This window comes from Phocaeicola plebeius, from assembly GCF_003437535.1.
Taxonomy (GTDB): domain Bacteria; phylum Bacteroidota; class Bacteroidia; order Bacteroidales; family Bacteroidaceae; genus Phocaeicola; species Phocaeicola plebeius_A.
In genome coordinates this window covers 1-57671 of the sequence record NZ_QSQT01000020.1, presented here as the reverse complement: position 1 = coordinate 57671, position 57671 = coordinate 1, and the positions used below count along the sequence as shown (strand labels likewise).

The following is a 57671-nucleotide window of genomic DNA, read 5'->3' as shown; positions in this document are numbered from 1 at the left end:
ACATTTTCAGGTTCTTAGGGGTTTTATTATTTAGATTCCAGTTTGCAAAGAAACAAAATAAAATTGATTTGTAAAGTGGATTTGGCAATTTTGTTACACAAGTATAAATCTTTAAATGATTACGGATTTTTTTCTGTAATAACTTCTTTGAATTAAAAATATCTACTACTTTTGTAGCGCCTAAAACAAGGAGATGTTGAAGAGCAGAAAAGCGGATTAGGCTTACAGATTTAGACAATAAACATTTGATATAATAACCAAATTAATCATTTGAACAATGGCAAATTTAGATCTTACTAAGTACGGTATCACTGGAACCGTAGAAATCGTACACAATCCTTCTTACGATGTATTGTTTGCAGAAGAAACAAAAGCTGGTTTGGAAGGCTTCGAAAAAGGTCAGGTAACTGAACTGGGTGCAGTAAACGTAATGACTGGTATCTATACTGGTCGTTCTCCTAAAGATAAATTCTTGGTAAAAGACGCTACAAGTGAAAACACTGTATGGTGGACTTCAGAAGAATATAAAAACGACAACAAGCCTGTAACTACAGAAACTTGGAATGTATTGAAAGAATTGGCTGCTAAAGAATTGTCAAACAAGAAATTGTATGTTGTTGATGGTTTCTGCGGCGCTAACGAAGCTACTTGCTTGAAAGTTCGTTTCATCATGGAAGTTGCATGGCAGGCTCACTTCGTAACTAACATGTTCATCCGTCCGTCTAAAGAACAGTTGGAAAACTTCGAACCTGATTTCGTTGTTTACAACGCTTCTAAGGCTAAAGTTGAAAACTACAAAGAACTGGGTCTGAACTCAGAAACTGCAGTTGTGTTCAACTTGACTACTAAAGAACAGGTTATCCTGAACACTTGGTACGGTGGTGAAATGAAGAAAGGTATGTTCTCTATGATGAACTACTTCAACCCGTTGCGTGGTATCGCTTCTATGCACTGTTCTGCTAACACTAACATGGAAGAAACTGAATCAGCTATCTTCTTCGGTTTGTCTGGTACTGGTAAGACTACTTTGTCTACAGACCCGAAACGTAAGTTGATTGGTGATGACGAACACGGATGGGATAACGAAGGTGTATTCAACTACGAAGGTGGTTGCTACGCTAAGGTTATCAACCTGGATAAAGAATCTGAACCAGATATCTACAACGCAATCAAACGTGACGCTCTGTTGGAAAACGTAACAGTAGATGCTAACGGTAAGATTGACTTCGCTGATAAGAGCGTAACTGAAAACACTCGTGTTTCTTATCCTATCCACCATATCGAAAACATCGTGAAACCTATCTCTAAGGGTCCTCACGCTAAACAAGTTATCTTCTTGTCAGCTGATGCATTCGGTGTATTGCCTCCAGTATCTATCTTGAATCCTGCACAGGCTCAGTACTACTTCTTGTCTGGATTTACTGCTAAGTTGGCTGGTACAGAACGTGGTATCACTGAACCGACTCCGACATTCTCTGCTTGCTTCGGTGCTGCTTTCTTGAGCTTGCATCCTACTAAATATGCAGAAGAACTGGTTAAGAAGATGGAAATGACTGGTGCAAAAGCATACTTGGTTAACACTGGTTGGAACGGAACTGGCAAACGTATTTCTATCCGTGATACTCGTGGTATCATCGACGCTATCTTGGATGGTTCTATCGAAAAAGCTCCTACTAAGACTATTCCTTACTTCGATTTCGTTGTTCCGACAGAATTGCCGGGTGTTGATCCGAAAATCTTGGATCCGCGTGACACTTACGCTGATGCTGCTGAATGGACTAAGAAAGCTGAAGACTTGGCTGGACGTTTCATCAAGAACTTCGCTAAGTTTACAGGTAACGAAGCTGGTAAGGCTTTGGTTGCTGCTGGTCCGAAATTGTAATTCAGACTTACAAAATCTTAAATATGAAAGCGGTTTCCTTCGGGAAGCCGCTTTTTTTGTATCTTTGGTCGTAGTTTTAATTCGTAAATCTAATTAATTATGAAAAAGTCTATTCATCTTCTATCTATTCCAGTTGTAGCTTGTTGCTTGTCGTGTACATCCGGCAAGGTGCTTCCGCCTGAACCGATTCTTCCTGTACCTGAACCCAAGCAGGTGGAATGGCAGCAGATGGAAACGTATGCTTTTATCCATTTCGGTTTGAACACGTTTAATGACCGGGAATGGGGATATGGAGATACGGATCCGAAAACGTTTAATCCGACGAATCTGGATTGTGAGCAATGGGCACAGACGCTGGTGAAAGCTGGTATGAAAGGAGTGATTCTTACTGCCAAACATCATGACGGATTCTGTTTGTGGCCGTTTGAAGGTACAGACTATAGTGTGAAAAACTCTCCGTGGAAAAACGGACAGGGAAATGTGGTGAAAGAATTGTCGGAGGCTTGTAAGAAATATGGTCTTAAGTTTGCCGTTTATCTTTCGCCATGGGATCGCCATCAGGCTAATTATGGTACACCTGAGTATTTGCCTTACTTTTATGCACAGTTACATGACCTGCTGACAAACTATGGACCGGTATTTGAAGTATGGTTTGACGGAGCGAATGGTGGTGACGGATGGTATGGCGGTGCCAAGGACATACGTACCATCGATCGCAAGAACTATTATAATTATCCTCGTATTTATGAAATGCTGGATAGTATTCAGCCTCAGGCCATCATTTTCTCGGATGGAGGACCTGGTTGCCGTTGGGTAGGTAATGAGAAAGGTTTTGCCGGGGCTACCAACTGGTCATTCCTGCGAAAGGGAGAGGTGCATCCGGGATATGATAAGAGCTATGAATTGCAGTATGGACATCCGGATGGAAATCAGTGGGTGCCTGCAGAGTGTGATGTGTCTATCCGTCCGGGATGGTTCTATCATCCGGAGGAAGATGACAGAGTAAAAAGTCCGGATCAGCTGGTGGATTTGTATTACCGCAGTGTGGGGCATAATGCCACTTTGTTGTTGAACTTCCCGGTTGACCGGAGAGGATTGATTCATCCGGTAGATTCTGCTAATGCGGTTCGTTTCCATGAAATGATTCAGCAGCAGCTGAAGACGAATTTGGTGGCAGGAATGACGCCTAAGGTTTCAAATGAACGTGGAGGAGATTTTGTGGCATCAGCTTTGACCGATGATAATTTTGATACTTACTGGGCTACAGAAGACGGGGTAACTACAGCTGATATTGAGTTCTCGTTTGATACGCCTACTCGAATGAACCGTATGATGCTTCAGGAATATATTCCATTGGGGCAGCGTGTAAAAGCATTTGTGGTGGAATACCTCGACAAGGATACATGGCTTCCGGTGAAACTGAATGAAGAAACTACTACCATTGGATACAAACGTCTGCTACGTTTTGAAACGGTGGAAACAAAGGGTATACGTATTCGGATTACGGATGCACGTGGTCCGCTTTGTTTGAGTAACGTAGGAGTGTATGATGCAGGAAATGTTTCTGATTCCTTTGTAGAGAAGGTGGAAGACATTGAATCTGTACCTTACCTTTTGCCGGATGTAAAAGCAGAAGAGACTGCAAAGGCTTCTGACAAGCAGGCGCAGACCACTTGTTTTGTAGAAGGTGACCGTTTGTTGATTGATTTACAGGAAGAGCGACTAGTTTCTTCTCTTCATTTCTTGCCTGATCAGGGTGAACCCAACAAAGGCTTGATTGCCAATTACGAGATACGGGTTGGCACAAGCAAGGATGCAGTGAATCAACTGGTCAAATCGGGTGAGTTCTCAAATATACAGAATAATCCGGTGATGCAGTCGGTATTCTTTACTCCGGTAAAAGCCCGTTATATAGAGTTGAAGGCTACGCGTATGATTCGTGCGGGCGAACCGATGGGATTTGCCGAATTAAGGGTGAAATAACTAGGTGAAAATAAGAGTTTATGAAAAAAGTAATTTATTCAATGTTAGGAGCAGGGTTATTGTGCCTCTCCAGCTGTGGTGGACAGACGCAGACGGAACAGACCCCTGCGGTTGATAAGTCTTCGGCTAAGAATCAGGTGATTGAAACTATCATGACGCGACGGAGTGTGCGAAAATATCTGCCGCAGCCGGTAAACCGTGATACAATGCAGATGATTCTGGACTGTGGTATTCATGCACCCAATGGACAGAATAAGCAGTCGTGGGCAGTACGCGTGGTAGACAATCCGGAGTTTATTAATGGTATTACGGAAGTGTATAAGAAGTTGAATCCCAAAATGGCAGAAGATCCGGGATTCAAGAATATGTTCCGCAATGCGCCTACGGTAGTATTTATTGCCAATGATACCTCGTATGATATGTCGCAGATAGACTGTGGACTGCTGGGAGAAAATATGATTCTTTCGGCCTGGTCAATGGGTATCGGTTCCTGCTGTTTGGGAAGCCCTATACGCTTTATGAAGACAGAGCCTCAGGTAGCAGACTATCTGAAACGCCTGAATATACCCGAAGGCTATGAATTGTTGTATTGCATAGCCTTCGGATATCCGGATGAATCACCGGCTGCTAAACCGCGTGATGCATCGAAAGTGATGTTTGTGGAGTAAAAATTTATCGCGCCCCCAAATCGTCATAAGAAGATTGTAGAATCGCTTTCCCCAGTTCTGTGCGTCGTTCGTTCGGAGCTGGGGATTCTATTAATGCCTTGCCGGAATTGTTATCAATCAGTGTAGTACCGGTGCTGTCGCGGAAAGCAAATCCGTTGTTATAGGTGTAGTAAGCAAACGGATAGTTGTAGTCCTTTCCTAACACGTTACGACTAAAGTTAAATTCCTTGTGGCTGATTCCCAATTGTGCCAGTAGGGTAGCGGCCATATCACTTTGGTTCATCAGTTTGTCAATGACCATAGGCTGCTTGATGGCGCCTCCTAACCACAGCATCGGAATATGATGGATACGCGGGTCGTGCACCAGTCCTTCTTCTGGATAATAGAAGCCATGGTCTGGCAGGCAGATGACAAGCAGGTTTTTCCATTGAGGAAGAGCCTTGAGCTTATCGATAAATTTCCCCAAGCAATCATCAGTAAAGGCAAAGGTATTGGGAATCTTTTCTTTCAGACGATGATAAGGTACTTCAAACGGCTCATGGCTACTCAGGGTAAGGAAAGCTGTATGCCAGGGCTGGTTGGTATTCCGTTCTTTTATTTGACGGTAGAGGTACTCAAAAGTAATATCATCGTTTACTCCCCATGGATTTTTTCGTTCTTCCATGCTGAAATCCACGTCTGCTGTCAGATGCTGGTATCCACTGCCCAGTAAGTAACTTTTCATGTTGGTGAAGTTGATGTCACCTCCATACAGGAAATCCGTGGCGTAACCTTGTTCCCGCAGTTTTTCGGCAATCGAAGGCAAGGTACGGCTTTTAGCCGGAGATTTCATGACGGAAACAGTGGGGAAGCTCTGGTAACCGCTGAAGGTACAGACTGTGCCTCGGTCGGTGCGGAAACTGTTGGCGTAGCAGTTGGTAAAGAAAACTCCTTCCTTGCTCAGACGCTCCAGATTCGGACTGACATCAGGTACTCCTCCTAATGATTCTACGAATACTCCTCCAAAACCTTCCATGAGAATTATCAGTACATTGGGACGGTTGGTAGTGAGTAATGAAACTTCATTTTCTCCCGTGTCTGCATACAATCCTTCAAATAAGTCGGCCCGTTTTTCTTCATCGAAGAAATTAAATTGCTGGGCAAAATCGGTTGTCTTACTGATGGAGGATAGTAGGCTGAAATCCGGGTTAATGGCAGAATGATTCAGAAATTCATCATTGCAGAAATAGGCCTGTCCTACGTTGCTGGTGGATTCGGTTACACCTCCTCGTATGATGATGAAGATGACACCTCCTAAAAGAATGGTTATCAGACTACCAGCAATGCGCTTCTGGACTTGTGGCAGATTGGCTGGGGTAATTTTGTACAGCCCCCATGTTACTAAGGCTGATAAGATGAGGATGCACAGCAGTCGTATCAGAATAAATCCCAAGGATACGCTGGCCATGGCATTCTTTGGTGAGTCCAGATAGAGGAAGATGGAAGCGTCCAGTTTAAATCCCCAGAACGGATAGAGGGCCATATCGCCAATGAAGATAAGTGTGGTAGCCAGACTGATTAAGACGTAGTAGCCGATAAGTATCTTCTTCAGAGGAAAACGGCGGAACCATATACTACAGAGAATAACCAGCCAGGGAATAGCCGTCAGGTAGCCGGTGGTAGCAGCATCAAGCGTAAAGCCATGGAACAATACCCGGAGGTAGTCTGTGAAAGCGGTTCCTTTCTCACATGCACCGTTATAAAGCATGAACACAGGTTTCTGAAGCAGGAAATACCCCAGTATGCTGGCGAAAAAGCATCCCAGATATGTAAGTCTCTTTTTCATCTGTTTGAGTTTTTGATTATTTACGTCCGAAGTCAGCGGGGACTTCTCCCCATACGTCAGTCTCCCACTTGAGCAGGGGAGTGGTATAAGTATTTTCTTTCAGCCATTTTTCAGCCCGTTCAATTAACTGGAAGAGCGCTTCTGTTTTTTCAGTACGTTCCAGTTTGGTCTTGCATTTTTTTTGCTTCACCCAGGAGAGGGCATTACGGCTGTCGGAATAGATGGGCATGTTCAGGTTCTTTTGTTTAAGAAGTGCCAGTCCGTGAACGATGGCCAGGAATTCTCCGATATTGTTGGTTCCGTAAACCGGTCCGAAATGGAAGATTTCCTGTCCTGTCAGCAGGTACACTCCGCGATATTCCATGGGCCCGGGGTTACCGCTACAGGCAGCATCTACTGCCAGGCAGTTCAAGTTGAAGTTCTCGGGGAGTTGTACCTCGGTTTTTTCTGAGGACGATGCACGGTGGCGGTTCATGTACTGATAAGCAGGAGTCGCAAAGGCATGTTCTGCCTCTTCCTGTGAGTCAAAAGACTTATATATAGCCCCTTTATAGCCTTGTATTTGCAGTTGGCAGTCGGTCCATGAAGAATAGATACCCGGATTCACTCCTTTCCAGACCACGTAGAATTTTTGTTTAGCCATAAGATGGTCTTTAAAAAGAAAGTGGCTGTGCAAAAGGAGTGTGGTCCACTCCTTTGCCAGCCACCTGATATACAAGATTGTAATTACATACGTTCAGGTACTTCGATACCCAGCAAGCCCATAGCCAGTTTGACTACTTTGCCTACATTCTGGCTCAAAGCGAGACGGAATATTTTCAGGGCTTCATTTTCTTCACGCAGGATGCTGAAGTCATGATAGAACTGGTTGTATTCTTTTACCAGGTCGTAAGCATAGTTTGCCAGGATAGATGGGTTGTAATCTGTTCCAGCCTGTTTCACTACGTTGGTAAAGTCGGCCAGCATTTGAATCAGACCTTCTTCTTTCGTACTCAGTTCAATACCGCTTGGGATGACAGCCGGGATGCTGAGTCCGGCTTCTGTTGCCTTGCGCAGAATAGACTGGATACGTGCGTATGTATATTGGATGAACGGACCGGTGTTTCCGTTGAAGTCGATAGACTCTTTCGGGTTGAAGGTCATGTTCTTGCGGGCATCTACTTTCAGGATGAAATATTTCAAGGCACCCAGACCTACGATGCGTGCGATGTCGTCTGCCTCTTTCTGAGTCAGTCCGTCCAGTTTACCCAGTTCGTTGCTGGTTTCCTTGGCAGTTTCAATCATGGCCTCCATCAGGTCGTCGGCATCTACTACTGTACCTTCGCGGCTCTTCATCTTACCTTCTGGCAGTTCCACCATACCGTAAGAGAAGTGTACAAGGTCTTTACCCCATTCGAAGCCCAGCTTGTCGAGTAGGATAGACAATACCTGGAAGTGGTAGTTCTGTTCGTTACCTACCACATAAATCATCTTGTTGATAGGATAATCCTGGAAGCGCAGCTTGGCAGTACCGATGTCCTGTGTCATGTATACAGAAGTACCGTCACCACGGAGCAGCAATTTGTGATCCAAACCTTCCGGAGTCAGGTCGGCCCATACAGAACCGTCTTCCTTGCGATAGAACAGTCCTTTTTCCAGACCTTCCATTACTTTTTCCTTTCCTTCAAGGTAAGTCTGTGATTCGTAGTATATCTTGTCGAAGCTTACTCCCATCATCTTGTAAGTTTCATCGAAACCTGCATATACCCAGTCATTCATCTTCTTCCAGAGGGCACGTACTTCCGGGTCATTAGCTTCCCATTTGCGAAGCATTTCGCGTGCTTCCAGCATCAACGGAGAGTTTGCTTCAGCTTTTGCCTTTGCTTCTTCTTCGTTCATACCTTCAGCCTGATATTGAGCCATGAGCTCTTTTACTTCAGCTTTGTAGTGCTTGTCGAAAGCTACGTAGTAGTCACCAATCAGGTGGTCACCTTTCTTGCCCGATGATTCAGGAGTTTCACCGTTACCATATTTCAACCAGGCCAGCATAGACTTACAGATGTGAATACCACGGTCATTTACGATGTTGGTTTTCACCACCTTGTTGCCGTTGGCTGCCATGATGTTAGCCAGTGCACTTCCCAGCAGGTTGTTACGCACGTGACCCAGGTGAAGCGGTTTATTGGTATTAGGAGAAGAATATTCAATCATGACAAGTGGCGCATTGTCGTCAGCTTTTTGTATGCCCCACTGGTTATCGGCATGGATGCGGTTCAGCAGTTCAATCCATACGTCAGATGCAATGGTCAGGTTCAGGAAACCTTTGATTACATTATAATTTGCGATGGCCGGTTCATTCTGTTTCAAGTATTCCCCGATTTCTTGTGCAGTCTGTTCCGGACCTTTCTTAGACATTTTCAGAAAAGGAAAGACAACCAGTGTCAGGTGGCCTTCAAATTCTTTTTTCGTTTTCTGAAGTTGAACCATTTTGGCAGGAACTTCCTGATTGTATAAGGTCTTTATACCGTTCAGGATAGATTCGGTCAGTTTATCTTCTATTTTCATGTGTATATAGTTTATGTAATTATCCTATCTTAAGCGTACAAAGATAGTGATTTTTACGCTTTTCCTGCCGTTCTGTTGCGTATTATTACATATTCTTTCTCCATTCAGACGGAGAGACTCCTTCCTGGAGTTTGAATTGTTTGCTGAAGTGAGCCAGATCTGTGAATCCTATTCGTTCGGCTATTTCCGATAAACTTCGTTTAGGGGTTTGGCCCATCAATTGCTTGGCTTCTTCGATGCGCAGGTGATTGATCCATAAGTTGAAGTTTAAGCCGTATGTGTTGTTAATATAGTTCGAAAGATAAGTCCGGTTTATTCCTATAATTTTACATAATTCTATGATGGTAAACCTGGAGTTTAAGAATCCTTTACTTTCTACCCATTCTTCCAACCTGTCTTTAATGATTTCATTCTTTTTCATAGTTCCCCTATTTTTTCTCGAAAATTAGGAAGTTTTGAAAATGTATGAAAAGACAAAAACTGAGCTTTAAGAGTATATGTCTGTATCCTGCTACTAAGTGGCGGAAAAAGTGTACTATCCGGTATAAATTTACTGATAAATCAGGGTAGAAAGATAGTCTTCGGCAAACATTTCATTGGCTATGTCAAGGAGTTGGCTAGAGGTGAGGCTTTCTATCCGCTTGAAGACTTCTTCTTTTTCTTCGTAAGTATGATAGTGCAGAAAGCATTTTCCCATGTTGAGCGCATTGTTCTCAAAATTGTCTCCGACCACCCCTATTTGTCCGATGATTTGTTTCTTTGCCGCAGCTAGTTGCAATTCAGTCAGGGCATTCTCACGGATTTTCTTTAGTTCTTTATGCACCAGTGAGATACAGTGGTCGGCATCGTGCAGGTCACAGCCGAAATAGATACAGAATGTACCCGTATCCGTATAGGATGTCAGATTGGATTCTACGTTGTAAACCAAACCTCTTTTTTCACGTAAAGAGATGTTGAGCCGGCTGTTCATACCAGGGCCTCCCAGAATATTGTTGAGCAGATAGAGTCCGGTACGCTTCTCGTCGTAAGCGTGGTATCCTCTTCCGCCAATCATGACATGTGCCTGATGGGTATCCTTGTGGAGAATCAGTTTGCTGGGTTTGTATTCAGACGGTAGCTTGCGCGTTTTGCTTCCCTCTTCAAATTGGGGAATATCCGAGGTTACTTTCTCAAGCGTACGGATGACTTTCTGAAAGGGAATATCTCCTTGAACGAAAAATATCATGTTTTCCGGTCGGTAATGTGAATGTACGAATTTCCGTGCATCCTCACTTGTAAACTGACGCAGCAGTTCCGGATTGCCAAGTATGTTTCGGCCTAATGGGTGGTTGGGGAAAATCAGTTCTTCAAAGTCGTCAAAAATAAGTTCCGACGGACTGTCTTCATAGCTTTGGATTTCGTCGATGATGACTTCCACTTCTTTCTCGATTTCATTCTGTGGAAATACACTATGGAAGACAATGTCAGCCAGTAGTTCTGCTGCCCGGTTGAAATGCTCTTTCAGAAAAGCGCTGTAAATGACGGTTTCTTCCTTGTTGGTATAGGCATTCAAATCGCCTCCTACATTTTCCATACGATTGAGAATGTGCCAGGCTTTTCGCTTTTCTGTGCCCTTAAAAATTAGGTGCTCTACAAAATGGGCCATACCCTGTTCTTGTGGAAGCTCATCGCGCGTTCCGGCATCGATGGCAAAGCCACAATAAGCCACGTTTGTAGGACTGGTGGTATGAATAAGTCGTAAGCCGTTAGGGAGGGTAAAAGTTGAATACGCCATATATTGAGAAGTATAATTTCTTTTTCGCTGCAAATTTACAATAAATACCTATTGCCTTTCTTCAAAAAATGCAGATATTTGCAGTGTGTGATATTTAAAACTAATATATGAATAAAATTGCAGTCTTTTGTTCGGCCTCAGATGCGATAGAACCTGTATTTATGGAGAAAGCCCGGGAACTGGGCGCATGGCTGGGGCAGCATCGTAAGTGGCTGGTTTACGGTGGTTCCAATACCGGACTGATGGAAGCCCTGGCAAGAAGTGCGACAGAGAACGGGGCAATGATTATGGGAGTTGTTCCCACAAAGCTGGAGGAACACGGAAGAGTCAGCGATTTGCTTGACGTGACATTCCATTCTGTGAATTTGAGCGACCGGAAAGATATTATGTTGCAGGAATCGGACGTGATGGTAGCCTTGCCGGGTGGAATAGGTACACTGGACGAGGTATTTCATGTGATGGCTGCATGTAGTATAGGCTATCATCAGAAAAAAGTCATCTTTTATAATGTGGAAGGTTTCTGGAATGACCTGCTGGCTTTTTTGAACCGGCTGGAGGAAACGCATTTTGTACACCGTCCGTTGAAAAATTATTTTGAAGTGGCGAATACATTGGAAGAACTGACCCGCTTATTGGAATAAAATTATAATTTAATCATAATCTTATGAATTCATCAATAAAAGATTTATTACAGCGTGAAGCACAGGCCGTGTTGAACATTCCGGTAACAGACGGATATGAGAAAGCGGTAAACCTGATTGTGGAACAGGTGCATGAGAAAGGCGGAAAGCTGGTAACCAGCGGTATGGGTAAGGCTGGACAGATAGCCATGAACATTGCCACTACATTCTGTTCTACAGGAATCCCTTCTGTGTTTTTGCATCCCAGTGAGGCGCAGCATGGTGATTTAGGTATTCTGCAAAAAAATGACTTGTTACTCTTGATTTCCAATTCAGGTAAGACAAGAGAGATTGTGGAACTGACTGAGCTGGCTGCACGTCTAAATCCGGAATTGAAAAAGATTGTCATTACGGGAAATCCGGATAGTCCGCTGGCGGAAGCAGCTGATATTTGTCTGGCTACAGGACACCCCGATGAAGTTTGTTTGCTGGGAATGACTCCTACGACTTCTACCACTGTGATGACGGTTATTGGAGATATTCTGGTGGTGGAGACCATGCGTAAGACTGGTTTTACGATTGAAGAATACAGCAAGCGCCATCATGGCGGTTATTTGGGAGAACGCTCCCGGGCATTAAGCAAATAAAATATGGGTGTGCGAAAGGCACACCCATTTCTTTTTACGGAAAGAAGCAAAACGTTTCTACCTATTGTGCTTATTCTTATCATTGTAGTTTGTAGACTTCCGTACCAGCCAGTAGGAAGCATCCCACTCCATAGTCTTCAAAGTCCGGAACACTTTCGTATGTGACTGGCTGACCATCTTTAGGCTCTTTCCCGGTACCTTGTACGTAACCCAGGAAACCGTTGGGGTGGACTGCCTCCTTTACCATGGCATTCCATCCTTTTAATAAAACAGGTAAATATTCTTCTTTATCCAGTAATTCGTTTCGTACTCCCCATGCCATTCCGTAGACAAACAGGGCAGTACCTGTAGTTTCTTTTCCTCCGTAATTTCCGGCATCATGAAGACTTACATTCCAGAATCCGTCTGTACGCTGGCATTTTTTTAATGCTTTGCTCATAATCAGGAAATCGTTAATGTAGTCTTGGCGATGTTTTTCATTGGCTGGAATTTCGTCAAGTACGCGTACCAGTGCAGCGTAGGCCCATCCGTTTCCCCGGCTCCAGTAGCAGTCTTCTCCATTGGGCTCTTTGTATGGAGGCAAGAAATCAGCGTCTCTCCACCAGAGACCGTCAGCCAGATTGAACATTCCTTTTCCTGCGAGTTGATTGCGTGAGAACTCGTACATATCCCACATCTTGTCGAAATATTTTTGTTCTCCCGTGAGGTGTCCCATTTTGGCCAGTACGGGCATTCCCATCTGAATAGCATCTACCCATGTCCAGTCGCCTACCTGCGGTGTATTGACCAGCATATTCATGTTCGACTTGATGTTCTTCAGCATTTCAGGTTTGGGGCAAATGTTATATAGGTCGATATAGGTTTGTCCGCAGCAATAGTCGTCGGCATTGCGTGTGGTGTTGCCATTTCGCATTCCCCATTCGTGGTATTCAGCCCAGTTGTATGCATAATCGTAGAATTCTGCACGAGGATAGATGGAATATAGAGCCATTAATCCTTCATAGTACACTCCTCGAGTCCAGATATTGCTGGGGCGGGTAACATTACGAACGAAACTGGGAGTCCGATAATCGGCATATTTCTCCATGAAATATTTGTTTACTTTCATTACCACATCGAGCGTTTCTTTTTGTGGTGGTAGTTTTTGTGCAGAAGAAGTAGTAAATCCTGCACTTATTGTAAGCAATAATACAACAAGAATTTTTCGCATATCAAATAAGGTATTGGTTTAAAATTTATAATTGCAAATGTAGCGGATATACTAACATCTGCACATGGAAAATCATGCAAATACATTGAAAATCATTCAAATTTCTTCACTTGATGTAGTAACTGTTCCTCTAAAACATGCTAATGCTCTTTGTTAAGTGCTGAAGTAAGGTTTATATTTTCAGAAATCTCCCGGACATTTCTCTGTTTCATACTGCGGGATATGTATTTCACAGTGTGAAATATGTATCCCACACTGTGGTTTTTGTATCCCACAGTGTGAAACAGAGAATTTGTCAAGTCATTCTTTCTTTTGTATAAAGGTGTACATAAGAATTGCCGCTGTTATATGATTTCAGGAGTTATCTCCAAGTATTAAAGAATACAAGTGAAGTTTTGTACAAAAAGACATGTTATTGCATGATTTTCTATTTCCTTTTGTCGAAAAAGTTTCCTATTTTGCTTTCCGTATGGTTTTGATTTAAAAGTATTTGAAAAATGAGGGAATATTCTATCAAGTATTTGTTTCTATGTTGTTTTTTGTGGCTGGCTGGAAGTGTATTTGCTCAGGAAAAGTTTCCTGACGGTACTCCAATACCGGATTGGTTTGCAGACAGCCGGGTGACCCCGGTAAAGGAGTTGGGCGGAATTTACCGTATTACGGATTATGGAGTGCAGAATGACAGCACACTGTTACAGACGGAACAGATTCAGGCAGTCATTGACAAGGCAGCTCAAGAAGGAGGCGGAGTAATTTGTATACCACAAGGTACGTTTTTATCAGGATCACTTTTTTTCAAACCTCGCACCCACCTTTATCTGGAAAAAGGAGCTGTGTTGAAAGGTAGTGATGACATCAGTCATTTTGATGTGATTGATACACGCCTGGAGGGGCAGAACTTGAAATATTTCGCGGCCCTGGTCAATGCCATAGGGGTGGACGGATTTACACTTTCGGGAGAAGGAAAGATAAACGGGAACGGACTTCGTTTCTGGAAATCTTTCTGGTTGCGTCGGCAGGTCAATCCTCAATGTACGAATCTGGAGGAATTACGTCCGCGACTGGTATATATTGCAGATTCAAAAGACGTACAGTTGTCTGGAGTCAGATTGGAGAATTCTCCCTTCTGGACAACCCATTTATACCGGTGTGAGAATGTAAAGTTGCTGAATCTTTCCATTTTTGCTCCCCGTTCACCGGTAAAAGCACCGAGCAGTGATGCTATTGATATTGATGTCTGTAAGAATGTACTGGTGAAAGGGTGTTATATGTCGGTGAATGACGATGCAATAGCTTTGAAAGGCGGAAAAGGACCTTGGGCAGATCAGGATAAGGTAAATAACGGGAGCAACTTGAACATAATCATAGAAGATTGTGTATGGGGGGTCTGCCACAGTGCATTGACTTGCGGAAGTGAATCCATTCATAACCGTAATGTTCTGGTGCGGCGTTGTACGGTGGAACATGCCCAGCGTTTGCTTTGGTTGAAAATGCGTCCGGATACACCGCAAAATTATGAGTATATCCGACTGGAGAATATTACAGGCTCTGTGGTCAATTTCTTGTTTGCCCAGCCTTGGACACAATTTTTTGATTTGAAAGATAGAAAAGATATTCCTTTTTCTTATTCAAGCCATGTTACCATGCGTGATATTCGGTTGGACTGTGATGTACTTTTTGCAGTCAAGAAGGACGAGACACAGTATAAACTGTCGGATTTTCTGTTTGAGAATCTCGAAATTACGGCACGCAAATCGGGGACTATCCAAAAGGGATACATTCATGGACTGCAACTTCGGAATGTGGTAGTAAATGGTGTACGTTTAAAATAGAAAAAAGCTGGCAGAGCAATTTTCTGCCAGCTTTTTAAAATTATGTTAGTTTATATTCATCCGGATAGTAAACAAAGTCGATAACAGCTCTTTCGTATTCAAACAGTTCTTCAGGCTTGAAGAATCGTTCTATTTCTTCGATAGCCGTTTTGGGTGAATCGGAGGTGTGGATGATGTTTTCCTGTGAACTTACACAATAGTCACCTCGAATAGTCCCCGGAACTGCTACACGACCATTGGTAGCTCCTGTCATGGAACGTACCACCTGAATGGCATCGACTCCTTCATAACAGCATACGATAACCGGGCAGGCCATCATGGATGCTTTTACACGAGAAAAGAACGGTTTCCCGGCCAGGTGTGCATAATGTTCATTGAGCAGGTCTTCGGTAAGCTGCATCATTTTCATGCCCGCCAAGCGCAAGCCTTTACGTTCAAATCTATGGGTTATTTCTCCAATAAGTCCGCGTTGTACGGTACTTGGTTTTAGAATCACTAATGTTTTTTCGAGACTCATAGTTCGTTTATATTAAGGTGATACAAAGATTCATTGCGCTCAAATATACGAAAAAAAGAATATGAGCCCTAAAAACGGGTGGATTTTTATTTCGAATCCAGTGGGATTATTCCAAGGTTAATGGCTTTTAGAACAAGATCTACCGCATTTCTTGCTTCCAGTTTACTCATGAGACTTTTCCGGTGTGTTTCAATCGTATTGTTGGAAACATGAAGTAAATCTGCAATCTCTCTTGTGTTGAATCCTTTGGCAATGGCTTGCAATACTTCCATCTCTCTTAGCGTGAGCTGTTCCTTGATTTGTTCCTCTGTTTGCATCCGGTTTAAAATCGTTTTGAACCGTTTACAAAGATATTGTCCTCCTTTCAAAATAGTCTGGATGGCCAGTGTCAGTTCGTTAATATCTGCCGACTTTAGTATAGCTCCGCTGATGGATGCTTTGGTAAGCCTTTTGAGTATCCATATTTCTTCGTGCATGGTATTAACCAAGATGCGTGCTTCCGGATGTTTTTGCAGAATCTTGTCTATCAGTTCAAATCCGTTGGTATCCGGAAGTTCCACATCAAGCAGATAAATGTCAAATGGCTGCATGTCTATCAGGAGCATCGCTTCAGCGCCCGATGAGGCGGTATATACCTTTTCTATTTCAGGCATTTGGGAAACCACATGCTTGATGCCTTGCAGTATGAGGGTATGGTCATCGACTAATAGTATTTTGGCTTTTTGACTTGTCATTTTGTCGCATTTTTATACTGCAAAGAAAAAAAGATTCATCGAGAAGATTTTCACTGAAAACCGTGATTTTTTCAATGAAGAAATGTATGAATATGGATATTTACTCCTGTATCGTCTTTTTCTATCTTGTAATTCCCTCCAATGGTTTTTAATCGGTCGTTGATGGTACGTAGGCCGATTCCTTTGGATGAATCGGCATGCGGATTCCAGTCTCCGTCATAATGCAGGTGAATGACAAGTTGGGTGTCTTCTTTTTTTAGTTGAATGTGAATCTGCTTTGCCTGAGTATGTTTTAAGATGTTTCCGATGGTTTCCTGCATGATGCGGTAGATTTCATATCCTATGTGTTCCGGAATAGTGGTCCAGTCTGTGTGGGCGTGGGGAGCATAGGATATGTTCACTCCTGATACTTCCTGCATTTTCGCAAAATAGTCGGCCAGCATTTCGTTCAAATCAGTAAACTGGAAATTAGGTGGCATCAATTCGTGCGAGATGGCTCTTACGCCATTGCGTATTTCTTCCAGCGTCTGAATGGTAGTTGTCTTTTGTTCTTCGGAAGAAATATGCTGCTGTATTTGGAGTATGGCTCCTAACAGGTCGTTGCAAACTCCATCGTGTAAATCCTTGGCAAGCCGTTTACGTTCATTTTCCAGGCCTTCAATGTACTGACGTGCAGCTATCAGTTCGGTCTCTTTCTTCTGTACTTTCCGTTTATGCAGCAGGATGGAGATGGCAATTAAAAGCAGTCCGATAACCGTAAGGTAGTAGACGGTATGGCGCAGGCGGGTTTCTTTCTCTTGTGCCTGATTTCTTTCCAGAAGAGCAATCTTCAATTCCTTGTCGCTATTTCTTAATTTTTCATTCAGCTCCGACAGCTCATTTTTTATTTTTCCATCGAAAACGGAATCTTTATAAATACATGCTTCCTGCATGCAGTGGAATGCTTTCTGATAGTTGCCCAGCCCTTCGTAATTACGTGCCATCAAAATATGATACTTGTCGTATGGAAGTTGCGTTTGAATCAACGACTTGTTTGTCAGGATATCGAGACTTTTCTGAAATTCTCCAATCCAGTTGTACAGGCTGGCTTGAGTGCCATAAAATTCAAGTGCTGTCGGACTGTTTTCCGGAATCTGATGGATCAGTTCTTCTCCTTTTTTCAGAAAAATTCTGACAGAATCTTTTTTATTCCACAATTGGTAGGTACTTAGTAAGGGGCTTAGAGAACTCATGGCAAGTAGGGGATATTCTATCTCTAATGCTTTTTGGACATTTCTTTTTAGAATCTGACTGGCTTCTGCATATTTCCCCATGTTGCAATAGCATCCGCCGATAAGCGTGTTGGCATATAATTCCATTAATGTGTCTTTTGCCTTTCGGGCATAGTCTGCCGCTAACTTTCCTTGTTCCAAGGCCTCTTCATAGCGTTTGTTGAGATGGTAAAGTACGCCAATATTGTAATAAGTGGAGGCGATGTCTTCGTATTTTTCTGTTTTCTTACAGAAATCGAGCGCGCGATTATAGTGATATACGGCTGAATCGAACATGCCTAATTTACGGTAGCAAACGCCAATGGAAGATTCTACGACTCCTTCCAGATCGTATCTTCGTTCTTTGAGCTTGGGGGCATGTGCGGCTACTGTCTTGAATGTTTCTTTGGCTTGTTCTAACTTTCCCTCCATGAAAAGATAGTTGGCCAATGAGTTGAGCAGTTGCAGGTAGCCTTCTTCCTCAAAGGCAGGTTGCGGGTAAAGAGAGAGTCCCTTTTGTATATAATGGTAGGATGAATCGTGGTCCAGAGTTTCATATTCTGCACCCAGGAATTGATATAATTCAATTAATTTTTCTTTGGAAGAGGGTTCTCGTTCGGCTTGTCGTATTTCCTGTTTTAGACTGTCGATTACCGTATTTCCTGCTTGTACTGACAGGAAAACTGTAAGGCTCAAGAAGATGCCAAGTAAAAGGATATGCTTTTTCATGTAATGTATTTTTGTGATTTTGACAAAATAATTCCTTTTTGTGGAATATACAAATTTCAGAGGAAAATATCTTGGATTTTGACTGAAATGATTGAATGATATGACATTGTGAGCTGGGTTATCCGCTTCAGAATTGGTAGAAATAGGCGGTCAGTTCCCTTTTGTATTTTTGTGAGATACAGAGTTCATTGATATGATGAAAAGGAGGATACATGATGCAGTGGTTGTTTTGTATCATGCACAGATACTGTATGTTGATGATATAGGATTGATGGATTTGTATAAATCGGTCATTATATGCACATAAATTTTTCGCGCGCAGGTTTTCTTTTAGCCGGACAAAGGAGCCGTCGGTTAATGCTATCTCCCAACTCTTTTTGGTTGAGATGTATTTGAAATAACCGATGTGGTTGGAGTGTAGGACACGCAGGTTTCCCATTAAGGTTTGAATAAGCAGAGGTTTCCCCAATCTTATGTCGGAAAGTTGCTTAAGACGTTCTAAGGCTATTTTGTATCGTTGTATTTCTGTCATTTCCATCTTTCCTGTGTTTTCTATTCCTTTAGGGCCAAATATAGTCTGTCTTATGAGGAAGGGAAACACGGAAAACCGTGATTTTTGTATAAAAGTAAAAAAGCCGCCTCGCAATGCAAGACGGCTCTTTGTTACAGTGTGTTTGTTCTATCTTGAGGTATTGATATTGGCAGACGGGCGGAAGTCGAACATCAGGTTCAAATGTAATCCTTCATCCCCTTGTTTAATGCGGATATTTCCAGGTTGGCTGTTGGGGCCTTGTTGCTCGATGGGTTTGAAGGAGCAAATAGCCGGTATGTCAAGCAAGAAAGATATATCACCCTCAGGGAATTGCGGCATAGTTCTTCTGACACGTCCTACGGGTTCTTCCGGCGTAAAGATGTGATAGAAGATTCCATCGTTTCTTGAATAAACAGTAAACGGTGTTTTGTCGCTTTCCAGTGTAGCCCAGTACATGTGGGCATGATATCCTTTAAATTCTGGATAAATCAGATTTTCAAAACTTTCTCCTGTAATGGTATTGTTGTAATCTTTATGCCAGATGTTATAGTTGGTACCAGGGATACGGTTCTTCCATACACGATAGGGACCACGTCCCAGCCATTTCATGCCGGTACAGTTTGCTTCCGGGTAAGAGAAGGTCAATCCGAGGTTGTATACCTTGGTATCCATAAAGGCATCGTCAAATCCTCCTCCTCCGGATGCGCGGTTCAGTAGGATGGCATCCATATAAAGCAGTCCTTGATCGGTCAGACGCCAGACAATGGAGTCGGCTGCTCCTTTATATTTGGCACAGAATATAGCTTCTTCTTGTGTCTCACGCACGTAACTGAGTGAAGGCTCATAGCGCATTTTCATTCCTACAGCTACCGGACCGTCCTTGAACGGAACCTCTGTTTCTCCTGCTTTTACTTGCTTGATGATACCGGTAGTGGCATCAAACGTTACACTTACCTTCGCACTGTTCAGTACGATGTGGCTGGCATTGCGTGAGGCGGTAGCTTTGGGAAGTGCTTCCAGGGTCATGGGTGATTGTGCCATCTTATGGTCAAAATATTGTTTTACCAGGCGGATGGGGTAGCTCCAGTTGCAGATGCTATGTCCATTTTTATCGAAAGCTTCCAGTTCCAGTACATCACCTTCATGGAAGTTGTCCGGAAGGTCGAAATGGGCTGTGCCGGTTTCTCCTGGCTGGATAGCAGGGAGAGTAACTTCTCCGTGGCTTAATTCAATGGATTGTGTTACACCTTTCAATGGAGTGTCACATGACAATACTTTGTATGTCATTTTGCATTCCTTCAGATTCGTGTAAGTATATTCGTTGGTAACCAGGAAATTACCGTTAAAATGAGAGGTGATGAGTAGTGGTTTCAGCTGGATGGGTGACCATTGGGCACGGATGGCATAGAAGCTGCCTTCTTTTTCACGGCGAGGACCAACTACTCCATCAGGTGCATTCGATTTGTCAGAATCCAGAATACCTCCTTTGTCACTCCGTTTGGGAGCTTCATCGCAGAATACCCAGATAAATCCTCCGGCAAATAGCGGGTTCGTATTCCAGCGATCCCAGAAATCCCGTAATCCGGCACCTCCTCCTTGGTCGTACATGGCATGCATGAATTCTGTAGGCATAAAGACCTTATAGCCATTGGTAAATCGGGCTACTCCTGTCAGATAAGCCGGATAATGGTGCGTATCCAGGTCGTTAAAGTCGGCCCATGGGTGGACTACATGCCGTTTTTGAAGCTTGTCGTATTGAGCAAATAGTTTATCCAGTTGATAATTCCATCCTCCTTCATTTCCATTACTCCAGATGATGATGGACGGATGATTGACATCGCGCTGTACCATCTCTTTCACCAGTTTGCTACCCACTTTTTCGTCGTAGCAATTCTGCCATCCTGCCAGTTCATCCATGTATACGATACCCAGTGAATCGCACATATCCAGGAAATGTTCGTCGGGGGCATAGTGCGATCTTACCGCGTTCATGTTCATTTCCTTGATGAGAAGTGCGTCCTGACGACTCATGGCTGCACTGGTGGCTCTTCCTCCGTCTACGGAGAATGAATGGCGGTTAATACCTTTTACGACGAGTTTGGTTCCGTTCAGATATACTCCGTCTTGTGGGAAAAACTCGACGGTACGGAAGCCGATTCTGGTTTCACGTGTCTGAATCACCTTTCCTTCCGGTGATTTCAACTCCAGACGAGCTACATACAGGTTAGGATCTTCTGTGGACCAGGTTTGAATGTCTGCCCATTGTCCTTCTATCTGTTGTTCCTTGCCGGAATCTGTAATTTTCTTGGAAAGTGCAGATTGTCCCGTATTTGTCAGGGCAGTCTTTCCGTCTTTCAGGCCTCGTACCGATACGTGAAGTTCATATCCTTTCGCATCGCCATACATTTCACATGAAGCTTGAAATTTGCCATGCTGGTCGGCATTAAGTACAAAGTGTTCAATGTGTACCTGTGGAACAACTTCCAGCCATACCGGACGATAAATTCCTCCATAAAGCCACCAGTCAGCTTTACGTTCTGCGGCGTTGATGGATGAATTAGCAGATTCCTTAGCGACTTTTACTTCAAGTGTATTTTTCTTTCCGAGGGTGAGTAAGTCGGTGATGTCATAACAAAAACGGTTGAATCCGCCCTGATGCATTTCTCCGGCCAGTTTGCCGTTGATTAAGACTTCCGTATCGGTCATGACTCCGTCAAAATAAATTTTTACCCGCTGGCCGCTCCATGATTTGGGAGCCTCGAATTTGTGGCGATAAATACCTGTTTCATCACTTGGTTTGGCACCTTTGATGGTATACCATCGTCCGTAAGTATATTCTCCAAATCCTTGCAGTTCCCAGTTGCAGGGAACTTCTATCTTTTTCCATTTGCCGCTGTTTTGTCCTTTTGAGCAGAGAAAGTCCCATGTCACGGTATTGTCAATACCGGTTCCTGAAAGATAAATTCGTTCCGGATGTGGGGCTTGCGCTTGCAAATGCAAGCCAGGCACGTTGCAGAAAAGGCTGGCAAGTAGGGTCAGTCTGATAAAGTTGTTTTTCATATCCGTGTTTATTGATTTGTTTTCTACAAAGATACGCACCTTCATGAAATGAATGAATGGAATAATGTACATCTTGCTCGGAAGATTGTGTATCAGGCGTACAAAAATCCATGAATCTGTACATTCCTATAGTTGTAAGGGCTGTATAACTTTTATCTTTGCAAGTATGAAACCTAATTTGTAATTCCATGAAAAAGAACAGCATCTTATTATTTCTTTTGTGCTCTGCGATGGGGGCGGCTGCACAAAACTGGCCGGAGGTGAGACCTGAAGCACGTCCCGGCAGCCGCTGGTGGTGGTTAGGAAGTGCCGTCGATAAAGATAATCTGAATTATAACCTGAAGGAATATGGGAAAGCCGGGCTGGGAAGTCTGGAGGTTACGCCTATTTATGGGGTAAAGGGAAATGAATCTCATAATATCCGCTTTCTGTCACCCGAATGGATGGAAATGTTCCGTTATACGCAGGAGGTGGGTAAGATGAACGGGATAGACATTGATATGAATACCGGAACAGGATGGCCTTTCGGAGGCCCCGAGGTATCTCTCTCACAAGCAGCAGCAAAAGCTATTTTTGAATGTTATGAGGTAAAGGGAGGTGAATCGGTAAAGTTGGAAATCGACATTCGTGATACTAAAGAAGAGAAACAGCGGGATGTGGCTTACCTGGATTGTCTGATGGCTTATGGGGCAGACGGAAAAGTGGTGAATCTGACCAGGAAAGTTAAAGACGGATATTTACAGTGGGATGCTCCGACAGGAGACTGGAAGCTGGTGGCATTGTTTGTGGGACGGACTTTTCAGAAAGTAAAGCGTGCGGCTCCCGGGGGAGAAGGGTATGTTATGGATCATTTTAGTCCGGTGGCCGTAAAATCTTACTTTGAGAAGTTTGATAAGGCTTTCAAGACAAACAAGGTCAACTTTCCCCGTACCTTCTTCAATGATTCGTATGAGGTGTACGGAGCCGATTGGACTCCTGCTTTCTTGAAAGAATTTGCCGCACGTCGTGGTTATCGGCTAGAGAATCATTTTCCGGAGTTTATCTCACAGGAACGAACTGAACTGACACGTCGTCTAGTGTCTGATTATAGGGAAACATTGGGAGAACTTCTGGTTGAGAACTTTACGACTGCATGGACCAAATGGGCGCATGGGCATGGAAGTACGACCCGTAATCAGGCACATGGATCTCCTGCCAATCTGATTGATACGTATGCTTCGGCGGATATTCCGGAGTGCGAAGGGTTTGGGTTGACTGATTTTCATATTAGGAGATTGAGGCGTGATTCGCTTACACGTCCTAATTTTTCAGATATTTCCATGCTGAAATATGCTTCTTCGGCTGCACATATTGCGGGAAAACCTTACACTTCTTCTGAAACATTCACCTGGTTGACGGAGCATTTTCGTACTTCCCTCTCACAGTGTAAGCCTGATATGGATTTGATGTTTGTGTCGGGTGTTAATCATGCATTTTTTCATGGTACCCCCTATTCTCCGAAAGAAGCAGCCTGGCCTGGTTGGCTATTTTATGCTACGATAAACATGTCGCCCACCAATACGATATGGCGTGACGCGCCGGCTTTCTTTGAGTATATAACTCGTTGTCAGTCTTTTCTTCAATTAGGTAAGCCTGATAATGACTTCCTGGTTTATCTTCCGGTTTATGATATGTGGAATGACATTCCAGGACGTTTTGTTGGCTTTGATATTCACAAGATGGATCAGTATGCGCCGAAGTTTATCAAGACGATACAAACCATTATGGCAGGTGGCTATGATGTAGACTATATTTCTGATTCTTTTATTAAAAGTACATCGTGTCAGGATGGTATGCTGAAGACACGTGGAGGTGCTTGTTATAAAGCACTCATCGTACCTGCAGTAAAATTGATTCCAGTTTCTACCTTAAAGAAGTTGGTCGCATTGGCACGTCAGGGGGCAACTGTAGTATTTGTGGAACATTATCCGGAAGATGTGCCTGGATATGCTTCATTGAAACAGAATCGGGAGCAACTATTTGCATTGCTGGAACAGTTGCCAGGAGAAAAGTCTTTCCGAGGCACACAGGCTTTTAATTTTGGGAAAGGGCGTATCATCGTGGGAAGTGATTACCATGAGACATTAGAGCGTACGGGAGTTCCGGCAGAAGAACTGAAGACACGTTGGGGGGTACAGTTTATCCGGCGTACACATACGGAAGGACATCATTATTTTATTTCCGACTTACAGGCTAACGATGTGGAAGGATGGGTAACATTGAATGTGCCTGAAAAACATATCATGTGTTTTGACCCGATGACGGGTAAACGGGGAATTGCAAAAACGCGCGAGGTGGAAGGAAAAACTCAAGTATATATGCAATTGAAGTCGGGAGAGAGTATCATTCTTCAAACTTTTACTCGTTCCTTGCAAGGAGAGCCTGAATGGAAATATAGGAAGGAAATGGACTATAGTTTGAGTTTGGATCATGGTTGGAAACTGAGATTCGTGGAAAGCTATCCGGCTATTGAAGGGGAGTTTAAAATAGATACGCCTTCTTCATGGACAGAGGTTGCACATCCGGCTGCGAAGATTAACCGGGGTACTGCATTGTATTCATTGGAGTTGGATTTGCCTGAATTATCGGCGGATGACTGGGTTTTGGACCTGGGTGACGTGCGTGAGAGTGCACGTGTGCGTATAAATGGGCAAGAAGCTGGTATAGCCTGGGCTGCTCTCTTCCGTTTAAGCATAGGGCAATTGCTAAAGTCTGGTAAGAATCTCATAGAAGTGGAAGTCACCAACCTTCCGGCAAATAGTATTGCTGAGATGGACCGTCAGGGTAAGCAATGGCGCATTTTTGAGGACATCAATATGGCTAAGCTGAATTACGAGAAAGGTACTTACGGACATTGGGAAACACTTCCTTCCGGGTTGAACGGAATAGTCCGGTTGATACCTGTTAAATATTTATTTTGATTGTCTGGGCTGGATAGATAATTATCCGGCCCAGTTTTCTCTGTCCAGATTGCGATAGCTGATAGCCTCTGCCAAATGTGCTGGACGTATCTCATTACTTCCTTCCAAATCGGCAATGGTACGTGAAACCTTCAGTATGCGGTCGTAGGCACGGGCTGAAAGATTCAGCCGGTTCATGGCATTTCTTAACAGTTCCAGTCCGGCAGCATCCGGCTGTGCGTAGAGATGCAGCAGTTTGGGTGTCATTTGGGCGTTGCTGTAGATTCCCGGTTCGTTTGCAAAACGCTGGGCTTGTATCTGTCGGGCACGGATTACACGTTCGCGGATGCAGGCACTGCTTTCTCCCGGGGTGATCTTGGAGATTTCTTCAAAGGGAACGGGCACAATCTCAATTTGGATGTCAATGCGGTCGAGTAAGGGACCGGAAATCTTGTTAAGGTATCGTTGTACTTGTCCCGGACTACATACACAGTTTCGTGTGGGATGATTGTAGTATCCACATGGGCAAGGGTTCATCGATGCGATTAACTGGAAATTGGCCGGATATTCCAGACTGTACTTTGCTCTTGAAATAGTGATACGATGGTCTTCAAGAGGTTGGCGAAGCACTTCTAGTACACTTCTACTAAATTCTGGAAGTTCATCAAGAAACAGCACTCCATTATGTGCCAGACTGATTTCTCCGGGTTGAGGCGTAGCTCCTCCGCCCACCATGGCTACCTGAGAAATGGTGTGGTGCGGACTGCGGAACGGTCGGGTAGCAATAAGTGAAGAACCCTTTTTTAACTTCCCGGCCACTGAGTGTATTTTGGTCGTTTCCAGGCTTTCTCCTAATGAAAGCGGGGGAAGAATGCTGGGAAGGCGTTTAGCCATCATAGACTTACCACTGCCTGGGGCACCGATGAGCAGTACATTATGTCCGCCTGCAGCTGCAACTTCCAGTGCTCGCTTCACATTTTCCTGTCCCTTTACTTCTGCAAAGTCAAACGGAAAAATAGATTGGTGTTTGTAGAATTCCTCACGCGTGTTGACAATGGTAGGCTGTAAGATTCGTGTGCCGTTCAGAAAATCAATCACTTCTGTAATGCGTTCCACACCATATACATCCAGGTTATTTACGACAGCGGCTTCCGAAGCATTCTGTTGCGGAAGAATAATTCCCTTAAAACCTTGTTGGCGAGCCGCAATGGCGATAGGGAGTGCTCCTTTGATGGGCTGCAGACTTCCGTCCAGGCTTAGTTCCCCAATGATGAGGTAGTCTGCCAAGTGTTCAGAGGAGATTGTTTCATTGGCAGCTAAGATACCGATAGCCAGCGGAAGGTCGTACGAGGCACCTTCTTTCCGGATATCGGCTGGAGCCATGTTGACTACTATTTGTCGTGCAGGAAATTTGTATCCGTTTACTTGCAGAGCGGATACGATACGTTCGTGGCTCTCCTTGACAGCAGAGTCCGGAAGTCCTACCAGGTAAAATTTTATACCGCGTGAACAGTTGACTTCAATTGTCACGATAGTGGCGTCAATGCCTTGTACGGCGGCTCCAAAAAGTTTGACAAGCATTTAAGGTCGTTTTTAAGTTGTGTTTTATTTTTTGTCTTCCGCTATCAAGGCTTCAATCTTGGTCTGTAATGCTTTTCCGTAAAGATTGCTGCCTAAAATCTTCCGGTTTCGGTCTATCAGTATGTTGAATGGAAGACGCTGCACGTTTTGTTGCTTCAGAATCTGATTATTCCATCCTTTATAGTCGCATACCTCAATCCATTGTTCCGTATCTTTCCGGGTATTTTTCTGCCATTCTTCCTTGTTATAATCCAATGAAAAGTTGACAATCCGGAGGTTGTTTTTTGAGAATTTCTCGCATAGAGTATACAAGGAATCTTTTATTTCTATACTTTCCTTATCCCAGCTCGCCCAGAAGTTTATGAGTGAATATTGTTTTTGCGTGCTACTGCTGCTCCAAGACAAATATTCTCCATTTCTTTTCTTTACGGACATGTAGTTTAGGTAGGCCGATGTGTTTTTCCCTTTTTCGGGTAACTTTTGTAAAACTTCGTTCAATACTCTGCAATCTTTCACCTTACCAGTCAGCGGTTCCGCCAGTCGGGCGATGAGGTCTAAGTTCGGATTGGCTGATTGTGAGAAATACCGTTGCAAGATATAAGCTGAAGCAGGTGAAGCTGGATGGCTCTTGATGAAACTTTCAGCTTGCTTGCACACTTGTGCAGAATCCTTCAGCGTAGCTATGCTTTGCAAAAATTCCTGATATTCATTGTTGGCCCCTTCTCCTTTGATTTCCGGATGTGCCAAGCTTCCTTTTATAGAAACCTTCCAGCCCTTTTCTGCAAATATTGGGAATGTTTCACCGGAATCGTTCACCAGACGGAATATATTCAGGGTGTCGGGAGTGAAAGTATAGGTGAACTTACCTTCTCGTGGGTAGATGGTATCCAATTTAGACTCAGGATCGTCGAAAACTACCAGAATCATGTCGGAAGTAATACCTTCCAGTTCCCCTTTGAGCTCAAATTCATCGCTTTGTCTGCATGAATCCAGGCAAAACAACAGATATACAGATAAGAGGAGCAGATATAATTTTTTCATAAACTGTATTTTATTTTTGCGAAAATACATATTTTCATCTTATAATCTTTCATCTTCTCCCGATTCTTTCCCATAAAGGCATAAAAAAACCGGAATCACTTGACACGATTCCGGTTCCTTTTATGTAATTAAGTCAGATTACTTTACTTCGTTTGCATATTTTGCAAATTCGCGGTCGTTCTGAGCTTTAGCAGCCAAAGCAGCATCCTGCTGTTTTACTTTATCCATGCTGCTCTTAACCAAGTCAGCGTTGTTAGTTCTAGCACCTACAACTGCCATCAGGTAGTTAGTGTAAGCGTCCGGATTCTTCACTGCAGACAGAGTAGATTTAGCTTTGTTGTAATCTTTAGCCAAGATCTGAGCCAAAGCAGCTGAGTTGGTCTTAGTGTCACCGAATGCCTGTACAGCGCGGTCATACTGACCTTGTTTGATGTACAAGTTACCCAAAGCTTCGTTAGCTGTGTTAGCACCAGTAGACTTGCTCAAGTAAGTTTCAGCGTTAGCTACGTTACCCTTAGTCAATTCAATCAAACCAAGGTTAGTGTTAACTTCAGCAGCGTTAGCGTTCTTGCTTGCAGCCTGTTTGAAGTAGTTTTCAGCAGTAGCCAAGTCACCGTTAGCATAAGCCATCATACCCAAGTTGTTGTAAGCACGGAAGTCGTTCGGATACAATTCAACAGTTTTCTTATAGATAGCTTCTTTACGAGCGTTGTCGTTAGTCAGAGTTGCAGCATACAGCAATTCATCGTTGCTCAATACTTTAGCGTCAGTATCGAATGCAGCGTTGATTTCTTCGTCGCTACGTCCGATTACATCGTAGTTAGCAGTCAAGCGAGCACGACGCAACTGAGGCAGGATTTCGTCAGCCAAAGTTTTGTAAACTGAAGAAATGTTCTTGATTTCAGTTTCACGCTGTTCTGGATCGCTGTACATAGAAAGAACACGCAAGATCAAGTCTTTATCCTGGATGTTAGATTTAGAAACCAATTCCTGGAATCCGTCCCAGTCCTGAGCAGTGTATTTAGCATCTACTTCAGTTTCAATCTTACCTTTCTTTAACTGCTGGTTCATGTATTTTTCAGTGTTGTTCTGACGGTTTTCAGCCAGAGTAGTATTCAGTTCAACACCACCATCAGGTGAAGCGTAAGCAGAAATTTCGATGTTGTTCAGTTTGTAGTTCTTAGTGTCACCAGCTACAGCTACTACTTGTTTGTGGAATGCTTTCAAGCTGTCAGACTTCAATTCGCTTGCGCGGAGGTTAGCCTGCTGGATCAAGAACATGATCTGAGCTTCTTTAGCCTGCTTGATGATACGCTGGAATGCATCCGGAGCGTAAGCAGCATTAGCAGAGTTTACAGTAGGAAGTTCTGAAGTAGCGATTACACCGTCAGCAATCTTTACAGAAGGGATAGTGTATTCTTTTTTACCTTTCTTAATTTTGAAATCCAGGTAAAGTTCAGATTTAGCCATTTCAGGAACATAGTCGAAAGAGGCTTTCATTGTATAAGTACCACCAGTCTTGTAAGAGATAGTCTGGTCGTTACCTTGTACTTTTTCACCCTGGAATGTAGCTGGCTGACCTTTAGCTTCGCCACCTTCCCATCTCAAAACCGGAGTAACTTCAACTGTTGCGTTTTTCTTGAAGTATTTTTCCGGGAATTTTCCTGTAATAGTTACAGGTACCTTACCACCAATAGCTTCCAACACTTCAGGGTTGGTAGTGAAGTAGTCAGGAGATAATTCGCCCATCTTGCTACATGAAGAGAAAGCAAGGACTAACAATGCCACTAACGGCAAATACAACTTCTTAATCATGATGTTAAATATTTAGTTTGTATAAATGAATAATCTTATTGTTTGATTATTTGGGGCAAAGATAAGAAAAACTCTATTACGTGTTAATCATTATCTGTTTTTTTTTGTAGGTCCGTTCGAAAAAAGCTTAAAAAAACGCATTTCTCTAATTTTTAAGTCGATTTCTAGGGTGATGTTCCAAGATTTCCTGCCGTAATCGGCTGCGGTCAAGGTGGGTATAGATTTCGGTAGTGCCTATGCTTTCATGCCCTAGCATGCACTGTATGGCGCGCAGATTGGCTCCTCCTTCCAGCAGATGGGTAGCGAAGGAATGGCGGAAAGTATGAGGGCTGATGGTTTTCTTCAGTCCGGTTTGTTCTGCCAGTTCTTTGATGATGTGGAACACCATGATGCGTGAAATGTTTTTTCCGAAGCGGCTGATAAATACAAAATCTTCATATCCGGGCTTTATCAGTCCTTCGTTGCGGTCTGGAAAGTACAGTTCCAGTTCGCGTATGGCACGTGAAGAAATGGGAACCAGGCGCTGCTTGCTTCCTTTACCTTCTACTTTGATAAATTTCTCTTTCAGGTAAAGGTCGGACAGTTTAAGATTACATAATTCGGACACACGCAGTCCGCAACTGTATAGGGTTTCCAAAATAGCCCGGTTACGCTGTCCTTCCCGTGTGCTCCGGTCAATGCTGCCGATAAGGGTGTCAATCTCTTCTACCGTCAGTACGTCGGGCAGGTGTTTGCCGATTTGTGGCGATTCCAATAGTTCTGACGGGTCTTGCTGTATGTAGTCTTCAAGCAGAAGAAAACGGAAAAAGGAACGTATTCCAGACAGGATGCGGGCCTGGGAACGTGGGTGAATGCCAATGTCACGTAATCCGGCTGAAAAAGTTTCCAGATTTTCCAAAGTGACATCTGTAAAGTGAATGTTTTCCAGTTCCAAAAAGGCGAACAGCTTGTCCAAATCCGTAAGGTAGGCCTCTACCGTGTTGGCCGAAAGCGACTTTTCTAGTTTCAGGTATTGCTTATACTTTATTATTATGTTTTTTTTATCGGCCTTTTTCATTTCTTTTTCGTATCTTTGTGCCAAATTCTTCTACAAAGTTATTAAAATTCAGCAGAAGTATACAGATGAGAATACAAATAATCAATGGCCCGAACATCAACTTGTTGGGCAAACGGGAGCCTTCCATTTATGGAGCCGAATCTTTTGAAAGTTATTTGGAAAAATTGAAAGAGTGGTATCCATCGGTAGAGTTTGCGTATTACCAGTCGAATGTGGAAGGAGAGCTGATAAATAAAATTCATGAAACAGGCTTTTCGTATGATGGCATTGTGCTGAATGCCGGTGCGTATACTCACACGTCCATAGCCTTGCAGGATGCCATCCGTGCAGTTACGTCTCCAGTCGTGGAGGTACATATTTCCAATGTTCATCGGCGGGAGGAGTTTCGTCACAAATCAATGATTTCCTGTGCATGCCTAGGAGTAATCTGCGGATTCGGACTGAATTCTTATCGTCTGGCAGTAGAATCCATTGTATTAGACAACAACAAATTATAGTATATTTATTATGATGCTTAAACAAACAAAAATCGTTGCGTCCATTTCGGACTTGCGCTGCGAAGTAGATTTTATCAGAGACCTTTTTAATGCAGGTATGAACGTGGTACGTATGAATACCGCACATGCCAGCCGTGAAGGTTTTGAAAAGTTGATTAATAATGTGCGTACCGTTTCTAACCGTATCGGTATTCTGATGGATACCAAAGGTCCGGAAGTACGTACTACGGCCAGTGCAGAAGGCCCGATTGACTTCAAGACAGGTGAAAAAGTTCGTATTGTAGGAAATCCGGAGCAGGAAACTACTCATGAATGTATTGCTGTGACATATCCGGGATTTGTGCACGACCTGTCAGTCGGAGCAGATGTGTTGATGGACGACGGTGAACTGGCACTGAAGGTTATTGATAAGAATGAAGATACTTTGTTCTGTGAAGTACGCAATGATGCTACTTTGGGAAGCCGCAAGAGTGTGAATGTGCCGGGTGTACGCATCAACCTGCCTTCTTTGACTGAAAAAGACCGCAACAATATTTTGTACGCGATTGAAAAAGACATCGATTTCATTGCGCATTCATTTGTCCGTAATCGTCAGGATGTACTTGATATTCGTGAAATCCTGGATGCACACCACAGCGACATTAAGATTATCGCTAAGATTGAGAACCAGGAAGGTGTGGATAACATCGATGAAATTCTGGAAGTAGCCGACGGCGTAATGGTAGCTCGTGGTGACCTGGGTATCGAAGTGCCGCAGGAACGTATTCCGGGTATCCAGCGTATCTTGATTAAGAAATGTATCCTGGCTAAGAAACCGGTAATCGTGGCTACTCAGATGTTACACACCATGATTAACAATCCGCGTCCGACTCGTGCAGAGGTTACTGACATTGCAAATGCCATCTACTATCGTACCGATGCATTGATGCTGAGTGGAGAAACTGCGTATGGTAAATATCCGGTAGAAGCTGTGAAGACTATGGCGAAGATTGCAGCTCAGGCTGAAAAAGACAAGATGGAAGAAAACGATATTCCAATTCCTTTGACTCCGGCAAATACCGATGTAACCAGCTTCCTGGCAAAACAGGCAGTACGCGCTACTAACCTGATGCCTATCCGTGCCATCATTACCGATAGCTTCAGCGGTTTGACTGCCCGCAACCTGGCTGCTTTCCGTGGAAAATATCCGGTATTGGCTATCTGTTATAAGGAAAAGACCATGCGTCACCTGGCATTGTCATACGGTGTAGAAGCTATCTATATGCCGGAAAAAGCCAACGGACAGGAATATTATTTCGCTGCATTGCGTAAGCTGATGGACGACGGTGTGCTGTCAGAAAACGAAATGGTGGCTTATCTGAGCGGTGGTAAACAAGGTACTCATACTTCATTCCTCGAAATCAACCAGGTGGGTGATGTGTTGAAGAGCGGAGATGACTACGTTTTACCCAACCGTAACCGTTACTTGTAATCATGAAAGAGACTGACGCGCTCGATGAATACATTCTTCAGCATATTGATGAAGAGAACGACTACCTGAAAGCGCTGTACCGGGCGACGCACGTAAAACTGTTGCGTCCCCGTATGGCTTCGGGGCATTTGCAAGGTCGTATGCTGAAGATGTTCGTGCAGATGATACGTCCGAAGCAGGTGCTTGAGATAGGTACCTATAGCGGATACTCCGCACTTTGTCTGGCAGAGGGACTGGAGGAAGGAGCTATGCTCCATACTTTTGAAATCAACGACGAGCAGGAAGATTTCACTCGTCCGTGGCTGGAAAATTCACCCTATGCCGATAAAATCAAGTTTTATATCGGTGATGCCCTTGAAATTGTGCCCGGCATGGACATCGTGTTCGACTTGGCATTTGTGGATGGGAACAAGCGTTTCTATGTAGAATATTATGAAATGATTCTGCAAAAGATGCATTCCGGCGGTTATATCATAGCCGACAATACCTTGTGGGACGGACATGTGCTTGAAGAACCGCATCACACGGACACGCAGACCATCGGAATCAAGAAATTCAATGACCTGGTGGCTGCCGATACACGGGTGGAAAAGGTAATCCTGCCCTTGCGTGACGGTCTGACTATCATACGTAAAAAATAAAAAGGTAATATGGAAACAACCAGACAAAACAAGATTGCCCGCCTCATTCAGAAGGAACTGAGCGAAATCTTTCTTTTGCAGACCAAGTCAATGCCTGGTGTGCTGGTTTCGGTCAGCATTGTCCGCATCAGTCCCGATATGAGTTATGCGCGTGTATATCTGAGCGTCTTCCCTTCAGATAGAAGTGAAGAAATCGTGAAGAACATCAATGCCAATATGAAGTCAATTCGTTTTGAGCTGGGAAACCGCGTACGCCATCAGTTGCGCATCATTCCCGAACTGAAGTTCTTCGTGGACGATTCTCTGGATTATGCAGAGAAAATTGACGAACTGTTGAAGAAATAATGTATCTGATATTTTAGTAAATACTCACAGAAGAACATGGAACGTTGCTTCCGGCTTCTGTGGGTTTTTATTTTGTGTTATATATAAATAAGGTATAACGGTGAACTTTCCTTTTTACATAGCCCGGCGATATTTGTTCTCCAAGAAATCACACAATGCCATCAATGTGATTTCCGGTATATCCGTGTGTGGAGTGGCACTGGCCACATTGGCGCTGGTTTGTACGCTTTCCGTGTTCAACGGTTTTCAGGACCTGGTATCTAATTTGTTCACGGCTTTCGATCCGGAGCTGAAAATTGTGCCTGCTACCGGAAAAGTGTTCGACGGCCAGGATAAAGCTATTGCAGCCATCCGGAAAATGCCTGAAGTAGCCTTGGTGTCCGAGTCGTTGGAAGACAATGCTTTGGTGCAGTATCAGGGGCGTCAGGCCATGGCTGTCATAAAAGGAGTGGAAGATAATTTTGAAGAACTGACACCGATTGATACCATTCTTTTCGGAAGAGGAGAGTTGCTGCTGCATGATGAGGTGGTAGATTATGCTATTCCCGGTGTACAGTTATTAGCTACTTTGGGTACCGGCATCCGTTTCCTTGACCCGTTAGAAGTGTATGCTCCCAAGCGAGGGGCTAAGGTGAACATGGCCAATCCGGCAGCTTCCTTTACAGGAGGAAACCTGTTCTCGTCCGGACTGGTGTTTGCCGTAAATCAGGAGAAATACGATGGCTCCTATATCCTTACTTCTTTGAAATTTGCCCGACAATTGTTTCAATACACCACTGAAGTCAGTGCCATCAATCTAAAAATGAAAGAAGGCACCGATATAGATGCCTTTAAGCGTAAACTGGAAAAACACCTGGGCGAACGTTTTCGTGTGTTCGACCGTTACGAACAGCAGGCCGACACGTTCCGCATCATGAAGATAGAGAAATTCATATCCTATCTATTCTTGACCTTCATCCTGATGATAGCCTGCTTCAATGTCATCGGTTCCCTGTCCATGCTCATTATTGATAAGCGTGACGATGTGGTGACGCTTCGTAACTTAGGGGCCAATGACCGGCAGATTGTGCGTATCTTCCTTTTTGAAGGGCGACTGATTTCATTTATCGGAGCCGTGTCGGGTATTGTGTTAGGTGTGCTGCTTTGCTGGTTGCAACAGACTTTCGGACTGATTTCCTTAGGAGCAGCCGGCAGTTTTATTGTCGACGCTTATCCCGTCAGTGTACACTGGGAAGACGTGGCGCTCATTTTCTTTACCGTACTGGCTGTAGGTTTTCTGTCTGTATGGTATCCGGTGCGCTACCTGAGTCGCCGGTTGCTGTCGAAATAGTCTCCGGTGGAAGTATATAAATTTTGTGGGGAGCTTTTCCTTTGCTTCCTAATATCTTGCTTTTTATCCATCCGTTCAGGTCCTTCCAGGCTTTTGATTTCTGAAGTCCGGTCAGCTGACCGTATTCTGTCCTTGTGATGAACGGATGCTGCTTTAGATACTCCATGAGCAGGTGCAGGCGTTCCTCTTCCGTGTATCGGGCGGAACTTTTCTGGAATTTCCATTCTGTCTTGACTCGGGAAAGTTCCTGTCCCCTGCATCTTCGGTTGAAACTCTTGCTTGTGCGAAACCGTACTTTATCGAATCGGATGGTCTGGGCGTGAATTTCGCCTTCGTCGGTTATCTCTTTCCCTGCCTTCAGGTTGGCCACGGCATAGGCCATGTGTCCTATTTCTACGCATTCTCCTCTGGAAATGTAGAAAGATGTCCATTTCTCCACTTCTTCCATTACTCCAATTACGGTTCCTTCCTTGAATCCGGAAGAACGGGCTATCTGCCGGATGATTTCGCTGAAGGGTACAGCTCCTCTGGTTACAAGTTTAGGGTAAAGTTTCGGGCTCTTTTCGCTGTTCTTTGTTCCCGGTACGGGTAAAAAATCATACAATGCTTCCATATCTTTTGAAATATTACAAGTTGTTATTTATGTTTCCGCTGGCTGAACTGTATGTTTCTCCTTGCGGAACCTTATGTTTCTCGTTCGGAAAACGTAGGGTTCCCGTTAGGGAAACATTGTTGTTTCCGGTACAAATATAAAAGGTCACTTAGGGGCTATGTAGACATTTGAGGACATTTGAAGACATTTGAGGATTTTCGAAGACATTTAAAAATATTTGGCTATTCAGAATGTATATTTAGTGAGTAAAAATACGCGTTCTGATGATAATTTATAGATTTATATACTGAAATTCGTTAAAAGTGATAGGTAAAATATATCATGTTATAGTTTTTTATATATCTTTGCGGCTTAGAATTATATAGATAGAGGGACATGAATGTGAATTTATTTTATGTGATTATAGGGGTTGATAATCAAGAATTGGTATTCCGCAATGTAAAATCTCGCGATTCATTCTAGCAATAACTTTCATCGGAATATCAAGGGATTGGCTTTGGTATTCCGTTTCTACTATTTCTCTTTTTTGAGTGTTCATGTAATGAATGCTTGAATAACCGTGCCTGGCTTTGAAAGGTTAGTGAAGCTGGTATGGTGCTGTTTTGTTTAATAAGAACTTTTTATTTAATCATTAATTTATTTTATAACAGGCAAAAGATGAAAAGATTTAGTCTTTGGTTACTCTTTTTTGCTGTGTTGGGTATTCAGTCAGCCTTAGCCCAGTCGTATAGGGTTAAAGGTAATGTCGTGTCGAAGACAGGCGATGAACCGCTGATTGGAGTATCTATCCTGCAAAAAGGAACTACTAATGGAGTGGTTACCGACATTGATGGTAACTATGAGTTGCAGATTCAGGGTGGCGAAGCTACTTTGGTCTTCTCTTATATCGGTATGCAGACGCAGGAGCTGAAAGTGAATTCACATACCGGTGTGCTGAATGTAACAATGTTGGACGATTCACAGATGATTGACGATGTGGTAGTCGTAGCGTATGGTGTACGTAAGAAAGGCACCATTGCCGGTTCTGTGTCGACTGTGAAAAGTGAAAAACTGGAAAATGTACCTACGGCCAGCTTTGATCAGGCATTGCAGGGACAGACTCCGGGATTGACTGTAATGGCCGCTTCTGGTGAGCCTAGCCGTGCGGCTACTTTCCAGATTCGTGGTACTAACTCTATTAACTCTGGAACAACTCCGTTGTTTATCTTGGATGGGGTGCCTGTAGAATCATCAAGTTTTAATTCAATTAACCCTAGTGACATCGAGAGTATCTCTGTGTTGAAAGATGCTTCTTCTACTTCTATTTATGGAGCGCGTGCTGCCAATGGGGTAGTGGTGATTACTACTAAGCGTGGACGCAATGTAGGAGATGCCAATGTCACTTTCCGAGGTCAGTGGGGATTCTCACAGCTGGCTGGAAGCAACTGGGACATGATGAATACGACAGAGCGTATACAGTATGAAAAAGAAATCGGTCTTGACCTCGGTGATGAATATTATGATAAGGTGAAAGGTATAGACGTAAACTGGATGGATGAAGTGTTTAACAACAATGCTCCTACCCAGAGTTATGAGCTTTCTGTAAATGGCGCTACTGATAAGACTAACTATTATGTTTCTGGAGGATTCTTTGATCAGGATGGTATTACTTTCGGTTCTTCTTTCCGTCGTTATAATGTACGTGCCAATGTGGAAAACCGTGCAAAAGAATGGCTGAAATTAGGAACAAGTACCATGCTTGCTTATCAGGAAACCGAGCAGGCTGTGGATGGAGATTATGCAATTTATGCACCTATTTCTGCTTCACACTTTATGTTGCCTTACTGGAATCCTTACAATGAAGACGGTTCTTTGGCCTCTACCAATGATGGAACCTGGAAAGGAAGCGGAGTGAACCCTATTGAGTGGTTGATAAACAATCCGATAAAATATAAGACTTACAAGGTTATTTCATCTGTCTTTGCGGAAGTGACTCCGATTGAGGGACTTACTATTCGTTCGCAGTTTGGTGTAGACTATTCACATGATACTGGTTTCTCAACTTCTACTCCAAGTTATTCTTTGAATGCAGGACTGGGTAGCGCCGGACGTTCATCTTTGGATAATCTGACCCTGACCATTACTAATACGGCTAATTATCACTTCAACCTGAAAAACCGTCATGACTTTAACTTTATGTTGGGACAGGAAGGCGTGAATTATCATTCAGAGAATTTCAATGTAACCACAAGCAAGCAGAACAATGATGCATTGGTTAATCTTTCATCAGGTTCATTTGCTGGTTCATGGGGGGATTCTACTACAGAATATGCATTCTTGTCTTTCTTTGGCCGTGGCGAGTATAACCTGGATGGTAAATATTATGCAGATTTCTCTGTACGTGCAGATGCTTCTTCACGTTTTGGTAAAGATAATCGTTGGGCCGGATTCTGGTCTGTAGGATTGATGTGGGATTTCAAGAAGGAAGAATTCTTTGAAGGTTACGACTGGCTTACCAATGCTCAGTTGACTTTCAGTACAGGTACTTCTGGTAACTCCTCTATTTCTAACTATGAACATCTGGCTTTGGTAACGGGTAGCTCTAACTATTTGGGTGAAACAGGTATCAAACCCTCACAGCGTGGAAATGAGAATCTTACTTGGGAAAAGCTTTGGACTACTAACGTAGGATTGCGTCTGGGCTTTTTTAATCGCGTAAACTTTACGGCAGAGTTCTATAACAAGCTGACTTCTGATATGTTGATGCAGGTACCGGTAAGTTATGCAGACGGAGGTTACGGAGCTTATTGGGATAACGTAGGTGCAATGGTTAACCGTGGTATCGAGCTCTCGGTAGATGCTGACATCATTCGTACAAAAGATTTTACATGGAATGTGTTTGCCAATGCTTCTTACAATAAAAACAAGCTTACGGAACTTTATAACGGAATCGACCAGTATGTAGACAGCAACGTAAACATGTATGCGGTAGGACATGACGTAGCAAACTTCTACATGGTACGTTATGCAGGTGTGAATCCGGCAAACGGAGATGCACTCTGGTATACTAAAGACGGTGAAATAACCAATGTGTTCAGTGAAGAAGACCGTGTGCTGATTGAAGGAAAGAGCTTCATCGCTCCGTGGCAAGGAGGTTTCGGAACAACCCTTTCATGGAAGGGCTTGATGCTTTCTGCACAGTTCAGCTGGATGGCTGACCGTTGGGCGTATAATAATGACCGCATTATGGACGAAAGTAATGGTTTGTATACTTCTTACAACCAGTCAAAACGTTTGCTTTATGACCGCTGGAAAGAACCGGGAGATGTGACAGACATTCCGCGTCATGGAGTTACTCCTCAGTTTGATACCCATTACCTGGAAAATGCTTCTTTCCTGCGTTTGAAGAACCTGATGCTTTCTTACAATCTTCCTCAGAGTGTATTGAAAAGTACGAAATTCTTTAACGGAGCACGTGTATATGTACAAGGACAGAACTTATTGACATTTACTAAGTTCACCGGACTTGACCCGGAATTCTCTGCTAATATATACCGTGCGCAATATCCTATGTCACGTCAGTTTACTTTGGGCGTAGAATTGAATTTTTAAAAGCTGAAGACAACGATGAGAAACTTTAAAATATATTTATTGGGAGTAGCGGCGATGTTGTTCTCTACTTCATGTTTGGACAAGGACCCTACACATGCTATTCTGGCCGATCAATCCATTACTACAGTGGAAGAAGCCAATCAGGCTGTCATGGGAATTTACTCAGACTTTATGAGCCGCTATTTGTATAGCGGTAACTTGACTTTGCTGCCTGACATCCAGTCTGATTTGGTATACGCAGTAAATGGCTATTCCAATGCTTATGGTGATATTTGGCGCTGGAACATCAATCCTACCAATGCGGATATTGAAGCCGTTTACGGCTCACTTTACAAGGTTATCGGCGACTGTAACTTCTTCTTTGAACAAGTGGCTAAATGGGAGAATAACATTGTGGATGATGATGCTTACGAGAAACTGGAAGCTTATAAGGGTGAAGTGCATTTTGCCCGTGCATTGGCTTATTCAGAATTAATTAAATGTTTCTGTAAGGCATACGATCCGGCTACGGCTAAAGATGAACTGGGTGTGGTGCTTGTATCAAGTTATTCTAATCCGGGCGAAATGAAGCGTGCCTCTTTGTATGATTCATATCAGTTTGTTCTGGATGATTTGACAAAAGCATACGATTACATGGAACCGGAGGAAGGCACTACGCTTGTGGCATCTGATTATTATGATTCGCCTTATTTCAATGAATTTACGGTGCAGGCACTGATGGCTCGTGTATATCTCTATATGCAGGATTGGGATAATGCAATTAAGTATTCTTCCGAACTGATTGACAGCGATTTGTATATGCTTTCAAGTGCTACCACAGTCTATACGAACGATATGTCATATTATGACTATATGTGGAAATATGATGCTTCCACTGAGACTATTTGGAAAGTCGGCTTCCTTCCTACATCTTATGGAGGAAAATTGGGACAGGTGTTCTTGAACTTTGATGAAATTAGTTATCGCCCGGATTATGTACCTGGACAAGCAGCACTGAATACGTATGAAGGTAATGACTTGCGTTATGTTTCATTCTTCCAGGATATGCCTACCGGATATGCTCACGGGCTTGTTTGGCCGTTGCTGGTAAAGTATTATGGAAACATGGAGTTTGTTTCCAATTACCGTATTTATCATGTAAATATGCCGAAAGTATTCCGTTTATCAGAACAATATCTGATTCGTGCAGAGGCATATTGCCAGAAAGAAGACTTTGCAAAAGCGTCTGCAGACATTTCTACCTTGCGTCAGGCTCGCTATCAAACGTATGGTTCTGCCACTTTGACTTCAGAAAACTGGCTGGACGAAATTGACAAGGAACGTCTCCGTGAGTTGTTCATGGAAGGATTCCGTTTGCAGGACTTGAAACGTTGGGGTAAAGGTTTTGAACGTAAGCCGCAGGAACAAAGTGTGAGAGATGGAAGCAGCCTGAAAATAGAGGCCGGCAATCCTTTGTTTGTATGGCCGATTCCTCAGCATGAACTTGACTTGCCGGGCTCTGCCATTGAACCGAATGAAAGTAATAAATAACGAAATAATATAAAGGAATAACGATGAAAAGATTTTTCGGAAAATTGGGAATATTTGCCTTTGCTGCCACATTATTTGTTGGATGCAGTGAAGATCGTGTTTCCTATGCGGGTCCTGACTATGTAATGTTCTCAGATTCGTTGCAGACCATTGCCATACAAAGTTCGGATACTTATTATGATATTCCTATATCTGCTACTACGGCATGCGACTATGATCGTACTTACGCCGTAGAGGTAGTCGATAAAGGAAGTAATGCCATTGAAGGATTACATTATGAACTGCAGTCAAACTCGGTTACCATTAAAGCTGGCGAGTTGGCTTCTTCTGTAAAAATCAAAGGTTTTTATGATAACTTTGAAGATATGGACTCTTTGGGTATTAATTTGAGACTGGTTGCGCCACAAGATAAAATCTGGGATATATATGGAGATGAGACGAAAGTGCAGTTGGTAAAGATTTGTCCGTTTGATATTCAGCGTTTTGTAGGATATGCCAAAGTAACGTCTAATTTCTTTGCAGACTATATGCAGAATACAAGTTTCCGCCTGGTGACTGTGGAACAAGATCCGGAAAAGGAAAATGGGGTAATCATTAATGATTTCTTCTTGGATGGAATGGACTTGAAAATCAGTTTTAATACGCAGAAACCACTTGAACCCAAAGTTGAGATGGAAACTCAGGTTGTTACCAAATTATCTGAAGTTACAGGTGGAGCAGTATTGGGTACGGATATGATTTTGGCCGTGCCTTATACTGGAGTAGTTTCATACTTTAATGTATGTCAGGGATTTGCTCTGCTGTATCATACTTTCTATGTAGAAGGATACGAATCAGCTGGTCCGTTAGGTACATACCCGACTGTGGTTGAATGGATTTCTAAGGAGGAGTATGATTATCTGAAGAAACAAGGATATTAACATGTAATGTCAAAAGAATAGACGTATGAAATATATAAACATATTATCAAAAATGTGGCTTATGGCTGTAGCTGTGATGGTTGTGGCTTGTTCTGAGGATGAGGGGGCACCTGTGACTCCTTCTTTCCCAGAAGAAGAGCAAATCCTCTCAGTGAAGGCAGGAGAGTCTGTTGACCTCGTTTTTGAGGCGTCAATGGATTGGAAACTGTATTCTTCAACTTTGTGGTGCAGATTCTCTAATGGAATGACTTCTATTAGCGGACAGGCAGGAAAGCAGACTGTGCAGGTGTCTGTAAATGAAGAAATACTGAGTTATGGAGAAATGCAGGCTGAAATCACTTTGAAACAAGGTGACATGGAAAAAGTTATTGCAAAGTTGACCCGTCAGGGAGAAGGCTTATGGGTGACAGATGCTAATGGGAATTATTTTTCAGAGGAAAACCTAATACCGTTTTTTTATAGGGAAATAGGAAAAGGAGTTGACATTAATTTTACTACTAATTATGATTGGACTGTTGAGGAATATCCCGAATGGTTAGTGGTGAATGAAGCTCCTCTGAAAGGTCTTGGTTTTCGTCCGGGAAATATTTCTGTTACTGTAAAGGATGAGTTTAGTGCTTTTGCTAAAAAAGGTGATATAAAAGTGAAAAGGACAGGAACTGACGATTTTGTTAATATACCAGTGAATTTTTATGGTATTGATAGAGTTAGTTCTGATAAGAATGCTTGGGGAGGATGGACTTTCAATTCTGATGGAGGCAAATATTCTACCTCCAATAGCATGACGGGTGAATCTGATGAGTTTGATGCTCCTTTGGTTATGCAAAATGTATTGGTAAATGGAAATGATTATGAAGTTTTGTATTTTGAAGAGCAAATTGCAAATCAATATGTTTTAGTTGATAATCAAGATGCTTGGATGAGTCTAAAAGTGAATCAACAACAGAATTCTGAGTTAAAAGAAGCTCAATTATCAGTAAAAAACAATGAAGGAAATAGAGAACGATCTGGTGTGGTAATGATTATGCCAAAAGATACATTGGGTTTTATTGGTCGTGATAATTTATTAACCTCTTCCGGAGTTTTTACAGATTGTGCAGACAAATATGTATTGATTGCTATTTCACAAAAAAGTGCTTTCATTACGTCAAGTGATTTTGAAGTGATTTCAGATAGTCAAGAACCTATTATGGTTTTAAAAGTTGATTCTCCTTCCGATGAAGATATCGAATATTGTGGAACTAATAATATTTATAAGGTGCGTTTACAGTCTCATACATCATATTCAACTTTTAAAATTGTTTCTAATGTATATGCCGATTTTGAGGTATATTCATGGCATAATTTATCTCAAGAAGATCCAGTGAAATACCCATCTTGGGGCACTAATGATTTTTGTGATTATATGTCTTCGTATATTTTTGGGAATGGAATAAGCGAAACTAATGGATATGATGAAAAAGGAGATGTATTAAAACCTTTATGCATTGTTGTACGCAAATGGGATGAGCAATCCCAATCTTCTCCAATAGTTGCTGCAATTTTAATTTATAGGGAGTGATATTATGAATAGATTATCTTATTGTAGATTTATTTTTTATATTCTTTGTTTTCTGTTATATGCTTGTACTGATGACAAAGAAGTATTTCAGGCTGATAAGGGTTACGTACAGTTTAAGGTGTACAAGAGTGAGTCTTATGTAAAAAATGAGACCTCTCGTGCAAGTGGAAACGTGCTTGATTCACTTTATGAAGCAAATAAAGTGAAAGTAGTGTTGAGAAGCAATGATTATGACTTCTCTCAGACACTTATGTTGCATGCTTATGATGAGCAAAGCGCAGAGTATGGTTTGCGTAGTGATAAACTGGAACTGCAGACCGGTGAATATACAGTAGTAGGATTTTATCTTTATGATAGAGCAGAGAAAGAACCTATTTTTGCCGGTATTCCATCTGAAAAAACAACCTTTACAATTGTAAGTGGTGGGCTTGTTGTGCAGGATTTGCTGGTGGATGCAATAGGAAGAGGCTTGGTTAAGTTTGAACTGATTAAAAATATCCAATCTCGTGGTGCAAGTGATTCCGACCCCTATCCGTTTAGCGATATTAATAAGGTGGATATTAAGATTCAGAACATGGATACCAAAAAGACGCAAGAGTTTAAGTCTTTGAAGGTAACTTATGTAGAAGATTTTGATGACCGGGGTATAGGCTATCGTACTTCTGTCGGAAGAATTGATACGCTTGTTACAGCTGAGGCTGGAAATTACAAGATTCTTTCGTATGCTGCATATAATCGTACGGAACTTCTGCAATATTTTAATGATGAAGTATTGGGTGAGGCTACCTTTACGGTGACAGATAACAAGCAGACAGATGCAAAGGTGCCTGTTACTATTATGGAAACAGCTGCAAACATAAAAGATTATTATAATCTTCGTACTTTGTGGGAGGAGCTGGGAGGCCCAAACTGGTCTTATGTAGGCGAAAGCTATCCGAAAGGAACCAACTGGGATTTTGATAATAAAGATATAGACATGTGGGGTGACCAGCCGGGAGTAAGCCTTGACAAGAATGGCCGTGTTATTGGTTTGTCTATTGGCGATTTTAATCCGACAGGAATTGTGCCTGCAGTGATTGGTGAGTTTGAAGAACTTCAAAGTCTGGCTTTAGGTACACACAATGATAAATTGCGTCCGGGAGAAAACCCACTGGCTGATTTAAAGGGTGGTTTGACTCCTGCTGTGCTTGAAAAGCTACGTTCTGATTATATGGATAACTTTGCATTGCGCGACTCCAGACAGGACTGGGACGTGCAGATGCAGCGTTGTATGGTAGAGGCTGGACAGCCGGCCATTAAAAAATCGATTGTACAGCCCAAGGATATAATCCATGGTGACTTGACCAACGGTATTACGGGGATTGATAAGGCAATTGGAAACCTGAAGAAACTTGAAGTATTGTATATAGCCAACTCACCTATTACTAGCTTGCCTGAGTCATTAGGTGATTTGAAAAGTTGCACAGACCTTGAAATTTACAACTGCCCACGCTTGACAGCTTTCCCTGATCAGTTGGCTGAAATGGAGAACCTGACTCAGCTGAATATGGCAATGAATCCTCAGTTAGCGGCAGCGTTCCCAGAAGGAATTAAAACATTGGCAGAGGGTAAAGCCGGTGAATCTTTACAGATTCTATATTTAGGTTATAATAATATTGCATCTTTACCTACAGAAGTCTCTAAGATGAAGACGTTGGGTAAGATTGATTTGATATACAATAAGTTGACAGCTCTTCCTGCTTTTGGAAAGGATGTGAACTTGGTTCAGGGTACTTTTGATTATAATGAGATTGCACGTATCGAAAAAGATGCGGATGGATACTTTTGTGGTATGGATGATGTGGAATCACTGTCTTTCTCACATAATGAACTGACAGAATTTCCGGATATATTTGATGCCAAGTCAATTTACATAATGGCTTCCATTGACTTCTCTTATAATGAGATTACAGAAGTAACGACAGATAAGGGTATCAATACGAATAATTTGTCTTTGGCTGGTAATGCATTGAAAACCTTCCCGAAAGACTTGTTCACGTCCGGATCTCCTTTGACCGTGTTGAATCTTAGCGGGAACCAAATCGAGGAGATTACGAATGATGACATTAAGGGTGAAAAAACGTATATGATGACAAGTCTTGACCTGTCGAACAATCGTTTGAAGAAATTACCGGATGATATGAATGGAACATATATGCCGCATTTGTATGGTATTGATATAAGTGGAAATCAGTTCTCGGCATTCCCATGGGGATTGGCAAATATTTCTTATCTGAACACGTTGATTATGCGTAACCAGCGTGATGATGACGGTAACCGAGTATATAAGGAATGGCCTACAAATATTGGTAACCATAAAGGCTTGCGTGCATTGCTTTTAGGTGGAAATGATATTGGAAAGGTTCCCGAAACGGAAAGACTTTCGTACCTCATTAATACGCTGGATGTAAGTGATAACCCAAGTATCGTTCTGAATGTATCGTCTGTTTGTCCTTATATCAAGGCTGGTATGTATCTGCTGATTTATGATACAACACAAGATATTCGTGGATGTGATTATCTGACTTTGGAATAATTTAACGAGTAACGTATGAAAAGATTTTTAAATATTATAATGGTTATTTCGGCCTGCATGGTATTGGCTGTTTCCTGTAAGGAAGAAGACAATGTCGTGTCTGAATTCTCTATCGACAAGACGGAGATTGCTGTCGGGGCTGATGGAGGCAGCGAACTGCTGGAAATAAAAGGCAATGTGAAATGGCAGGGTACTTCTGAATCTTCCTGGTTGAAATTCAGTCCTTCCAATGGAGAAGGAGCTGCTACTTGTGAAGTTCTGGTAGACTCGTCTGTAGTGGCTGAACCACGTGAAGGAGTTATCACTTTTATGGCAGCAGGCCAGACCACTGCAACTACAGTGAAAGTAATGCAGATGGGGTATGCAAAAGGTATTTTTGTAAGTGAAGAAGACAGAACCATCTCTTTGGAAAACTCTGCGAAACTGGAGGAGCGTTTCTTTGAGGTTACAATGATGGCCAATGTGAATTTTGATGTAAGGGTCAATAATTTGCCAGATGAAGATGGAACCGTTTCAGACAAGGAATGGCTGAAGTACAAGAAAGAAACGCCTAATTATGATTATGGAGACCGTCCACGCTTGTTGAAACTGCATTTTGACTGGGATGTCAACATGGCTGAGAAGGCTCGTACTGCAGAGGTAATTATTACTCCGCATGAAACGTCTGATACTGAGGGGGATGGTTCAATAAAACTGGTTGTTACTCAGAAACCTGCTCCGGTAATTACGGATGACCGTGCCGGAGACTCTTTGGCTCTTCTTTCCATATATAGTAGCATGAATGGTATTTTTACTTGGGATGCCAGTGAAAACATGAGATACTGGAAAGGTGTAGAACTTTGGGAAGCTACTGATAAGTATATTAAGTTAAATCCAGATAGAACGATTGATTATTCCGCTCCTGTCCCTAAAGAATTGATTGGCCGTTTGAAATCTGTAGAATTTATTGCGTTTGAAACAAAGAAATCACTTCCTTATCAGGTGAAATATCTTAAAACTGCTGAATCAATTACATTCTCAGGAAACTCGAATACATTCCTCAAGGATATCGTATTGGGAAATGAGATTTGTGAACTGGTGAAATATGGAAATCTGCGTAATTTAGCGATATGCGCTTATGGTCTGGTGGGATTGCCGGAAAACTTTACCGAGTTGGGTAATACGCTTATCTCTTTGGACTTGGGCAGCAATAACTTTGAAGTGATGGGCGAAGCTGGAACCACAATAGACGGCGTGAAGGTTATCGGTATCGAAAGTATTACGCAGGACCATTTCCCTTATTTGCGCAAATTGGATTTGACAAAGATAAATCGTTATGATACGACAAAAGATCTTTCAGCCTATAAAGGAAAAGATGATAAACTTGGTTTCCGTTGGACTACTGGTTATGGTGGAGATGGATTCCCTGGACCGTCAGATGGATATAATAATACTTATTTTAAGAAGTTGTTGCAATGGGAAAATCTGGAATATCTGTCATTGTCTTTAAATATGCTGGATGGAGAATTGCCTTCGGATCAGGATTTGTTGAATTTAGGTATTAAAGCTTATACACAAATTGATATTGATAATGCAGCCAATAAAGATACAATTGAAGACGCTAAGAAGTATTTGATTGGTGCTCCAAAAGTTTGGCCAAGAATGAAGAAGCTTTCTTTAAACCTGAACTTCATGAACGGAAAACTACCTGACTGGATATTATATCATCCGTACCTGAGCTTCTGGGATCCGTTTACCATGATTTTCCAGCAGGAACTTAGTACAACGTCTTCAAAGGCTAAAAATACAAAGGGTGAGGTTATTACAAAGTTCAGTAATGAGCCTACAAACTTGAGTAACTATGGGTTTGAAGATGATGGCATAACGAGAAAGATGAGTTATTATGAGATGTATCCTAAGAGAAAACCTCAGATAACAGATGAATCGGAAGAGGGGAATTGATTTCGTTAAAGTAATTTTTGTGGAATGATATAAAATAGAACTTTGTAAAGCTTTCGGCCTGCAAACCTGTAGGCCGGGGCTTGCATGGCTCGAAAATTAAACGATTAAAAATGAAGAAAAAATATATTTTTGCCGCTCTTGTGAGTGCTATGGGGTTGTTCTCCTGCTCTGATTCTGAAACGTTTTTAGAATCTGGAGTGCAAGAGAATATAGTGGCCCCTATATCTGGTTTGGCTGATGAGGCAGTGGAAGGTGAACTTCTCATCAAGTTTAAGCCGGAAGTGGAAGAGGTGCTTGAAAAAGCTCAGATTTTAAGTCGTAGCGGGGTACAGACTCGTTCGAGTATTCCTTCGGTAGATGAAATCCTAGATATTGCCGGAGCATATACCTTTGAACGTGTTTTCCCTGTAGACAAACGTCATGAAGAACGTACCCGTAAAAATGGTTTGCATTTGTGGTATGTGGTGAAGTTTGATAAAGATATGGACTTGAATAAGGTGGCTTTGGATATGTCTAAGCTTTCGGAAGTGGCAACCGTGGAATATAACCAGGTGATAAAGAGAGGTTATGATACCACCAAGAAAGCGAAGGGTTTAAACAGGGCTACAAGAGAAGCCATTCAAACATTAGGCAGCCAGACCCAGACTGAAAATATGAAACTTCAGTGGGGTATAGGAAATGATGGAAGTGTAGTTACAGGTGCTGTTACCGGATACGATGTAAATTGTGTACCGGCCTGGGAAAAATGCCAGGGTGACCCTTCTATTATTGTGGCCGTAGTGGACGAAGGGGTGATGTATAACCATGAAGACTTAGCCAATAATATGTGGATTAATCCAGCAGAAACATTTGGTTCTGATGAAGATGCAGATGGCAATGGATATGCTGGTGACAAATATGGTTATAATTTTGTTGCAGGGAATGGTCATATTTCATATACTCAAACGGGAGATACGGGACATGCGACCCACGTGGCTGGAGTAATTGCTGCAGATAACAATGGGATCGGTATTCGAGGTATTGCTGGAGGGGATGGAACTCCTAAAACTGGTGTGAAAATAATGTCTTGCCAGATTTTTAGTGGAGAAGGGGCTTCTTCTGTACTGAATCAAGCTAAGGCCATTAAGTATGCAGCAGATAATGGGGCTGTTATTCTTCAGTGTAGTTGGTCGGCAGCTTCTGGACGTATCAATCCATTGATGGGTACTCCTGGTTTTACATCGGATGAGGAATGGTCTAACTCGGTGGTACTTCAGAAAGAAGCGTTAGAATATTTTATTCATAATGCGGGTGATCCGAATGGGGTGATTGATGGAGGTATTGCCATATTTGCAGCAGGTAATGAATATGCTCCTATGGTCAGCTACCCGGGAGCGTATGGTGACTTTATTTGTGTTACTGCACTTGATCCGGCAGGAAAACCTTCTTGTTATACGAATTATGTCAGCCCGAGTGGAAGCAAGAACCTGATTGCAGCTCCTGGTGGTGATGCGAATGCCTTTAAGGATGAAAAGGCTTCTATCCTTTCTACTATGCCGAATTCAGCTATTGAGGGTTCTGACCTTACCGCAAGCCAAAGTGGATATGGTTATATGGATGGGACTTCAATGGCTTGTCCGCATGTATCGGGGGTAGCAGCTTTAGGTTTGTCGTATGCAGCAAAATTGCGTAAGCATTATCGTGCGTCGGATTTTAAAGATTTGCTGCTGGCGTCGGTGAGAGATTTGAGTGGCAATCTCTCAGATGAGAAGAGTTATTGGGAAAATTGGGGAAGTGTAGGTGAGGCTGCTCCTCATTTGAGAATGAACTTACCGGCTTATAGAGGTAATATAGGAGGCTTAATCGATGCACAGGCTGTGCTGGCCAATATTGATGGCAGTAATTTTGGTGCCCAGCCAATGCGTGTACCTAACGTGTACGTAGCACTTGACGCCACAGAAACGGTGAATTTGAACAGAATCTATGCGGATAATGTGACAGCTACGGAATTTAATGTCGTGGATAGCAGTATTGCGGCTGTATCGTTGGATAATAATCAGCTGAAGGTAAAAGGTACCAAAGTTGGAACCACTAAAGCTTCTGTGACCAATAGCGATGGCAAGACACAAGAATTTGTGATTACGGTGCGTAAGGCTACTGGAAATGGATGGATGTAATCTTGTTTGATTTTTATGAGAACTGTAATTATCTGGATGTTCATATTACTTTCTGTGCCTTTTTTGATGGCACAGAAAGTTTTCTCCCAAAAAGAACTGGATGCCGTATTGAATCCTGTATTGATGGAGCATGCGGAAGAAATGCTTCGCTTTGAACGTATGGAGATAAATGCAGGAACTCTGTCTGAGGATGACAAGCCGCAAGTTTTTACTTTTACTTGCACGAATGTCGGAAAACAGAAGATAGTAGTCACAAAGATTTCTACTACATGTGGATGTACAAACGCTCATATAGATTCTCCAGTGATAAATCCGGGAGAAAAGGCTGTGATTCAACTGACTTATAATCCGTTCGGACAACCAGGAACTATTTATACCCGGGCATTTGTATATGTAAGCATTTCGGAAAAGAAACCAATTGCTGCATTGACCATTTCAGGAAAGGTTACTCCTTCATCGGCTTTATGGAGAGATTACAGGTATACCATGGGGCATTTAAAAATACGTGCTAAGACAATAAACATGGGAACTGTCACTGCGACTATGCACCGCAGAGTCGAGCGGATAGCTTGCGCTAATGCAGGAAATGAGCCTTTAAAGGTAAGTGCTGTAAAGGGATTTCTTCCAGAATTTTTGAAGTTAAGAACGGAACCGGAGGTTTTAGAACCTGGACAAGAAGGCTTATTGATGGTAGAACTGGATGGAAGAAAACTTTCCGGGCAGAAGGGGAAAAAGTCATTCAATGTTTTACTTGAAGGTGTTTCCGGACGACCATCCGATAGGACAATAAAAATCAATATGGATATAAAATAATAATATTTATAAATAGGAAGATATGGTAAAATTCATATTTAGAATTATGATGTGCATCTCGTTGTTAGCAATGACGACGGCTTGCAGCAAGGATGAAGAAGCTCCAGTGGTATATCAGGAGGTAAATTATGCCACTATGAATGGAACGTGGATGTTGACTGAGTTCAATGGGGCACCTTTACAAGAAGGTCAGTATGTATACATCACTTTTAATAGAAAGGAACATACTTTTGAAATGTATGAAAATATGGGAAGTATGTATTCGCATAAATCTACAGGTTCTTTTGAAATTGAAGAAGATGAAGATTTAGGGTATATTTTGACAGGTGAGTATGATTATTCACATGACCCGTTGAAAGAATACATTGTATCAGAAATGACAGATGAAACAATGAAGTGGACTGTAAAGGATAATGCAGAAGACGTATCTGTATATACACGTTGTGCTGAAATTCCTGAAGATATTCTGAATGGGAGCAGAAGCCTGAAATAATACCTGTTTCCTTTAGAAGGAGAAATTTAAATATCCTGTTGTCAATATGTAGGTTGGCAACAGGATATTTTTGTTTAATATCAGTTCCCAAACCGTGAGGTATCCACTTCCTTCACTTCTTTTTTCTTGTAGCCGCCAAAGCGGTAGCTGAACGAAAGGGTAATGCTCTGCATGTAGCTTTTGGTGTTCATGTCGAGATGTTGCGCACCGTTCCGGACTTTTGTTTTGGGATTCATCGTATTGAATAGGTCACGTCCTTTCAGTTGAAGCATGGCTTTGTCTTTGGCAAAGGTATAGCGCAAGGCTGCATCTACGAAGGCCACTGGCTGAATGTCGTAACTGCCTTGTATGGATTTTGTTTGTCCGAAAGCGGTAACCTCCATTTTCAGGTTAGGCTGGCGGCATAGCTGGAAGGTATGTGTCCAGTGTCCTACGCCGACCCATTGCTTCTGATTGAAAGGTGCATCGTAATATACACTGGCCTTGTCGTGTTTCAAGGTAGCCTGTAGGGTGAGACGGCTGTCCCACCAGCTTCCTGCCTTGAAAGGGAGAATGGCCGTGAAAGAAAGGTCCTGAGCGTAATCCCAGTTCTGCCAGTTGTAGATGGCTTTCAGACGGTCGGAATCCAGGTAAACGGTCTGCATGAAGTAGTCGGGTGTATAGCTGTAACTTGCCTGAAAAATGTATTTGCTTTTCAGAATGTAGGTCAGGTCGACGTTGTAATCGGTGTAGGGACGAAGGAACGGATTGCCCAGACTTTCGTTGTAACCGTTCAGGTAGCTGGTGGCGCCACTCAGTGTCCAGTAATCGGGATAAGTCTTGTCAGAACTGAAAGACAACTGGAGAATGTGCGAGGCAGACGGCATGTAGTTCAACTGGAGGGTGGGGTAGACAGCCCATTTCCGGTACTCTTGCATCTGGTAGTATTCTATTGTGGCAGAGGCACTCAGGGTCCATTGGGAGTTGAACGGTTTGTCGAATCCGGCGTAGACGTTATAGGTGTATTCACGGATACGGCTGTGCAGGTTGTTGCCTTGCATTTCCGGCAAATCATAGTTTTGAGTGTTCCGGTTGTTGACGTAAGTAAAAGAAGTTCCGTAGTTCAGGGTCCAGTTTTGTGACAGTGTGTGATGCTGGTCGGCATAGATTTTCCAGCGGTCAATGTACTGGTCGGAACAGCTTATGAAGCGGGTTTCTACCTCTTCCGGACTACGGTCGAAAAAGTCTTGTGTATCGGTCGAGGTAAAATACGTGTAGTCGGCTCCTGCTTGAAATCCGAATCCGGAGGTATAATACAATGCGGCATTGTGCATCTGGTGGTGAGCCTGAGAATGATTGAATGATTCGGAAATATTCCCGTTGGAATGGCTGTCGCCGGTTTTGTCCGGACTGAACTGGGTGGTATAGGACAAGTTCAGCGAGTTGTCTTTATCAAATTTATACGTCCCTCCGACGCGCAGGGTGTGCGTCAGGCTACGTCCTTCATTGTCCGTCACCTGATTCACGTCATATATCTGCTCCTTCACCGTATGACGGGCGATGAAATCAATGTAGCCACGGGTATAGTTGCTCTGAAGGTTGTACATGAAATCGAGGTCAATTTTAGGAGAAGTATAGGCCAGTGTGACGCCTCCGTTGCCTCCGGCTTCCTTCTGCTGTTTATATTCACCGTTGACTTCTCCTTGCAAGCCTCCTTCGCCGGGTTTATATCCTTTCAGTACAAGGTTGATAGCCGCACCGCGCACGTGGTATTGCGGAGGAGCACTGTACATTACTTCCGCTTTTTCCACGCGCGAGGCCGGCATACCCTTTAAGAGAGTGATGAGTTGTTCGTAGGTCATGGACGAGGGACGTCCGTTCAGCAGCAAACTGACTCTGCCTGCTCCGGCCAGTGTCAGTACATCGTTCTGTTCGATAACGCCCGGAAGTTGTTTGAGGGCTTCGTACGCGTTGGTGACTAGCCGTTGGGAGGTCAGCTGCGGCATGTCATAGGTCAGTCGGCTGCCTTCCACGGTGACCAGCGGGCGTTCGCCTTGTACTACGACTTCCTGAAGTGCGTAGTCTTTCGGTTGCAGTGTAAACGTACCGGCATCAGTCCCTGTGCCTTCTTTCTCCTGCGGTTCATACAGCAGGTGTTGGAACAGCAGACGATAGTGTGCCGGCTGGTGATTCAGCAGGAAAGTACCGTCAGCATTTGTAATGGTAGCTTCTACAAATATGGAATCGGGTGTTTGAAGCACGACCGTAGCCCCGTCAATAGGCTGACGGGAAGGGTCGGTAACTTTGCCTGTGATGATTTGTGCGGTGGCTGTTCCGAGCATCGTACCGAGCAGTAACAAGATGCTCACTAAAAAATACTTTTTCATATCGTTCGTGTCTTTATCTTTCATTATCTTTGACACTGCAAAACTAAAAAGCCCGTTTCGCTTTTTGGGTTAAGGCAAGGTTAACGCTACGTTAACGTCTTTCGTTTACGTGAAGAATATACGCTTATGAAGATGAAACACATTCGCTGGATTGCGGTAGTGGGACTGATTGCGATTGTCGAACTACAGTATGTCTGGCTGGTCAACACTTACAAACTGACCCGTGAGAACGTCATGCGGCAGAGCCATGAGCTTTTTAAGGATGCGGCACTTAAGGAGGCTTTTGATCGGATAGGCCTTTGGAAAGAGTTGCATGGGAAGAAGGATTCCACGTACACGTATCGGTTTGACCTGAATGAGGACGTGGAGGATGACGAAACACAGACTCCAACTCCGGAAACACGTCAGTTTATTGAATCGGCTGTGTTCATCGCCATACAGGAAGGGGTATCGAATACGTTCAAGATGGATGTGTCCTTGCATAATCTGGATTCTATTTATGCCCACATGCTGGATTCGGTCGGTATCTCGGCCAAGGTATCGACTTGTATGACGGATTCGTTAGGTAATGTGTTGCGGGCATCCTCTCCACAGGCAAAACTGGAAGGACAAAAATACTTGAGAACAAGGCTGGTGCCTATTAATAGGGCATATACCCGCTATCTGCAAGGGGTGATTCTGAATCCTTACTGGGTGATTTTCCAGCGTATGACTTTGTTGCTGATTGCCACGGTGCTGATTATGGTACTGGTCATTATCTGTATTGTGTATCAGATTCGTGTCATTATCCGGCAGGACAAGATAGCCAAGGTGAGGGAGGATTTCTCGTATGCCATGATTCACGACATGAAGACTCCGCTGAGCTCCATCCTGATGGGGACGGAGATTCTGGAAAGCGGACGCCTGGACGGACAGCCGGAAAAGAAAGAACGTTATTTTCGTATTGTGAAAGAGGAAGGAGAGCATCTGCTGGCGTTGACCAACAAGGTACTGACGCTTTCCAAACTGGAGAATCATGCATTGAAATTGCAACAGACGGATTGTCTGCTACGCCCGATTCTGGAGGATTTGGCGGAGAAGTATAAGGCAAAAACTGCTAAGCAGGTTGCGTTTGTATGGAACTTGCAGGAAGAAGTGGTTTGGGCAGACGAAGAATTTCTGAGGGAAGCGCTCAGTAATTTGATAGACAATGCATTGAAATATTCGGGTGAAGCCGTGGAAATTACATTTCTTTCGGAACGGAAAGCGGATGGAACAGTCTGTGTGACGGTGGCCGACAATGGTTTCGGTATTCCGTTGAAAGACCAGCGGAAGATTTTTGAGAAATACGAACGGGCGGCAGCCAGTGAACGCAGTCGTTCCGGTGGAGCATCTGGTTTCGGACTGGGACTGAATTATGTGCTTCGGATTATGGAAGCACACGGCGGACGGGTCACGCTGGAAAGCATGGAGGGGGAATACAGCCGGTTTACCTTGGCTTTTCCTCCGGAGAGTGCCCTGGAGAATAAAAAAGAGGAACGATGAAATGGAAGAGATAATCAAATTGTTGTTGGTGGAAGATGACGCGAATCTGTGTTATATCATTCAGGGTGGTCTGGAGGATATGATTGGAGGGTATAAGGTGCTGACGGCATCCAATGGCGAGGAAGGACTGGCCGTTTGGAAGGCACAGCAGCCGGATGTCATCGTAGCCGACATTGAGATGCCGGTAATGGACGGATATGAGATGGTACGGCGTATCCGGGAGCAGGATGAGCATGTGCCCATCTTGTTTACTTCCGGGCGTGTGTCACCGAAAGATGTGGTGAAAGGTTATGAACTGGGTGTGAATAACTATGTCAAAAAGCCATTTCTGGCCGAGGAACTGCATGCACATATCACGGCACTGTTGAAACTGACGCGAGGGATGTCGGCGCAGAAAGAAGTCCGGGAGGTACCCATCGGGAAACTGTTTTCCTTTGATACGGTGCGTGGCGTATGGAAACAGAAAAGGGGAGAAGAACGGATGCTGACGGCGCGGGAAGCTGATTTGCTGCGTATGTTGTGTGAGCATAAGGGACAGATTGTGCGGCGGGAAGTCATCTTGTCGCGTCTATGGAATACGGAGGAAGATTACTTTGCTTCGCGCAGTTTGGATGTATTCGTGTCTCGCTTGCGCAAACTGTTAGTGGCCGATGATACGGTGGAACTGAAGACCGTGAAGGGAGTGGGTTTGATGTTGGAAGAAAAAGTCTAATTTAAAATACAAAACGAATATGCAATATTTTAAAAGTGATTACATGGAAGGAGCGCATCCGTTGATTCTGGAGCGCTTGTGTCAGACGAATATGGAGAAAACTTCGGGCTATGGCACGGATGAGTATTGTGCATCGGCTCGCCGGAAAATTGCAGAAGCTTGCGGGTGTCCGCAGGCGGAAGTACATTTCATGGTGGGAGGTACGCAGACCAATGCCACGGTCATTACGGCCTTGCTTCGTCCGTATGAAGGAGTGATTGCAGCAGAAACGGGCCACATCAACCAGCATGAGGCCGGAGCGGTGGAAGCAGGAGGACATAAGGTGCTGGCTTTGCCTCACCATGAAGGAAAGTTGGATGCGGAAGAAGTAGACCGTTATGTGACGGCTTTCTACCAGGACCCGAGCTGGGATCACATGGTGGCTCCGGGAATGGTGTATATATCGCATCCTACGGAATACGGTACACTTTATACGCTGGATGAACTGAAGGCTTTGTCTGCCGTGTGCCGTAAGCATAAGATTCCGTTGTTCCTCGACGGGGCTCGTCTGGGTTACGGATTGGCAGCACGGGATACGGATGTGACTTTGAAAGACATCGCTTCCTTGTGTGATATTTTCTATATTGGCGGAACGAAGGTTGGAGCCTTGTTTGGCGAGGCGGTCGTAATTCCGCAGCCCGGACTGATTCGCCAGTTTGATACAATTGTCAAACAGCGGGGTGTGTTGCTGGCAAAGGGACGTCTGTTAGGTTTGCAGTTTGATACCTTGTTTACAGATGGCTTGTACCTGAAAATTGCCCGTCATGCCATTGATATGGCTGACCGGATTGTGGAAGGACTGAAAGTAAACGGTTATACATTCTACATTCGTCCGCAGAGCAACCAGTTGTTTGTACAGCTTGAAAACAGCTTGTACGAGAAACTGGCACAGCGCATCGGCTTTGAGGTGTGGGAAAAACGGGCTGACGGTACGACAGTGGTACGTATCGCGACCAGTTGGGCCACACGTGAAGAAGATGTGGCTGAGTTGCTGGAAGAGTTGAAGAATAAATAATCTTAGGTAAAGATAAAAAGTAACAGCCTCGCAATACTTACGGAATCGAATGCCGTAAACCTTGCGAGGCTGTTTTTTATTTCTCGGTTTCTTCCTCTTTGAACCAGGAAGCATACATCAGATATCCGTTGGCAATCTTCTGATTCAGTTCCTTGCTCTGTGCAGGGTCAACTTTCTTGATAAACTTGGCGGGTACGCCGCCCCAAAGCGTATGCGGTTCAATGACGGTATTGGCAAGTACAAGTGCACCGGCAGCCACGATGGCTCCTTCGCCTACTACGGCATGGTCGAGCAGGGTAGACCCCATCCCAATCAGGGCATTGTCGTGCACACAAGCTCCGTGAAGTGTCACGTTGTGGCCGATAGATACGTCATTGCCTATTTCTACGGTTGATTTCTCATATAACGTATGAAGCACGGTACCGTCTTGAATGTTCACACGGTCGCCGATACGGATGGAGTTTACATCTCCCCGAAGTACTGCATTGAACCATACGCTGCAATCCTTTCCCATTACTACATCGCCGATGATGGTGGCATTGTCGGCCAGATAACAATTCTCACCGATTTGAGGAGTAAACCCTCTTACTGATTTGATAAGTGCCATAGGTAAATCATTTTTAAGAGGGGCTAAGTTAGCGGATTTTGGGAGAAATATCGATTTTATTTTTCGGAAAATACTTTATTTACTTTTAGAGGATTTCAAAATAATTCTTTGTACTGTGTCTTTCATAGTATTAGATTTAAGGTTAACAAAGGTTGGAGTTCAGCGGAACTCCTTTTTTTATGCCCTTACGCGAAGGGCTGTCTTTTTTTCCGGAATCCGGTTTTTTTAGAAAACCTCGGGTAGAAAACCGTGTAATGTTTCCATTATTTTTATGTTTTCCTTTGGCGAAACGTATGTTTCCGCCATGCGAACCGTACGTTTTGCGTTGCGGAACCGTATGTTTTTCGTAGCGGAAACGTAAAAAGTTCCTCCTTGTCCGTGTAAAAACTCCGTTCCTTTTTCCGTATTCCATTCGCAGCTTCAGGCTTTGCAGCTGTTTTCCCCTATTTTTTGTAAAACTTTTTCCGTCTCGTTTCGCGCACACGTACGCGCACGCACGAATTATATAATGTAGGTCATTTCACATCCGTTTTCGTATTGCAATAAAAATTATGCTTTATAGCATAAAGTAAATCAGCGAGTTAGGCAAGAACCTGAAAAATTTCTGCAAAAAAGTATGGTGTAAAAGTTGCGGAAACGGAAAAAGTCTGTACCTTTGCAACCGCTTTCGAGAGGGAGAGCCGCTGAAGAT

At 43.3% G+C, this 57671-nt stretch carries 42 protein-coding genes; 24 read left to right on the top strand and 18 right to left on the bottom strand.

Annotated elements, in window-relative coordinates:
- Positions 1 to 277 precede the first annotated feature (277 nt).
- From pckA to DXD04_RS11265, 3 genes are all read left to right on the top strand, one after another.
- Positions 278 to 1882, top strand: coding sequence for a phosphoenolpyruvate carboxykinase (ATP) (gene pckA, locus DXD04_RS11275; RefSeq protein ID WP_007560632.1), 1605 nt, complete (start codon positions 278 to 280; stop codon positions 1880 to 1882).
- 99 nt (positions 1883 to 1981) lie between these two features.
- Complete coding sequence (locus tag DXD04_RS11270; protein WP_373103940.1) at positions 1982 to 3865, top strand: alpha-L-fucosidase; 1884 nt, start codon at positions 1982 to 1984, stop codon at positions 3863 to 3865.
- 20 nt (positions 3866 to 3885) lie between these two features.
- The gene (locus DXD04_RS11265) at positions 3886 to 4533 is read left to right on the top strand and encodes a nitroreductase family protein (protein ID WP_117673302.1); all 648 of its coding nucleotides are present in this window, start codon (positions 3886 to 3888) and stop codon (positions 4531 to 4533) included.
- A 4-nt stretch (positions 4534 to 4537) separates the two neighbouring features.
- Here the strand turns inward: DXD04_RS11265 and DXD04_RS11260 are convergent, their stop codons facing one another.
- The 5 genes from DXD04_RS11260 to DXD04_RS11240 all read right to left on the bottom strand — a co-directional run bounded on the left by DXD04_RS11260 (position 4538) and on the right by DXD04_RS11240 (position 10676).
- The gene (locus DXD04_RS11260; protein ID WP_117673300.1) at positions 4538 to 6358 is read right to left on the bottom strand and encodes an LTA synthase family protein; all 1821 of its coding nucleotides are present in this window, start codon (positions 6356 to 6358) and stop codon (positions 4538 to 4540) included.
- A gap of 16 nt (positions 6359 to 6374) precedes the next feature.
- A complete protein-coding gene (locus tag DXD04_RS11255; protein ID WP_117673298.1) occupies positions 6375 to 7001 on the bottom strand; it encodes a ribonuclease H1 domain-containing protein in 627 nt (208 codons plus the stop codon).
- A gap of 83 nt (positions 7002 to 7084) precedes the next feature.
- Positions 7085 to 8902, bottom strand: a complete 1818-nt coding sequence (gene argS / locus DXD04_RS11250) for an arginine--tRNA ligase (RefSeq protein ID WP_117673295.1) — start codon at positions 8900 to 8902, stop codon at positions 7085 to 7087.
- Between the two features lie 85 nt (positions 8903 to 8987).
- Positions 8988 to 9323 carry a helix-turn-helix domain-containing protein gene (locus DXD04_RS11245; RefSeq protein WP_022053031.1) on the bottom strand — a complete coding sequence of 112 codons (336 nt, stop codon included), beginning with the start codon at positions 9321 to 9323 and terminating at the stop codon, positions 8988 to 8990.
- Positions 9324 to 9452: 129 nt separating this feature from the next.
- Positions 9453 to 10676, bottom strand: coding sequence for a M16 family metallopeptidase (locus DXD04_RS11240; RefSeq protein WP_117673293.1), 1224 nt, complete (start codon positions 10674 to 10676; stop codon positions 9453 to 9455).
- Positions 10677 to 10783: 107 nt separating this feature from the next.
- Here DXD04_RS11240 and DXD04_RS11235 point away from each other — a divergent pair, with 107 nt between their 5' ends.
- Both DXD04_RS11235 and DXD04_RS11230 read left to right on the top strand, forming a co-directional pair.
- Positions 10784 to 11317, top strand: a complete 534-nt coding sequence (locus DXD04_RS11235) for an LOG family protein (protein ID WP_117673291.1) — start codon at positions 10784 to 10786, stop codon at positions 11315 to 11317.
- Between the two features lie 23 nt (positions 11318 to 11340).
- Positions 11341 to 11943, top strand: coding sequence for an SIS domain-containing protein (locus DXD04_RS11230; protein WP_022053028.1), 603 nt, complete (start codon positions 11341 to 11343; stop codon positions 11941 to 11943).
- Positions 11944 to 12022: 79 nt separating this feature from the next.
- Here the strand turns inward: DXD04_RS11230 and DXD04_RS11225 are convergent, their stop codons facing one another.
- Entirely contained in the window at positions 12023 to 13153 is a 1131-nt protein-coding gene (locus DXD04_RS11225) for a glycoside hydrolase family 88/105 protein (protein ID WP_117673289.1), read from the bottom strand.
- A gap of 497 nt (positions 13154 to 13650) precedes the next feature.
- Here DXD04_RS11225 and DXD04_RS11220 point away from each other — a divergent pair, with 497 nt between their 5' ends.
- Complete coding sequence (locus DXD04_RS11220; protein ID WP_259299547.1) at positions 13651 to 14985, top strand: rhamnogalacturonidase; 1335 nt, start codon at positions 13651 to 13653, stop codon at positions 14983 to 14985.
- Positions 14986 to 15025: 40 nt separating this feature from the next.
- Here DXD04_RS11220 and ndk read toward each other — a convergent pair whose 3' ends face one another.
- The 5 genes from ndk to DXD04_RS11195 all read right to left on the bottom strand — a co-directional run bounded on the left by ndk (position 15026) and on the right by DXD04_RS11195 (position 21807).
- A complete protein-coding gene (ndk, locus tag DXD04_RS11215) occupies positions 15026 to 15502 on the bottom strand; it encodes a nucleoside-diphosphate kinase (protein ID WP_022053025.1) in 477 nt (158 codons plus the stop codon).
- A gap of 86 nt (positions 15503 to 15588) precedes the next feature.
- Complete coding sequence (locus DXD04_RS11210; protein WP_117673287.1) at positions 15589 to 16236, bottom strand: response regulator; 648 nt, start codon at positions 16234 to 16236, stop codon at positions 15589 to 15591.
- A 71-nt stretch (positions 16237 to 16307) separates the two neighbouring features.
- Positions 16308 to 18215: a tetratricopeptide repeat-containing sensor histidine kinase gene (locus tag DXD04_RS11205; protein WP_117673285.1), complete on the bottom strand. Its 1908-nt coding sequence runs from the start codon at positions 18213 to 18215 to the stop codon at positions 16308 to 16310.
- Positions 18216 to 18342: 127 nt separating this feature from the next.
- Positions 18343 to 18753 carry a LytTR family transcriptional regulator DNA-binding domain-containing protein gene (locus DXD04_RS11200; protein WP_147330761.1) on the bottom strand — a complete coding sequence of 137 codons (411 nt, stop codon included), beginning with the start codon at positions 18751 to 18753 and terminating at the stop codon, positions 18343 to 18345.
- A 141-nt stretch (positions 18754 to 18894) separates the two neighbouring features.
- On the bottom strand, positions 18895 to 21807 hold the full coding sequence (locus tag DXD04_RS11195; RefSeq protein WP_117673330.1) for an exo-beta-1,4-galactosidase: 2913 nt from the start codon (positions 21805 to 21807) through the stop codon (positions 18895 to 18897).
- Between the two features lie 188 nt (positions 21808 to 21995).
- Between DXD04_RS11195 and DXD04_RS11190 the strand changes: the two genes are divergently transcribed.
- Entirely contained in the window at positions 21996 to 24767 is a 2772-nt protein-coding gene (locus DXD04_RS11190) for an alpha-L-rhamnosidase (RefSeq protein ID WP_117673281.1), read from the top strand.
- 21 nt (positions 24768 to 24788) lie between these two features.
- Here DXD04_RS11190 and DXD04_RS11185 read toward each other — a convergent pair whose 3' ends face one another.
- The 4 genes from DXD04_RS11185 to xerD form a co-directional block, all read right to left on the bottom strand.
- Positions 24789 to 26327, bottom strand: a complete 1539-nt coding sequence (locus DXD04_RS11185) for a YifB family Mg chelatase-like AAA ATPase (RefSeq protein WP_117673279.1) — start codon at positions 26325 to 26327, stop codon at positions 24789 to 24791.
- 24 nt (positions 26328 to 26351) lie between these two features.
- A complete protein-coding gene (locus DXD04_RS11180) occupies positions 26352 to 27368 on the bottom strand; it encodes a DUF4369 domain-containing protein (RefSeq protein WP_259296084.1) in 1017 nt (338 codons plus the stop codon).
- A 138-nt stretch (positions 27369 to 27506) separates the two neighbouring features.
- Positions 27507 to 29183 carry a tetratricopeptide repeat protein gene (locus DXD04_RS11175; RefSeq protein ID WP_117673275.1) on the bottom strand — a complete coding sequence of 559 codons (1677 nt, stop codon included), beginning with the start codon at positions 29181 to 29183 and terminating at the stop codon, positions 27507 to 27509.
- A gap of 145 nt (positions 29184 to 29328) precedes the next feature.
- Positions 29329 to 30240, bottom strand: coding sequence for a site-specific tyrosine recombinase XerD (gene xerD, locus DXD04_RS11170; protein ID WP_117673273.1), 912 nt, complete (start codon positions 30238 to 30240; stop codon positions 29329 to 29331).
- 65 nt (positions 30241 to 30305) lie between these two features.
- Between xerD and aroQ the strand changes: the two genes are divergently transcribed.
- The 5 genes from aroQ (at position 30306) to DXD04_RS11145 (ending at position 34524) form a co-directional block, all read left to right on the top strand.
- Positions 30306 to 30737: a type II 3-dehydroquinate dehydratase gene (aroQ, locus tag DXD04_RS11165; protein WP_117673271.1), complete on the top strand. Its 432-nt coding sequence runs from the start codon at positions 30306 to 30308 to the stop codon at positions 30735 to 30737.
- 10 nt (positions 30738 to 30747) lie between these two features.
- Positions 30748 to 32208, top strand: a complete 1461-nt coding sequence (gene pyk / locus DXD04_RS11160; RefSeq protein WP_022053014.1) for a pyruvate kinase — start codon at positions 30748 to 30750, stop codon at positions 32206 to 32208.
- A gap of 2 nt (positions 32209 to 32210) precedes the next feature.
- Entirely contained in the window at positions 32211 to 32849 is a 639-nt protein-coding gene (locus DXD04_RS11155) for an O-methyltransferase (RefSeq protein ID WP_117673269.1), read from the top strand.
- A gap of 9 nt (positions 32850 to 32858) precedes the next feature.
- On the top strand, positions 32859 to 33194 hold the full coding sequence (rbfA, locus tag DXD04_RS11150; protein WP_117673267.1) for a 30S ribosome-binding factor RbfA: 336 nt from the start codon (positions 32859 to 32861) through the stop codon (positions 33192 to 33194).
- Between the two features lie 100 nt (positions 33195 to 33294).
- Positions 33295 to 34524 carry an FtsX-like permease family protein gene (locus tag DXD04_RS11145; RefSeq protein WP_117673265.1) on the top strand — a complete coding sequence of 410 codons (1230 nt, stop codon included), beginning with the start codon at positions 33295 to 33297 and terminating at the stop codon, positions 34522 to 34524.
- Here the strand turns inward: DXD04_RS11145 and DXD04_RS11140 are convergent.
- The gene (locus DXD04_RS11140) at positions 34448 to 35137 is read right to left on the bottom strand and encodes an HU family DNA-binding protein (protein ID WP_178270051.1); all 690 of its coding nucleotides are present in this window, start codon (positions 35135 to 35137) and stop codon (positions 34448 to 34450) included. The two genes, DXD04_RS11145 and DXD04_RS11140, sit on opposite strands and share 77 nt — an antisense overlap.
- Before the next feature lie 657 nt (positions 35138 to 35794).
- On the opposite strand from DXD04_RS11140, the gene DXD04_RS11135 reads away from it, so the two are divergent.
- From DXD04_RS11135 to DXD04_RS11095, 9 genes are all read left to right on the top strand, one after another.
- On the top strand, positions 35795 to 38728 hold the full coding sequence (locus DXD04_RS11135; RefSeq protein ID WP_117673263.1) for a SusC/RagA family TonB-linked outer membrane protein: 2934 nt from the start codon (positions 35795 to 35797) through the stop codon (positions 38726 to 38728).
- A gap of 15 nt (positions 38729 to 38743) precedes the next feature.
- Positions 38744 to 40258 (top strand): RagB/SusD family nutrient uptake outer membrane protein, encoded by a 1515-nt coding sequence (locus tag DXD04_RS11130; protein WP_117673261.1) that lies wholly within the window; start codon positions 38744 to 38746, stop codon positions 40256 to 40258.
- Between the two features lie 23 nt (positions 40259 to 40281).
- On the top strand, positions 40282 to 41178 hold the full coding sequence (locus tag DXD04_RS11125; RefSeq protein WP_117673259.1) for a DUF4984 domain-containing protein: 897 nt from the start codon (positions 40282 to 40284) through the stop codon (positions 41176 to 41178).
- Positions 41179 to 41203: 25 nt separating this feature from the next.
- Complete coding sequence (locus tag DXD04_RS11120) at positions 41204 to 42739, top strand: BACON domain-containing protein (RefSeq protein ID WP_117673257.1); 1536 nt, start codon at positions 41204 to 41206, stop codon at positions 42737 to 42739.
- A gap of 4 nt (positions 42740 to 42743) precedes the next feature.
- Entirely contained in the window at positions 42744 to 45314 is a 2571-nt protein-coding gene (locus DXD04_RS11115; RefSeq protein WP_117673255.1) for a DUF4458 domain-containing protein, read from the top strand.
- Positions 45315 to 45329: 15 nt separating this feature from the next.
- The gene (locus DXD04_RS11110) at positions 45330 to 47255 is read left to right on the top strand and encodes a BACON domain-containing protein (protein WP_117673253.1); all 1926 of its coding nucleotides are present in this window, start codon (positions 45330 to 45332) and stop codon (positions 47253 to 47255) included.
- 110 nt (positions 47256 to 47365) lie between these two features.
- Positions 47366 to 49411, top strand: a complete 2046-nt coding sequence (locus tag DXD04_RS11105; protein WP_117673251.1) for a S8 family peptidase — start codon at positions 47366 to 47368, stop codon at positions 49409 to 49411.
- A gap of 15 nt (positions 49412 to 49426) precedes the next feature.
- Positions 49427 to 50224, top strand: a complete 798-nt coding sequence (locus tag DXD04_RS11100) for a DUF1573 domain-containing protein (protein ID WP_117673248.1) — start codon at positions 49427 to 49429, stop codon at positions 50222 to 50224.
- 22 nt (positions 50225 to 50246) lie between these two features.
- Positions 50247 to 50717, top strand: coding sequence for a lipocalin family protein (locus DXD04_RS11095; RefSeq protein WP_229035348.1), 471 nt, complete (start codon positions 50247 to 50249; stop codon positions 50715 to 50717).
- Between the two features lie 80 nt (positions 50718 to 50797).
- Here the strand turns inward: DXD04_RS11095 and DXD04_RS11090 are convergent, their stop codons facing one another.
- The gene (locus tag DXD04_RS11090; protein ID WP_178270053.1) at positions 50798 to 53083 is read right to left on the bottom strand and encodes an outer membrane beta-barrel family protein; all 2286 of its coding nucleotides are present in this window, start codon (positions 53081 to 53083) and stop codon (positions 50798 to 50800) included.
- Between the two features lie 126 nt (positions 53084 to 53209).
- Between DXD04_RS11090 and DXD04_RS11085 the strand changes: the two genes are divergently transcribed.
- From DXD04_RS11085 to DXD04_RS11075, 3 genes are read left to right on the top strand one after another with little or no spacing between them, the layout of a single operon-like run.
- Positions 53210 to 54607 (top strand): sensor histidine kinase, encoded by a 1398-nt coding sequence (locus DXD04_RS11085; RefSeq protein WP_117673244.1) that lies wholly within the window; start codon positions 53210 to 53212, stop codon positions 54605 to 54607.
- Between the two features lie 10 nt (positions 54608 to 54617).
- On the top strand, positions 54618 to 55319 hold the full coding sequence (locus DXD04_RS11080) for a response regulator transcription factor (RefSeq protein ID WP_117673326.1): 702 nt from the start codon (positions 54618 to 54620) through the stop codon (positions 55317 to 55319).
- A gap of 19 nt (positions 55320 to 55338) precedes the next feature.
- Complete coding sequence (locus DXD04_RS11075) at positions 55339 to 56373, top strand: threonine aldolase family protein (protein WP_117673242.1); 1035 nt, start codon at positions 55339 to 55341, stop codon at positions 56371 to 56373.
- Positions 56374 to 56449: 76 nt separating this feature from the next.
- On the opposite strand, the gene DXD04_RS11070 is transcribed toward DXD04_RS11075, so the two are convergent.
- Positions 56450 to 56980 carry a gamma carbonic anhydrase family protein gene (locus DXD04_RS11070; protein WP_117673240.1) on the bottom strand — a complete coding sequence of 177 codons (531 nt, stop codon included), beginning with the start codon at positions 56978 to 56980 and terminating at the stop codon, positions 56450 to 56452.
- Positions 56981 to 57671 lie beyond the last annotated feature (691 nt).

Coding starts and splice junctions, on each gene's coding strand:
- pckA (WP_007560632.1), top strand. CDS start 278: ATGGCAAATTTAGATCTTACTAAGTACGGTATCACTGGAACCGTAGAA.
- DXD04_RS11270 (WP_373103940.1), top strand. CDS start 1,982: ATGAAAAAGTCTATTCATCTTCTATCTATTCCAGTTGTAGCTTGTTGC.
- DXD04_RS11265 (WP_117673302.1), top strand. CDS start 3,886: ATGAAAAAAGTAATTTATTCAATGTTAGGAGCAGGGTTATTGTGCCTC.
- DXD04_RS11260 (WP_117673300.1), bottom strand. CDS start 6,358: ATGAAAAAGAGACTTACATATCTGGGATGCTTTTTCGCCAGCATACTG.
- DXD04_RS11255 (WP_117673298.1), bottom strand. CDS start 7,001: ATGGCTAAACAAAAATTCTACGTGGTCTGGAAAGGAGTGAATCCGGGT.
- argS (WP_117673295.1), bottom strand. CDS start 8,902: ATGAAAATAGAAGATAAACTGACCGAATCTATCCTGAACGGTATAAAG.
- DXD04_RS11245 (WP_022053031.1), bottom strand. CDS start 9,323: ATGAAAAAGAATGAAATCATTAAAGACAGGTTGGAAGAATGGGTAGAA.
- DXD04_RS11240 (WP_117673293.1), bottom strand. CDS start 10,676: ATGGCGTATTCAACTTTTACCCTCCCTAACGGCTTACGACTTATTCAT.
- DXD04_RS11235 (WP_117673291.1), top strand. CDS start 10,784: ATGAATAAAATTGCAGTCTTTTGTTCGGCCTCAGATGCGATAGAACCT.
- DXD04_RS11230 (WP_022053028.1), top strand. CDS start 11,341: ATGAATTCATCAATAAAAGATTTATTACAGCGTGAAGCACAGGCCGTG.
- DXD04_RS11225 (WP_117673289.1), bottom strand. CDS start 13,153: ATGCGAAAAATTCTTGTTGTATTATTGCTTACAATAAGTGCAGGATTT.
- DXD04_RS11220 (WP_259299547.1), top strand. CDS start 13,651: ATGAGGGAATATTCTATCAAGTATTTGTTTCTATGTTGTTTTTTGTGG.
- ndk (WP_022053025.1), bottom strand. CDS start 15,502: ATGAGTCTCGAAAAAACATTAGTGATTCTAAAACCAAGTACCGTACAA.
- DXD04_RS11210 (WP_117673287.1), bottom strand. CDS start 16,236: ATGACAAGTCAAAAAGCCAAAATACTATTAGTCGATGACCATACCCTC.
- DXD04_RS11205 (WP_117673285.1), bottom strand. CDS start 18,215: ATGAAAAAGCATATCCTTTTACTTGGCATCTTCTTGAGCCTTACAGTT.
- DXD04_RS11200 (WP_147330761.1), bottom strand. CDS start 18,753: ATGGAAATGACAGAAATACAACGATACAAAATAGCCTTAGAACGTCTT.
- DXD04_RS11195 (WP_117673330.1), bottom strand. CDS start 21,807: ATGAAAAACAACTTTATCAGACTGACCCTACTTGCCAGCCTTTTCTGC.
- DXD04_RS11190 (WP_117673281.1), top strand. CDS start 21,996: ATGAAAAAGAACAGCATCTTATTATTTCTTTTGTGCTCTGCGATGGGG.
- DXD04_RS11185 (WP_117673279.1), bottom strand. CDS start 26,327: ATGCTTGTCAAACTTTTTGGAGCCGCCGTACAAGGCATTGACGCCACT.
- DXD04_RS11180 (WP_259296084.1), bottom strand. CDS start 27,368: ATGAAAAAATTATATCTGCTCCTCTTATCTGTATATCTGTTGTTTTGC.
- DXD04_RS11175 (WP_117673275.1), bottom strand. CDS start 29,183: ATGATTAAGAAGTTGTATTTGCCGTTAGTGGCATTGTTAGTCCTTGCT.
- xerD (WP_117673273.1), bottom strand. CDS start 30,240: ATGAAAAAGGCCGATAAAAAAAACATAATAATAAAGTATAAGCAATAC.
- aroQ (WP_117673271.1), top strand. CDS start 30,306: ATGAGAATACAAATAATCAATGGCCCGAACATCAACTTGTTGGGCAAA.
- pyk (WP_022053014.1), top strand. CDS start 30,748: ATGATGCTTAAACAAACAAAAATCGTTGCGTCCATTTCGGACTTGCGC.
- DXD04_RS11155 (WP_117673269.1), top strand. CDS start 32,211: ATGAAAGAGACTGACGCGCTCGATGAATACATTCTTCAGCATATTGAT.
- rbfA (WP_117673267.1), top strand. CDS start 32,859: ATGGAAACAACCAGACAAAACAAGATTGCCCGCCTCATTCAGAAGGAA.
- DXD04_RS11140 (WP_178270051.1), bottom strand. CDS start 35,137: ATGGAAGCATTGTATGATTTTTTACCCGTACCGGGAACAAAGAACAGC.
- DXD04_RS11135 (WP_117673263.1), top strand. CDS start 35,795: ATGAAAAGATTTAGTCTTTGGTTACTCTTTTTTGCTGTGTTGGGTATT.
- DXD04_RS11130 (WP_117673261.1), top strand. CDS start 38,744: ATGAGAAACTTTAAAATATATTTATTGGGAGTAGCGGCGATGTTGTTC.
- DXD04_RS11125 (WP_117673259.1), top strand. CDS start 40,282: ATGAAAAGATTTTTCGGAAAATTGGGAATATTTGCCTTTGCTGCCACA.
- DXD04_RS11120 (WP_117673257.1), top strand. CDS start 41,204: ATGAAATATATAAACATATTATCAAAAATGTGGCTTATGGCTGTAGCT.
- DXD04_RS11115 (WP_117673255.1), top strand. CDS start 42,744: ATGAATAGATTATCTTATTGTAGATTTATTTTTTATATTCTTTGTTTT.
- DXD04_RS11110 (WP_117673253.1), top strand. CDS start 45,330: ATGAAAAGATTTTTAAATATTATAATGGTTATTTCGGCCTGCATGGTA.
- DXD04_RS11105 (WP_117673251.1), top strand. CDS start 47,366: ATGAAGAAAAAATATATTTTTGCCGCTCTTGTGAGTGCTATGGGGTTG.
- DXD04_RS11100 (WP_117673248.1), top strand. CDS start 49,427: ATGAGAACTGTAATTATCTGGATGTTCATATTACTTTCTGTGCCTTTT.
- DXD04_RS11095 (WP_229035348.1), top strand. CDS start 50,247: ATGGTAAAATTCATATTTAGAATTATGATGTGCATCTCGTTGTTAGCA.
- DXD04_RS11090 (WP_178270053.1), bottom strand. CDS start 53,083: ATGAAAAAGTATTTTTTAGTGAGCATCTTGTTACTGCTCGGTACGATG.
- DXD04_RS11085 (WP_117673244.1), top strand. CDS start 53,210: ATGAAGATGAAACACATTCGCTGGATTGCGGTAGTGGGACTGATTGCG.
- DXD04_RS11075 (WP_117673242.1), top strand. CDS start 55,339: ATGCAATATTTTAAAAGTGATTACATGGAAGGAGCGCATCCGTTGATT.
- DXD04_RS11070 (WP_117673240.1), bottom strand. CDS start 56,980: ATGGCACTTATCAAATCAGTAAGAGGGTTTACTCCTCAAATCGGTGAG.